Source organism: Pontibacter cellulosilyticus (genome assembly GCF_014306105.1).
GTDB classification, from domain to species: domain Bacteria; phylum Bacteroidota; class Bacteroidia; order Cytophagales; family Hymenobacteraceae; genus Pontibacter; species Pontibacter cellulosilyticus.
The window spans coordinates 230,687-288,357 of record NZ_JACRVF010000003.1; the positions used below are offsets into that span (position 1 = coordinate 230,687).

The window sequence follows — 57,671 nt, forward strand, 5'->3', positions numbered from 1 at the left end:
TAAAAGTGATGAACAACACAGAACAAATTGATATTAAGGAACAATTAAAGGACACTTACAAGAAAGCGCTGGAACATACCAGCAGTGCACTTGATTACATGGCTGAGTATGGCATTAAGCCGGACGGTAAGTTTGGTTTATTTTTCTCTCCTGATACCCGCCAGAAGGACATTCATATCATGCCTTACAAGCATACAGCAAAGCAAGTAGTAGTATATGAAACAGAAGCTGGTGAGTTTTCTGCCCTTTGCCCATTCTCTGGCCTTCCGGACTTTGGTACGCTTCGTGTAGAGTATGTTCCGGGCTCGCATATACTTGAACTTAAAAGCCTGAAATATTACCTGCTTTCGTGGAGAAATATCGGCTCGGCACAGGAAGACATTACTGCTTATGTGTTTGAGGACCTGCGCAAGATTTTAGCTGACGCTGATTACCTGAAAGTTACTACGGTATACAATGTGCGTGGAGGCATTAACACAACCTGTGAGATTGACAGCAGAATGCAATAAGTAACAGCTTTATCCCAAGTATAAAATTGCAATACGGTTAGCCGCAATGGGCTCAACCAGTATAGATTACTTAAAGTATAAAAGCCGCTTCACTAAAATGGAGCGGCTTTTATACTTTAGCAGGGTGTTGTGCAAGCGCCTTATGATGAAAACCTTCATCAGTCTTTTCTAAAGTCTTTTCTAAAGCTCATAAAAGTATCAATCAATTCTGCCGTTATATTCTACACACGGTATAGCTTAACCTGCTCCTGACGCTACAGTCGCGGCTTTACAACCAAGTTATAAATTAAACATCCTAGCACCGCGCCAAAGTATTTAACTGACATTACTTTATACTTCTGATACAAAAATTGCATCTTTATTAATTTCAAAATTGAAAAAATAGAGTATTTTGCATTAAAGGCATTTTATTACGCGCGATTGCCACAAAATATTAAGCCTGTTTCTGCACCCTACAATCACCTAAGTTAGTATGAGCATCATCCGGGATATCTCCATCAAGAACAAACTATTACTCGTCACCCTCATTCCGCTTGTTGCTTTATTTTACTTTCTTTCTGTAGATGTTGCCGATGGCATAAGAAGCAGAGAGCGGGTGCAACAAGTGTATGACGACGTATTAAAAGCGGAGGCGATCTCGGATGTGCTGCACCAGATTCAGCAGGAACGTGGTTACTCGCTCGGGTATATTTTGAGCGAAGGCACAGAGGAAAAAGACGAACTCTTCAGGCAGCGCGAGCAAACCGACAAGGCTATTTTCGAACTCAGGAAACTGCTAACGAGGCAAGATACAGGAATTACCACAGCCCAGAATAAGCTAAATAAGCTACCTGACCTGAGAGGACGAATAAACACGCGCAGTGCTAACCCAGACAGTGTACGCGATGCGTTGGGAGATATCAACACAGCCCTTATAGATGAGATAAGCAAGACAGCACTATACTCCAAAAGCCCTGAGGTGAAAAACCACCTAAATGCCCACTTATTTCTGCTATACGGCAAAGAGTATTTTGGCCAACTGCGTGCTAGCCTGAAGCAAGCACTACTTAGAGGCAGCTTCGACGAAAATGGATTTGCAGAGTTCGCCGCACTCAAAGGACGCCATGAGATAAGCCTCGAAAGTTTCAAAAAAAATGCCTCCGATGACATTGCAGAATTCTACAATAACCAGTCAGAAACACAGCCTATACTTAAAGTACAGCAAATAATGAATGCTGTCTACAATACACCTTCCCTCTCTCAGCTACAGTACACCGAGGACGAATGGTGGATAAACGGTGTTGCCTATTTAAACACGTTAAAAGAAGTAGAGGCATATTCGGCATTAGCCATTCGGCAAACAGCTGAAAACCAACTACAGGAAATATATGGCGCGCTCCTAAAAAATATTGTTGTTGCCGTTATTACACTGCTGCTCATCACGCTGCTGCTCTACTATACTATCTCCTACATCGTAAGCTCTATACTTCAGATAAAGGATGCAGCTGATAGGATTTCGCAAGGCAACCTGGACCTGCAGTTGTCTATGGACTCTAAAGATGAAATTGGCAGCCTTGCAAGCTCATTTAATAAACTGATCCAGGTATCGAGAGAGTATGCAGAGGCTGCAGATGTTATAGGGCACGGCGATTACTCTCCTGTGGTTCGGGTAAGAGGAGAATCAGATGTACTTGGCGCTTCGCTGCTAAACATGAAAAACAACCTGCAGGAGCTTTCTTTCCAGAACGAAAAACGCAACTGGCTGCTAACTGGCAACAGCGAGCTAAACGACCTGATGCACGGCGAGCAGGAAATCCAGGAACTGGCGCAGGAAGTGGTAAAAAAGATAACAACCTACCTTAATGGCCAGATCGGAGCTATTTATCTTTCTGAGAACGGGCACTTGCGCCTTGTTGGGAGCTATGCCTTTAACTACCATAAAGACATTATAAAATATGGCGAAGGACTTATTGGTCAGGCTGCACTGGAGAAAAAGCCAATTGTATTAAGACAGGTACCTAACGATTACATTAAGGTAAATTCTGCGCTTGGCAACACATCCCCAAAAAATATAATTGTCTACCCGTTTCTGTTTGATGAAGAGGTAAAAGGAGTAATTGAGGTTGGCACCACCAGCGAGTTTTCGAAGTATGACATGGAGTTCTTGGACACAGTTGCCGAAAATATTGGCATTGCATTTAATTCCATGCAGTCCAGAACTATGCTAAAAGAACTGCTTGAGGAAACACAGCGGCAGGCCGAAAAGTTGGAGGCACAGCAGGAAGAACTGCGCCAGACTAACGAGGAGCTTCAGGAAAAGACAAATCTGCTGGAGGAGTCGGAAGCTGAGTTGAAGGCGCAGCAGGAAGAGCTACAGCAAACAAACGAAGAGCTTGAAGAGCAGGCTAACCTACTGGAAGAGCAAAAGAATAGTCTCGAGGTGGCCAAGATGGAGATCGAAACAAAAGCAAAGGAACTGGAAATTACAAATAAGTATAAGTCTGAGTTCCTGGCCAACATGTCGCACGAACTGCGTACCCCGCTAAACAGCATACTTATCCTGTCGCAGCTGCTCGGCGAGAACAAGACAAAAGCGCTAGGGCCTAAAGAAGTTGAGTTTGCCAAAAATATTTACAGTTCCGGCACAGACCTGCTAAATCTGATCAACGAGATCCTGGATCTATCGAAGGTTGAGTCGGGCAAAATAGAGCTGGAGATAGACATTGTTGACCTAAATGAGATAAGCAGCAACTTGCAAGCCACTTTCAGAGAGGTGGCTATTAACCGGGGAGTTAATTTCGACCTACACCTAAGAGAAGAAAGTATAGTCCAACCCTTTGCCACAGACAAGCAGCGACTGGAGCAGATCCTGCGAAACCTGCTTTCCAATGCCTTTAAGTTTACCGATAAGCGCGGCACTGTAACATTAGATATATACTCTGTAAAACCGCCTAGTATGTTGCGGAACAACAAGCTGCACACATTACCTGAAGTTATATCTTTTGCTGTATCTGATACGGGTGTCGGTATTCCAGAGAATAAGCAGGCAGTAATTTTTGAGGCATTTCAACAAGCAGATGGATCTACTAAACGGAAGTATGGCGGTACAGGCCTTGGCTTATCCATCAGCAGGGAGTTAGCCAATGCCCTAGGTGGAGAAATACTGCTAGAGAGCGAGGCAGGAAAAGGAAGTACCTTTACCCTATACCTACCTTATACTTTTGATGCAAACTTATCTGAACATTCGGAGAAGGAGATAGCTGTAAAGCCCAAACCCGAGAGAATACTAACACCCTATGTGGAGCCTCAGGATTACATGCAGCAACAGGAAAATGTAACTGATGACAGGTATGCCATCAAAGAAAATGATAAAGTTATCCTGATTGTGGAAGACGATGATCAGTTTGCCGATATCTTGCTAAATTTTGTTAGGGAGAAGGGCTATAGAGGCATACTGGCACACCAGGGCAATATAGCCTTAAGTCTCGCCAGGCACCATAGCCCCGATGCCATTATACTTGATATGAAACTGCCTGTGATGGATGGCGCCGAGGTACTCAGGCATCTTAAAAATGATCCGGAGCTTCGCCACATACCGGTGCAGGTAATTTCCGGTTACGATCGCCGTAACGAAGGCTTTGAACTTGGCGCATTTGATTTCATCAAAAAACCAATCACACAGAACGAGTTAGATGCATCTTTTGGCCGGATTGAAGAATTCATTAACCGAAAGTTGAAAAGGTTGCTTGTTGTAGAAGATAATAAGCAACAGAACATGGCTATCAGAGAACTGGTAAGCAACAGCGATGTAAAATCGTTCTCAGCCTATACCGGAGAAGAAGCTTACAAGATGCTGCAGAAAGAAAAGTTCGACTGCGTAATTATTGACCTGGGACTTCCAGACATGGGCGGTATGGACCTACTCGAAAAAATCAAAGCAAATGAGGACTTCTATAAAGTACCCATAATAGTTTATACCGGAAAAGAGCTTACCAAAGAAGAGACCTCCAAGCTACACAAGCTTGCCAATACAGTAGTACTTAAAACCGTTGACTCTACCGAGCGCCTATTGGATGAAACAGTTTTGTTCTTGCACAGTGTAGAATCGAAGCTACCTAAAGAGAAACAGCAGATACTGCGTAAACTGCACAGAACTGATGAGGTGCTGCATAACAAAAAGATTTTGATCGTGGATGATGACATGCGCAATATCTACTCGCTCACAAATGCCCTGGAGGAAGAAGGAGTGCGCTGCATTACAGCTGAAAACGGGAAGGAAGCTATTAGAATGTTGCAGGAACAGCCTGATACAGATATAGTACTGATGGACGTGATGATGCCGGAGATGGACGGCTATGAAACCACACGGGAGATCAGGAAGATGAGCAAATTTAGTAAGTTGCCTGTTATTGCGCTTACAGCAAAAGCCATGAAAGGCGACCGCGAAAAGTGCCTGGAAGCTGGTATGTCTGATTATGTGCCTAAGCCTGTAAATATAGAACAACTGCTGTCGCTGATGCGCGTGTGGCTATACAAGTAAATGCCAAACAGTTTACCAGGATAGCTTAAAAGCAGTCATCAAAATTAGGTAAAGTGCTTTTATTTCTGCTGTCCCTATTATAGCCGTAACTGTTAATTCCTGTAAAAGGAACTGATACATATATCAAAACCGGTTAATCTGAAAGAACTGCAGGGTAGAGCTGATGAGCTCTTCCGCACTAACAAGTATCGTAGCATTGTATCATTACCAGATGCTTTTCGTTAAACTGCCTTGGCTTAGCAAAATGATTTTATCACCTAGGCGCAAAAAAGGCAAAAAGACATAATGCATGATAACTAGTGCCGAATTACAGGAACTGCTCACCTCTATCCGGAATAACTACGGGTACGATTTTACAGAGTATGCAGAAGCCTCTGCGGCGCGGCGCGTACAGCATTATATGCGCACCAACCGGGTTAACTCCATACAAGAACTAAGTAAAAGCCTTTTAACAGACGAGAATGCCTTTGCCCAGTTTGTGCTGGAATTTACTGTTAATGTAACAGAGATGTTCCGTGATCCCACATTTTATAAGAGCCTGCGCGAAAACGTACTAAAACACCTGGCTACTTATCCAGTTATCAAAATATGGATAGCTGGGTGCTCTACCGGGGAAGAAGTATACTCTACGGCAATTCTGCTGAAAGAAGAAGGCTTGCTAGACCGCTCTGTAATTTATGCCACTGATATAAACCAGCGAGCATTACAGACAGCTAAAGATGGCATTTACCGCATGGACCTGATGAAAGCTTATACTTCCAACTACCAGAAGGCAGGCGGCAAAAACTCTTTTTCAGACTATTATACTGCCAAGTATGATTCGGCTATGGTAGACAAATCGCTAAAACAGAACGTCGTGTTCTCTATTCATAACCTGGCTGTTGACTCCTCGTTCAATGAGTTTCAGCTTATACTTTGCCGCAACGTACTTATTTACTTTAACCAGAAGCTGCAGAACAGAGTAATCAACCTTTTTTATGATAGCCTTAGCCCGTTCGGCTTTCTTGCCCTTGGAAGTAAAGAATCGCTGCTTTTTTCAGACAAACAAAAGGAATTTACTGATATAGACAAAAGAGAAAAAATCTATAGAAAGAAAATTAAACCGGCAACTAAAACATGAAATACGAGGCGGTGGTAATCGGCACATCGGCAGGCGGCTTATATGTTCTTACTGCCATATTGGAGGCCTTGCCTGCTACTTTTCCGCTGCCCATCATTATTGTGCAGCACCGCTCAAAAGACGAACGTACCTTGCTGGAGGAAGTGCTTTCGCAGAAATGTAAAATACACATAAAGCAAGTCGATGAAAAGGAGATTATAAAAGGTGGCACTGTATACTTCGCTCCACCGGATTACCATCTTCTGATAGAACAGGACCGCACTTTCTCACTATCCTGTGACGAACGCGTAAACTACAGTCGCCCTTCTATCGATGTCCTTTTTGAAACAGCTGCCTATACATACAAAGATAAACTACTGGCCATCATACTTACCGGTGCAAACCAAGACGGGGCAAATGGCATTAGAACCATAAGAAAGATGCACGGTACCACCATTGCACAAGACCCAGCCAATGCCCTATATCCGGCCATGCCTAAAGCTGCTATCGCCACAGGTTGTGTGCAAAATATTCTTTCATTGGAGCACATTAAAAATTTTGTACTTGGATTATATACAGTATAAGTAATCTACTTTATATATTTTTTTAATTACACACTTTGCCAATTAATTGATTAACAGTATATTGTAAATACATTTAATGTAAGTGTAACAGATGTTACGAATCAACCCACTATAGCACACACTCAAAATTATTATATACAGAAGTTTAGGTGATGTGGCAGACAGAGGCTCCGAAGTAAATGCCAAAGAAAGACAAAGTTAATATTCTGATAGTCGATGATAAGGTAAATAACATTTTTGCGCTGGAGCAAATGTTGTTCAAACCTGGTAGATGCATACTTAGCGCAACCAATGGAAATGAGGCGCTGAGAACAGTCCTGAATAAGGATATCGACCTGATCATACTGGATGTGCAGATGCCTGAGATGGACGGCTTTGAGGTTGCCCAGATTCTGAAGTCGAACAAAAGGACAAGAGAAATCCCAATTATTTTTGCCTCCGCGGAAAAGAAGGAGCACCACTTTATGATGAAGGGCTTTGAGGAAGGCGCCATTGATTACCTATACAAGCCCCTGAACCGCGAACTAACAGAAGCAAAAGTATCGGTGCTGCTGGAACTGCACCTGCAGAAGAAAAAACTACTGGAGAATAACCTTGCACTTGAGAAGTTTGCCTTACTCATCAACAACTCTGCAGATATCATCTGCATCATCAACCCCGAAACATTAAAGTTTGAAGAAGTAAACCAGGCTATACAATCATTATTGGGTTATACGGTCGAGGAGGTGAAAGACACCTCGTTGCTGCTGTACCTAACAGAGGATTATGGGCAACGGGTGCAAAAGTTAAGCAAACAAGTATCGGATAGTTTATCTTTCGAGACTAAAGTATACGACAAAGACAGAAGAATTAAGTGGTTGCACTGGAACATTGTAAGCAAGAACGGCTTGTGGTTTGCCAATGCACGAGACATTACAGAGGCCAAAGAAGTTGAGGAAATAAAAAGTTACTTGGCCACCGTAGTAAAGCAGTCTAACGACGCTATTTACCTGCACAGCCCTGACGGGCAAATTATCTCATGGAACACAGGTGCTGAGCAAATCTACGGTTTCTCGGAGGCAGAGGCGCTAGGTATGAAGATCTGGAACCTAGTGCCTGACTTTTTGCTGAGCGAAGCCCAGGAGATAGTGGAAAGTATACTTGAAGGCAGCCAGATACAGGCTTTAGAAACGAAGCGAGTAACTAAATGTGGTGAGGTGATAGATGTTGTTTTTGCCGCTTCGGTGCTTACCGATTCGGATAGCAACCTGAAATCGGTGGCTATTACGGAACGCAACATTACAGCGCAAAAAAAATCGGAACGGGAGATAAAACAGCTTAACACAGACCTGAAGCGGAACGTGGCCCAATTGGAGATAACAAACAAAGAACTAGAGTCTTTTTCTTATTCTGTTTCGCATGACTTACGCGCTCCGCTTCGTGCCATAAACGGTTACGCCAACATTATTCGGGAAGATTATAAAGACCACTTGGATGATGAACTGAGGCGGCTGCTGGAAATCATACAGAACAATGCTAAAAAGATGGGCACGCTTATAGATGATCTGCTGGCATTCTCAAAACTTGGAAGAAAGGAGCTGGTTAAGTCAACTGTTAACACTGCCGGAATGGTTAAGCAGATTATTTCTGAAACGGAAACAAGTGCCAAACACAGGGTAAACTTTGTTATTGGAAAACTGATTTCTGCAGAGGGAGATTATACTTTACTTAACCAGGTTTTCATCAATTTAGTGTCTAACGCCGTAAAATACTCTTCAAAGAATGAAAATCCGCGGGTAGAAGTGAGCTCCTACACTACCGACGACGAAATTATCTATTATATCAAAGACAACGGCACCGGCTTTAACATGGATTACGCACATAAATTGTTTGGTGTGTTTCAGCGCCTCCATTCCGACCAGGACTTTGAGGGCACTGGCGTTGGACTGGCAATAGTACAGCGGGTTATAGTTAAGCATGGTGGCAGGGTTTGGGCCGAAGGAGAGCTTAACAAAGGCGCAACATTTTATTTTTCTTTACCTAAACCTGTAAGCTAAAACATTATGGACACAAATCAGATCGACATTTTACTGGTGGAGGATAATGTGGATGAGGCAGAACTTACTATCAGAGCCCTGAAAAAGAATAAGGCGGCCCCATCGCTGATGCACATGACTAGCGGAGAAGAAGCGCTGGACTATATTTTCTGCCAAGGCGATTTTAAATCAAGAAACATACAGAACATCCCAAAACTTATTCTGCTTGATCTAAAAATGCCACGAGTAGACGGTATTGAGATACTGAGAAGAATAAAGTGGGATGAACGCACAAAAGTAATCCCTACTGTTATACTTACCTCATCTAAAGAAGACAGAGACATTATTAAAAGTTATCAGTTAGGCGCCAACAGCTATTTTGTAAAGCCCGTTGATTTTGAAGGTTTTGTTAAAGCCATATCTGACTTAACCCGCTATTGGCTGGAGCTTAATCAACCACCTTATTAAAGGCTAAACCTTTTATCTAACCTCACCATCTACCGCACATAGTATGGAAACAAATGTTAAGATTTTAATTCTGGAACACGATCCTAATGATCTTGAGCTATTACTCTACGAACTGAAGAAAAGCAGCCTGAACCATACTACAGAAGTAGTTCAGACAAAACAAGAATTTGAAAAGGCTTTAGTTAGTTTCCAGCCGAACGTTATACTTTCCGATTACTCCCTTCCATCCTTCGATGGACTGTCTGCCTTTCATATAAAGCAAAGTATAATGCCTGCTACACCCTTTATCATTGTATCAGGTACGCTGGGAGAAGAAAGAGCCGTGGACCTGATTAAGCTTGGCGTAACTGACTTTGCGCTTAAAGATAAACTTTACCAGATAGCCACAAAAATACAGCGCGCTCTAAACGAGGCCGAAGACCGTGAGAAAAAAGAAACCGCTGAGTTACAGCTAAGATTAAGAGAAGAACAACTGCAGAAGATCATGAACCTCTCCTTGGACATGATCTGCACCTTGGACGAAAATGGCTGTTTTGTTACTGTTAATGCTGCATCTACAGATATACTAGGCTACTCACCCAGCGAGTTAATAGGCGTAAGGGCTATCTCGCTTGCTCATGAAGAAGACAGAGAAACGGCTATTGCTGATGGTATACTTTTCAGAAATGGCAAAGACCTCATAAACTATGAAAACCGGTATATACACAAAAGCGGCAGGATTGTACACCTATCCTGGTCTGCGCGTTGGAACTTGAGTGAGAATATAGGATACTGTATTGCCAGGGATATTACAAACATTAAACAAGCCGAAGAAAAGATCAGGCAAAGCGAAAAGCGCTTCAGAACACTTATCCAAAACAGCGAAGAAGGCTTGGCACTTTTGGCAGCAGATGGTAGCATTGTTGAGAGAAGCCCAGCAGCTATCAGAATTTTGGGACTACACTCCAACGAAACATCAGGTAAGTTCAGAATAGACCTAGTTCACCCGGAGGACCTTCCGACTATTAATAATGCTTGCCAGATAGTAAATAATAATCCAAATGCTGTACTCACAGTAGAGTACCGTTTCCGTATGCCTGATGGAAGATTCAAATGGATAGAAACACACTTACATAACCAGCTACATGAGCCTGCTGTTGCAGCGGTAGTCTTGAACTTCAGGGATATTACAGAGCGTAAGCTTGCAGAACTTGCCCTGGAAAGAAGTGAGCAGAAATACCGGGACCTGTTTAACCTGAGCCCTACCCCTATGTGGCTATTCGATACGGAAACCTTACGCTTTCTGGATGTGAACGAGGCGGCGATAAAGCACTATAACTACAGCAGAGAAGAATTTCTGTCCATAACGCTTAAAGATATTCGTCCCAAAGAGGAACTGCCCCAACTAGAGACTATCCAGCGCAACACAAAAGGTACTGGTGAGTTCTTTCAGACTATTACAAGACACACAAAAAAGAGTGGAGAAGTGATAGTAGTTGACATTAAAAACAGTGTGCTGGACTTGGATGGTAGAGAAGTTCGGTTGGTATTGGCAACAGATGTGAGCGAGCGTGTAAAGCATATACAGGCAATTGAAGAGCAAAACACAAAATTACGGGAGATTGCCTGGATGCAGTCTCATGTGGTAAGGGCTCCGTTAGCCCGCCTGATGGGTTTAGTTAATTTACTCGACATTGCGCCAACAGGAGAAGCAAAAAATAGCCAGATACTCCATTACCTACAGTCTTCGGCGCACGAGCTAGACGAAATAATCAGGGATATTGTAAGAAAAGCAGAACAGGTACAATGCCATACCCAATTGGCAATAACGCCTTCGGAGTAGCTAAATACAAGTATAGCACACTAAGGCACACGCCTTAAAACAAAAAGCCTGCAAATTTCTTTGCAGGCTTTTTAGCTCTTGGTATTTCTACCAGCAGAGAGTGAGGGATTCGAACCCCCGGACCTGTTACAGTCAACGGTTTTCAAGACCGCCGCGTTCGACCACTCCGCCAACTCTCTAACGATTTCGAGTACAAAAGTATAGTACCGCCTCGAATTATCAAAACTATACGCGAAAATTTTTCACCGGTTTGAGGCTCTAAAGTATAAACCACTGAGTTTTAAGCTGAAATTTTTAGCAATACCAACATGCTCTCACGCTGCCAACACAAAATTTATACTTTGGCTGTAACATGGGTTACCCTGCCGCCGGCACGCACCAGTCGTTTAGTAACGGTGTCAATACTCACGTTTATCTCGAAACCAAGTATAAGGATCATCGAAACAAAGTCTAGCCAGATCATCAAACCAATAAGCGCCCCGATAGACCCGTAAAACTTGTTATAAGTATCAAACGCACTGATGTAGCTGGAGAAAATCATTGATACCAGGAATATCAATCCTGTAGCCACCACAGCGCCAGCCGAAAAGAAAGGCCATTTATCCTCGATGGCCGGCACGAAATAGTATACTATAGAAGTTGCCAGCAGGAACAATAGTATAATGGCTACATACTTCAGGATTACAATTAAAGTATACGTATAGCTTTCTGTTACCACCTCATAAAACACCAGCACATCCAGTATCCACTGTCCAAAGAAGATGGCCGCCACCGCCGTGAAAAGTATAAGCGACAACACAACTGTTAAGGCTGTGGCAATTACCCTTTTTTTGAGATAGCTGCGCTTATAGAAAGTATGGTACTTTTTGTCAAAGGCATCCATCAGCGACATAATGCCATTCGTTGACAGCACCAGCGCAAACAGGAAACCAAAAGACAGCAAACCACCTCTTGGCTTGTTCACAATATCTTCAATGGTAGTATAAGCTGCCGCATACATCTCCTCCGGCATAAAATCGCCTAGAAAATCAAGTATACTTTGGCCTAGATCCAGAGAAAGTATATTAGGAATGTATGGGATAAGCGTGAACAGGAAGATGAGACTAGGAAATATTGCCAGCGTAAAATTAAACGCCATGTAGGAAGCACGCTTTGTAACAGAGTCGAGGCGCAACTCTCCTATCAGCACATCCACTACATCATACACCGAAGACTGCCCATTGTTAAAGCGCCATCGCTTTAAAAAAACGATGAATTTGCGGTACGCTCTACGGCGCTTCAGGTATTGCTGGTTAAGCCTCATGCACTAAAGTATGGGTCCAGTTTCTCATGAATCAGTTCCGGCACTGCAGTTGGCTTTCCTGTCTTCATATCTACAAAAACCATCGTAGTCTCTCCTATGTTCAAAAGCGTTTGCTCTTCGTTGTATACTTCGTACTCAAAAAGTATACGAGAGCCTTTAGGTTTATGCTTTAACAGTAGCTTTATCGTAAGCAGATCATCATACTTGGCGGGGCGCAGGTATTTACATTTCAGCTCCAGAACAGGCATCATGGTACCGGTGGCCTCCATCTCTTTGTAGTGAATACCCAACCTTCTGAACACCTCGGTACGCGCTACTTCGTAATAAGCTCCGTAGTTGCCATAGTAAACATAACCCATCTGGTCTGTTTCGGCATAGCGCACCCGTATCTGTACTTCTGATTCGAACATAGCTTTGTTGACAAAGGATTAATGACAAAAGACAAAGGACTTAAAAATTTAGATTTTTTTTGTCCTTTGTCTAAAAGTCTTTTGCCCAATTAATGTTACTTCATGATTTTACGCGCGTTAAGCGCGGCATGGAAACGGCGTGCATTTGCCTGGTGCTCTGATTCTGTTCGGGCAAAAGCATGGTACCCGGAGAAATCCTCCTTAGCACAGAAGTAAATGTAATCGTGTTGCTCCGGGTTTAGCACTGCATCTATACTTGAAATAGTGGGCACATTGATTGGCCCCGGAGGCAGGCCTTTGTTGATGTAGGTATTGTAAGGCGACTGGTGACGCAGGTGCGCATTAAGCACACGACGGATTGTGAAATCACGCACGGCAAACACCACAGTAGGGTCAGCCTGCAGCAGCATGTTCTTCTGTAGTCTATTCAAATAGACACCTGCCACACGTGGTTTTTCGTCATTCTTGATGGTTTCGGCCTGTACGATAGAAGCAAGTGTGCTTACTTCTTTCTGGCTTAGCCCCAGCTGTTCTGCCTTTGCCTTGCGCTCTGCCGTCCAGAAGGTATCGTACTCCTTCTTCATGCGCTCCATTAGCTTAGGAGCAGAAGTAGTCCAGTACACCTGGTAAGTATTCGGAATAAACATACTTACAATGGTGGTGGTATCAAACCCAAGCGATGCCAGGTAGGCCTCATCATTCAGCAGGCTATCAAGTTCTTCTTCGCTGGCTTCTATTTCGTTTGCCAGTTTGGTTGCCAACTGGCTTCGCAGGCGGATATTGGCAAAGGTAAGGTCTACAGGGGTTTGCTGGCCAGAACGAAGCACGCCGATCAGTTGGCGGTTACCCCAGCCATGTTCTAATTTATAACGGCCTGGCTTCACCAGTTGGTCATAATCCATCAGCTTGGCCATAAAGCGCAGCGACAGGTGATCGATGATAGCGCCGGATGCCTCCACAGAATCCATCGCCTGCTCGTAAGTTGCATTTGTTGGAATGGTTACAAAGGTATCGCGGTCTTTTGAGTCTACGTTAGGCGTGTACACAATCTGGTACGCGTAATAAGAGAAACTCACAAACAGGAAAAGGAAAAGCACAATAAGGCTGGGCACTAATTTGCTCTTCTCTTTTCTCTTTCTTTTGGTGGTAGTATTAAAATTATCAGCCATAGTTCATGTAAAAGGTCAGAAATCTGTTTTAGGTTCCGGGCCTCAGCGTGTTTGAGCGGCAAAAATAACACTTATGTCTCTAATAACGAATGCTCCAGCTGCCTATTAGCTCAATTTAAATTGGCAGCGATCGCTTTTACTGCGTAGCTTAGCTGAAACGCATACCTGCCTAATCAAGTATGCATACTTTATACTTTACCTCATAAACATAAAACTATGGCCAACGCTATATTTCTGCAAATACACCCCGATAATCCACAAGAGCGAAAAATACAGGAGGCGGTTGAGATACTGCGGAACGGCGGCGTGATTATCTATCCTACAGACACCATTTATGGCATTGGCTGCGACATTCACAACAATAGGGCAGTTGAGCGGGTGTGCCAGATTAAAGGCGTAAAACCTGAAAAAGTAAACCTATCCTTTATCTGCTCCGACCTAACTCACATTTCCGACTATGCCAAAATAGACACTCCTACTTACAAAGTGATGAAGAAGGCTCTTCCCGGCCCTTTTACATTTGTACTTAATGCCACCAGCCATGTACCTAAGTATGCCGGCGGAAAAAAGAAAACAGTAGGGATTCGTGTGCCAGACAATAGAATTGCGCTACTGCTAGTAAAAGAGCTAGGCAATCCTATTCTTTCCACCTCCATCCGCGACGAAGACGAAGTTATTGAATACAGCACCGACCCGGAGCTTATCTATGAGAAGTACAGAAACTTGGTAGATTGTGTAATAGACGGCGGCCCGGGCAACAACAAAGCCTCTACCGTAGTGGATGTAACAAACAATTTTGAGGTGTTAAGAGAAGGCGCTGGCGATATTGAGGAGTACCTATAGGAGTTCTGAGTCGCGAGTTCTGAGTTATGAATTGCTTTGCCTAATATCTTTTGTTAAGAAAGCTCATTTCCAGTTTAGTTTATCTTCAACCCGTAACTCAGATATTAGAAACAGCCGCTTCGCGGCTATGTTTCCAGCGTTTGTGCGTCCAGAGGTAATCGGCGGGACTGCGGCGAAGGGATGTTTCTAACTTTCTGGCAAATATTTCAGTGATCGAGGGCTTATCCGGCGCGGTTGCATCTACAGGATTTCCGTCAGATATCAACTCAAAGGTAAGCGTGTAATGGCCCCGGCTGGTACGCTTCACGTCCAGGAACAACACCGGGCAACCAAAACGAGTAGCAAGCTTTTCAGCCCCTTCGTAGAAAGGCGTATCCTGGTGCAAGAAAGTTGTCCAGAAGGTGATTTCGCTCTTGAGTGGCGTCTGGTCCGACAGCATGGCTACTACACGCGGCTGGTGTCGGTTTGCAGCGAAGTCACGCAGGGTATCTTTCATTTTAATGAGCTTTGCTCCTAGTTGACTTCGCGTCTGCAGCATGAAAGCTTCAAAAAACGGGTTATTCAAAGGCTTATAAATGCCATAGGCCGGAAAACCAAATTGCACCGCACCAGCTGAAAGCACCCATTCCCAGTTACAGGAGTGGGAGCCCATCGTGATAACCGTTTTGCCTTGTTGTACAAAATTATCAAGCAACTCCTGGTTTGAGAAAACGATACGGCGCTCCATTTCAGCAGCATCCATAGAGTGCAGCTTTAGGATTTCTACCACAACATCCATAAACTGCTTGTAAAAATCTTTGGCTATCTGCTGTATCTCTGCATCGGCTGTAGCCGGAAAGGCATTGCGCAGATTTTGCAGCACTACTTTCTTCCGATAACCAATTACATAGTACACAACAAAGTATAAAAAGTTGGAGAGGATGTACAGCAGAGGCAATGGCAGCAAAGACAAGGCTTTCAGTAGCAGCCAGAGCGGGTAGTATTGCGGTGGTATTTTTATACTTTGATTCATCAGCAAATAAGCAGCTGCAAATGTACAATCTATCGGTGTTAAAAATCAGGAATTAGAAATTAGTTTTACCTAACCTTAATATACAATACCCCATATTTGCAATTCCTAATTGGCCGCAGGCTGTGGCCTTTTATTTCCAGCGTTTGTGTGTCCAGAGGTAGTCGGCGGGGGCGCGGCGGATGGCCGCTTCTAATTTTTGAGCGAAGACTAGGGTAATAGGATAGTCTTCTGTTACCCCATCAGGGTTCGTTTTACCATCAGTAATCTGTTCAAAGGTGATTTCGTAATTACCACGACTTGTGCGTTTTAAATCGAGGAACAGAACAGGATAGCCAAATCTTAAAGAGAGTTTTTCAGCGCCAATGTAAAAAGGAGTGTTTTGATACATGAATTGTGTCCAAAAATTAAAGTTACTGTGCAGCGGAACCTGATCAGATAATAAAGCCACTACGCGCGGCACATTTTTCTTCGCTATAAACTCGCGCAGCGTATCTTTCATCTTTATCAGGTGTGCACCCAGCCGGCTACGTGTGTGCAAAATAAACTCCTCGAAGAAAAGATTGTTCAGAGGCTTATATACTCCCTCTACCGGGAAATTGAATGTTACGGCAGCAGCCGAAAGGCTCCACTCCCAATTAGCTACATGCGAGCCCATAATAAGTACTGGCGTACCTGCTTTAACATAATCAGACAGACACTCTGGGTTAGTAAATATTACCCTACGCAGCATCTCTGATCGGCTCATGCCACCTAAGTGCAAAATTTCTACCATTATATCTGCAAATTGACGGTAAAATTCTTTGGCAATAACCTCAAGTTCATCTTCATTTTTTTCAGCAAAAGCCATCCGCAGATTATGGATTACTACCTCTTTTTGATATCCCAACCTATAGTACATTAGCCAGAATAAGAAGTCTGCCAACTTGTAAAGTATAGGCAAAGGCAAAGCAGCGATGCCCTTAATCAACAGCCAAAGCGGATAATACAAAGCAGGTATTTTTATACTTCTTTTCATGCACTAATAAAGCTACACAGAGGTATAACCTATAGGAACTGGAGTGAAAGTTTATTAACCCAAAATTAGTTTTATGTCAACCCGCTGATAACTAGTTTTAAATCAAGCGAAAGCAGCAACTACAGCAACATTGATTCAAAAAAGGCTTTTTCCTTCAAACAATTTAAATTATTTAGCATATATAAATGACTGCCACCAATAGAATCAGGTTTAAATTCCAAAATTTTTAAATCATACTTTAAAACTCTTAATTCCTATAGTGCTCCTACTTACCGAAACCTTATATAATCCGCCTGTCGCATTCTTCTACCATGCTCTTAGTTCGGAGGGTGTACTGCTAGAGGCCCATGAAAATTATGTAAAACAAAGCTACCGCAACCGATGCCACGTACTTACGGCGCAGGGTGTGCAGCCGCTGAGTGTGCCAGTGCTTAAAGGGAGCAGTAAAGACAAAACGAAAATTACCGAGATAGAGATTGACTATAGTCAGAAATGGTACAACGTGCATTGGCGAACCATACAGGCAGCTTATGGCCGTGCCCCGTATTTTGAATTTTATAGTGACTATATAAAGGAGGTATATGAAAGGCAGCCAAAATTTTTATTCCAATTAAACATTGATTTATTACAGCTTTATTTTAAATTACTGAAGCTGAACAAGCCACTCCGGTACACTACATTTTACAGTGAGCAGGCTCCGGAAAACGTGTTGGACTTAAGAAATAAGATTCATCCCAAAATCTATCCTGACAATTTGCACGTAAAACCCTATACACAAGTATTTGGCAAACAATTTGTACCAGAGCTAAGTATAATTGACTTGTTGTTTACCCAAGGGCCAGCATCGCTTTCATATCTGCAGTAGGGGTTCGTGATTACTGAACATTAATACTGCACAGCTTGTTTAAAGGTAGCGTTCGAAGTAAGCTTCAGCCAATTAACATTTTTTGACTTTTTTAAGATTATATAAAGTATACATGGAAGCTAAATTCTCAAACCGAGTGAAAGAGGTTATCTCGCTCAGCCGTGAGGAAGCTATCCGTCTTGGTCATGACTATATTGGCACTGAACACCTGGTGCTGGGCATGATACGGGAAGGAGAAGGTACAGCCATTGCTCTGCTTAAGAAGCTTGGCGTTTCGATAGATGAGTTAAAGTACGCTTTAGAACAAGCTACCCGAAATACAGCGACGCAAAGCAGCAACATTACCGGCAGTATCCCGCTTACCAAGCAGACTGAGAAGGTGCTGAAGATAACATACCTGGAGGCGAAGATCTTCAAGAGTGATATCATTGGTACAGAACACCTCTTATTATCCATCCTGCGGGATGAAGACAACATTTCTTCACAAATCTTAGCGAAATTCAACGTGAACTACGAAGCAATAAGAGACTCCCTGGATTATCATAGTAATAATCCACTGGCATCGTCTGATACAGACGACACAGATGATTCGGACAAGTTTTTGGGCAGTTCTTCATCTCGCTCAAGCAGCAGTAAAAAGCCAGGCGAAAAATCGCGCACCCCGGTGCTCGATAACTTTGGCCGCGACCTAACAAAGCTGGCAGAAGATGATAAACTGGATCCAATTGTTGGCCGTGAAAAAGAAATTGAGCGTGTGGCACAGGTACTTAGCCGCCGCAAAAAGAACAACCCTATACTTATAGGTGAGCCAGGTGTTGGTAAAACAGCCATCGCCGAAGGTTTGGCCTTGCGTATTATCCAGAAAAAGGTAAGCCGTGTGTTGTTTAACAAACGTGTGGTTACTTTGGATCTTGCTTCGCTGGTTGCCGGTACTAAGTATAGAGGTCAGTTTGAAGAGCGTATGAAAGCCGTGATGAACGAATTGGAGAAGTCTCCGGACGTGATCCTGTTCATCGACGAGTTGCATACGATTGTGGGTGCCGGTGGTGCCTCTGGCTCCTTGGATGCCTCTAACATGTTTAAGCCTGCGCTTGCCCGTGGCGAGATTCAGTGCATCGGTGCCACTACTTTGGATGAGTACCGCCAGTACATCGAGAAAGATGGTGCCCTTGCCCGTCGTTTCCAGATTGTAATGGTAGACCCTACTACGCCGGAAGAGACGATCGAGATATTGAACAATATCAAGGACAAGTACCAGGATCACCACCATGTAAACTATACTGATAAGGCTATTGAGGCCTGCGTTAAGCTTTCAGATCGTTACATGAGTGACCGCTTCCTTCCAGACAAAGCCATCGATATTTTGGATGAGGCTGGTGCGCGTGTGCACATCAACAACATCATTGTTCCGGATGACATTCTGAAGCTTGAAGAGCAGATCGAGAACATTAAAGTGGAGAAAAACCGTGTAGTAAAGAGCCAGAAGTATGAAGAGGCTGCTCAACTGCGCGATAAAGAGAAAAAACTCATCGATCAGCTTGAAACGGCTAAGCGTGACTGGGAAGAAGAGACGAAGAAGAAGCGTTATACCGTAAAAGAGGAAAATGTGGCAGAGGTTATTGCCATGATGACAGGTATTCCGGTAAAACGTATCGCTCAGAATGAGGGCGTGAAGCTCCTGAACATGGGCGAAGAGCTGAAAGGCAAAGTGATTGGTCAGGACAAGGCGATTACGCAGCTGGTGAAAGCCATCCAGCGTACACGTGTAGGTTTGAAAGATCCGAAGAAGCCGATTGGTTCATTTGTGTTCCTTGGCCCGACTGGTGTAGGTAAAACAGAACTTGCCAAAGTATTGGCTACGTACCTGTTCGATAAGGAAGATGCGCTGGTGCGTATAGACATGAGTGAGTACATGGAGAAATTCAGTGTATCTCGCTTGGTCGGAGCGCCTCCGGGATATGTGGGTTACGAAGAAGGTGGCCAGCTGACTGAAAAGATCCGTCGTAAGCCATACTCTGTAGTATTGCTGGATGAGATTGAGAAAGCGCACCCGGATGTATACAACCTGTTACTGCAGGTGCTAGATGATGGTATACTTACTGACGGATTAGGCCGTAAGGTTGACTTCCGTAACACGATCATCATCATGACATCCAACATCGGTGCCCGTGACTTGCAGGACTTCGGTGCCGGTATCGGCTTCATGTCGAAGAGCAAGCAGGAGAACGTAGACGATATCATGAAGAGCACTATTGCAAGTGCGCTGAAGAAAACGTTCTCGCCTGAGTTCCTGAACCGTCTGGACGACGTGATCGTGTTTAACTCGCTTAACCGTGAGGATATGCACAAGATTATCGAGCTTTCTCTTGGCAAGCTGTTCAAGCGTGTGGAAGGACTTGGTTACAAGATCGAGCTTACTGCTAAAGCCAAAGACTTTGTTGCCGAGAAAGGCTATGATCCGAAGTATGGTGCTCGTCCGCTGAACCGTGCTATCCAGAAGTACATCGAAGATCCAATTGCTGAGGAGATCCTGAAAGCAGAGGTGAATCAGGGTGATTTGATAAAAGTAGACTACGAAGAAGGCAAAGAGCAACTTAGCTTCACATCAGCCAAGTCGAATGGCAAGAAAGGCAAAGCCTCTTCAGCCTCCGATGAGGAAGAAACAGAGCCTACTAAATCATCAGGAACAGATAAGACCAAAGACAAAGAGTAACTCAAATAAAGCATAGTATAAAGGCTGCCTGTCTCAGGCAGCCTTTATTTTTTAAAAGCCTCAGCACTAACTATTCTACATTTGCCGTGTTATTTTCTTATCTGCTCTAAACTATATATTCAAAAATTGCTGTAATAGTACCGGATTTAGGAGCAGAGTTTTTAAATTTGAGAATTAATCTATTTGAATCCTTAACATAGTTATACTACATATACATGGCCGGAGAAATCAGAGAAGCCCAAATAGCAACACTTGAGCGTAAAAACGCAGAAGCCCTTTTGGGTGGCGGAGAAGACCGAATAGCAGCACAGCATAAAAAAGGAAAATTAACAGCCCGTGAGAGAATTCACCTGTTAATGGATGAAGGCTCTTTTGAAGAGATTGGCAAGTTTGTGATGCACCGCTCCAAAGACTTCGGCCTGGACAAGCAGTACTTCCTGGGCGATGGTGTGGTAACCGGTTATGGCACAATTAACGGCCGATTGGTTTATGTTTTCTCACAGGACTTTACTGTACTGGGAGGCTCACTTTCTGAGACACACGCCGAGAAGATCGTAAAGATAATGGAGCTTGCCATGAAGAATGGTGCCCCGGTTATTGGCCTGAATGACTCAGGTGGTGCCCGTATCCAGGAAGGTGTGGTATCGTTGGGTGGCTATGCCGATATTTTCTACCGCAACACGCTGGCTTCTGGCGTAATTCCACAGATCTCAGCTATTATGGGACCATGCGCAGGTGGCGCTGTATATTCACCTGCCATCACCGACTTTATCATGATGGTGGAGAACACATCTTACATGTTCGTAACCGGCCCTAACGTAGTAAAGACAGTAACGCACGAGGAAGTTACTTCTGAAGAGCTTGGCGGTGCCAGCACCCACAGCACAAAAAGCGGTGTTACCCACTTCTCCTGCGCCAATGAAGTAGAATGTATCAACTACATCAAAAAACTGTTAAGCTATATTCCTCAAAACTGCGAAGAGCTTCCGCCATCATTGCCTTATGAGCCAAAAGCCGACGAAACACGCAATGTGCTGGACACGATCATTCCTGAAAACCCGAACCAGCCTTACGATATCCGTGAAGTAATTGAGGGCATTATAGATGAGGACACTTTCTTTGAAGTACACAAGAACTTCGGCGATAACATAGTAGTTGGTTTTGCCCGTTTGGGTGGCAGAAGTATAGGCATTGTGGGCAACCAGCCTGCTGTACTTGCCGGTGTACTCGACATCAATGCAAGCACTAAAGCTGCCCGTTTCGTACGTTTCTGCGATAGCTTTAACGTGCCTTTGCTTGTATTAGAGGATGTACCGGGCTTCCTGCCGGGTACAGACCAAGAGTGGCGTGGCATTATCACCAACGGTGCCAAGCTGCTTTATGCTTTCTGCGAGGCTACTGTACCGCGCATCACCGTAATTACACGTAAAGCCTATGGCGGTGCTTACGACGTAATGAACTCCAAGCACATTGGTGCCGACATGAACTTTGCCTGGCCAACCGCTGAAATTGCAGTAATGGGTGCACAGGGCGCTGCTGAAATTATCTTCAAGCGTGAAATCGCTGAATCAGAAAATCCTGCGGAGAAGCTGGCTGAAAAAGTACAGGAGTATAAAGATAAATTTGCCACTCCTTACCGTGCCGCGCACCGTGGATTCATTGATGAAGTTATACTTCCGTCTGAGACACGTTCCAAGCTGATTAAGGCATTTAAGATGCTGGAAAATAAGGCTGTGTCTTTACCTCGCAAAAAACACGGAAACATTCCGCTATAAACACACATATACTATACCTATGGCCTGTGCTCCGGTTAATTTGCCAGAGCACAGGCTCATTTGATTAAACACTAACCAAACAACCTCACCTTGAACATGAGACAAGAATCTTTCGATTTCTTACAGAAGTACCTAAACAACTCCTCTCCTACCGGATTTGAATCGGAAGGCCAGAAGCTGTGGCTGGAGTATATAAAACCATACATCGACGAGCATTTTGTTGACACTTATGGCACTGTAGTGGGCGTTATCAACCCGCAGGCAGAGTATAAAGTAGTAATAGAGGCACATGCTGATGAGATCAGCTGGTTTGTGAACTACATTACACCAGAAGGTTATATTTATCTGAAGCGAAACGGCGGCTCTGATGCTTTGATCGCACCGTCAAAACGTGTAAATATTTATACTGCCAAAGGTATTGTAAAAGCAGTTTTCGGCTGGCCAGCCATTCACGTACGTAAGGTAGAAAACGACAAAGCCCCTACCATTGAAACTGTGTTCCTTGACTGTGGTGCCAGCAACCGCGAAGAAGTGGAGGCCATGGGTATACATATTGGCTGCGTAGCTACTTTTGAGGACGAGTTTACTGTGATGAACGACCGCTACTACGTTGGTCGTGCTCTTGATAACCGTGTGGGCGGCTTTATGATAGCTGAGGTAGCGCGTATGATCAGAGAAAACAAAAATGAGCTGCCTTTTGGCCTGTACATCGTGAATGCGGTGCAGGAGGAGATCGGTTTACGTGGTGCAGAGATGATCGCGCATCGTATTAACCCTGATGTGGCCATCATCACCGATGTAACCCACGATACGCAATCCCCGATGTACGACAAGAAAACCAGCGGAGACATTCATTGCGGCAAAGGTCCGGTAATAGCCTATGGCCCTGCTGTGCAGAACAATGTGCGCGACCTGGTTATCCGTACAGCCCAAGAAAAAGAGATACCGTTCCAGCGTTCTGCTGTGTCGCGTGCCACAGGTACCGATACTGATGCGTTTGCTTACTCCAATGCTGGTGTGGCCTCTGCACTTATCTCGTTGCCATTAAAGTACATGCACACTACCGTAGAAACCGTGCACAAAGACGACGTTGACAATGTGATCAAGTTAATTTACGAAACTGTACTTAAGATTCAGGATAAGCAGGACTTCCGCTACCTGAGCTAAGATTTATACTTATACTTTAAAAGCCTCACAGCCTATTTGGCTTGTGAGGCTTTTGCTTTTAATACAGAGAATCTAGTCTCTATATACTACCCCGTCTTTTATAACAGTTTTAGCCTTCAGCAGATTTTCAGATTTATCTAAAGGATTTGCCGAAAACAAAACTAAGTTAGCTCTTTTACCGACTTCTACTGTACCAATTGTATCTGCCCTACCTATAGCTTTAGCTCCATTTAGTGTAGCAATTTTAAACACATCTACCATAGGAATACCTATATCGTTTAACTCAAGCATTTCAGACAAGGCAGCCTTACCAGGGTCGTCCCAGTCGGTGCCAAGGTTTAGCTGTACACCTGCCTCGTGCATAAGCTTGATGTATTGTCCCATGATTGCATAGCCTTGCCTGCAGCGATTTCTCTCCTCCGCTGTCAGATACTCTGTGTAGTCATAGGCTGGGAGTTTGGCCGGTGTGGTAAAGTATGTCAGGCCGAAACGCTGAGCAAATAAATGGATAGTAGGCGTTACAGAAACCTGGTTTTCTTTTAGCAACTGTATCAGCTCCATCATTCGTGGTTGATCGGGCCCTAGCTGATTAAACAGCTCCATCCTGGAAATAAAGAAACTTCCATCTACAACATTATTTTTAATAGCCTTTGGGTAATGATCTACAAAAGCCCATGAGTTTATATATTCATACTTTGATGAATCGATGGCAGCTACTCCTATAGTATAAGCGTGCTCAATATTCTTCAGTCCCAGTGCTATCGCTTTATCGAGTGGCAGCACCTTATAATCTACATGACCGAAAGGCTGTATTCCCAACTCTTTTGCTCTGCTTATAGCAGCTGCAAATTCAGGCTCGCGCAGGCGCCAGTATAATTTTGTATTTGTAAAGCCAAGTTTGTGGTATTGGTCGATCTTAGCGTTTGCCTCCTCCGGGTTGTTTACAACTACATGGCCAGCATAAACAGGTCTGGGGTCTTGTGGAGTTGAAACAAGCGCTGCACCAACTGCCAGAAAATCGGGATGAGCAGGCGATTGCTCCTGCCATTTCTGTAGCATTGGAATGTATTGCTCACTGTCGCCACCTGAGCGAACAGTTGTTACGCCATATGGCAAGTATGATTCTGAGAACTTATGCCTGTATAGAGCTATAGAATCCGCATCGGCGCTAAGTTTTTTGCCCAGTATTTCTGAAGTATGAAAGTGCACATCCACCAATCCGGGTGTAAGAAGTTGCCCATCTGCCTTTATAATTTTTGTGGCATCTTTAGTTGTAACCCTTTTGCTGGCAGGTGAAAAAGCTGCAATTTTTCCGTCTTTCACAAACACGTGTTGCAGCCTTGTCTCGCCTGAGCGCACATCCAACACATTGGCATCTGTTATTACTAAGTCGTATACATTATTTGTGCACGACATTAATCCACTAAGAGCCAAAGTAATAAAGAGTATCCTCCTGATCATTTTAGAATTTGTTTGTTTTACATTTAAAGCAAACGTAAACATTATTTCCAAATTATGCGGCCATCATCCGCCCAAACTGATTTCCTGCCATACTCTAAAAGCTTTACCTTTGAAGTATGAACCTTCCTATCATCTCCAAAGATCAAATGGGCCACAGCTTAGTGCTGGAGCAACTGCCACAGCGCATCTTATCGTTGGTTCCTTCTCAAACCGAGCTACTCTTTGATCTTGGCTTGGGAGATAGAATAGTAGGCGTAACTAAATTCTGCATTCACCCTAAAGAGCAGGTAAAGCAGAAACCAAAGATTGGAGGCACTAAGAATTTTAAGTTTGATGTAATTGACCAACTGCAACCTGACCTGATAATTGGCAACAAAGAAGAAAACTACCAGGAGGGAATAGAGCAGCTACAGCAAAAGTATAACGTATGGATGAGTGATATTTATACTTTGGATGATGCGCTGGAGATGCTGAGGCAGGTAGGGCAGCTAACAGGTACCGAAGCAAAAGCCGCTGAGCTAGAACAAAGTATAAAAGCCGGTTTTGAGCAGCTAAAGCCACTGCAGCCAAGTATAAAAACAGCTTACTTTATCTGGCGGAAGCCTTATATGGCCGTAGGAACCAACAACATTATAGACCATATGCTGCAGCGCTGCGGACTAGACAATGTGTTTGGACATCTCTCACGCTACCCCGAAATAACAGCCGAGCAACTGCAACAGGCAAACCCACAGCTTATACTTTTATCATCAGAGCCCTATCCTTTTAAAGAAAAGCACATACAGGAGTTTCAGGAAATTTGCCCGCAGGCAAGTATAAAAGTAGTGGACGGCGAGATGTTTAGTTGGTACGGCAGCAGGCTGTTGCAGGCTCCGGCTTATCTGCAGCAGGTTATTGATGAGGTTCGGCAGGAAGCTTAAATTACAACCTGTCCAACAGCTTCAGCGCCTTCTTCGATACATCCTCATAGTAGGCAGCATCGCGTTGTAGTTGCTCAATTGTTTTGCCTTTAACTTCTCGTTTGTTTGTTGGATCTGCTAAAGAGGTGAGTGTTATAATTTGCCTTATGCGCTTTTTCTGAGAAGAGTCTATACTTTCTATTGTCATCTCCTGCAGCCGCTCCACAACTAAGTGCCGGAAGTCTTTTTTCTCCAGCGCCTCTTCGTCCAGCAAACGCATAATGGCAGCCACGGCCTCATCTTCATGAGGCGATATTATAGCAACCGTGATCAACTCATCCGTGGTAGGAAGCGGTAGCCTGATCAGCAGTTCGTAGCCTCCTGTACTTTGCTCACCCGCAGTAGTATAGTATTTCATCCAGAACCTGCCGGAACCGGAATCTCTGTAAACAGCTGCCAACCCACCAGCGGCTTCTTCCATCAGCTGCATGTTGCTCAGGAGCTCATTTATAAGACTGGCGTCACCGTACAGCTTCCGTTCTTCCATGGGCTTTAATCGTTATACTTTATCTCAAATGCTGCCTTTTGCAGGTCCTCCCAAAACCCTGGATACGACTTACGCACAACTGTGGGTTCCTGTATTTGAGTCGGAGCCAGTAGTGCCAGCGGAGCAAAAGCCATAGCCATACGGTGGTCCTGGTAGGTACGGAAATTAAACTTCTCTTTAGAGATAATGCCAGGCTCCATTCTGAACACGCCCGGCGTTATTTCTTCCAGCTTACTGCCCATACTTAACAGCTCTATCTGCAGTGCCTGTATGCGATCAGTTTCTTTTATCCGCAGGCTTTCCAGACCGGTTATCTCCAGCTTAACACCTAGTGCTGCCCCTAAGGCTACTACAGTCTGGGCCAGGTCCGGGCAATCGGAAAAGTCATACGACAGAAACTTCTCGCAATGCTTCTTGGTAAGCTGAATGCCTTTATCCGTAAAAGAAGTATAGACACCGAGATGCGCCATAATATCGGCTACAGCGCTATCTCCCTGAAAAGAATCTTTTCTTAACCCAAGCAAGGTAACATCAGCCTCTTTTGCCAGCGCCACTATACTATACCAATAGCTTGCCGCCGACCAGTCTGACTCTACCTCAAAGCTGGCTGATTTGTACTTTTGGTGCGGAACAGTGATGATATTTCCTTCGAAAGCAGCCTCTACGCCAAAGTGCTTCATCAGCGAGAGGGTCATGTTGATATAGGGCCTGGAGCCGATCTTACCATCTAACTCCAGCACTAAGCCTTCCGGCAGAAGCGGCGCTACCATCAGCAAAGCCGAAATATACTGGCTGCTGATATCGCTGCGTACTTTTAAATGCTTTTTCCCGCTGCCTTTAAATGCTTCTATTTTCAAAGGAGGATAGCCCTCCTCGCCAAGATAAGTTATACTTGCCCCTAACTCACGCAGGGCATCTACCAGCACTTTTATAGGCCGCTGGCACATGCGTTCTGTTCCTACTAACGTTTTCGACTGACCTGTGATAGCATAGTAAGCAGTTAAAAATCTCATAACCGTACCAGCATCCTCAGCATCTATAGTTTCAGAATCGCTGTTCAGCAAACGCTGCAGCAGTTGCGTATCGTTGGCTTCGGATAAATTGTGTAGCTCAGCGGCCGAACCAGAAAGCACTGATATAATCAGAGCTCTGTTCGCCTCACTTTTAGAGGCAGGTAATTTTATACTTGTATGGATAACACCTGTAGGGTGACTCAGGGTAAGACTTTTACTCATAATAAGCTATAGTAACGCAACGACTCAACTATTTGCTGCACCGTTACAGGCTGATCGTACACTGCCTTGCCAATGCCGCTCAGCAATGTGCAGTTGATGGTGGTACGCGTATTTTTTTTATCTTGAAGGGCCAGTTGAGCTATACTTTGGATATCAGCCTCCGTTAACGATACCTTCTTATAAATTGATATCAGAAACGTTTCTATCTTATCCAGCTCCTCCTGCGACAGCAGCTTATGGTATACAGATAGCCATGCCTCGCACAACATACCCACTGCTACAGCCTCACCGTGTAGCAATGCCCTTTCCGGCTTCTCCAGCAGATAGCTTTCTACGGCATGGCCAACCGTGTGGCCAAAGTTGAGCACTTTACGGTAGCCGCCTTCCAATGGATCAGCTTCAACCACTTTCGATTTTATACTTACCGAATGGCGAATCAGCTCTTCCCAGTCTTCTGTAAACAGCCCCACATGCCGCTGCGTCTGAAAAGCCTCTTTGTCGGCAATGAGCCAGTGCTTGATAATTTCGGCATAACCTGACTTTAGCTGGCGAGGCGGCAGCGTTTGCAGAAAAGCAGGGTTGATAAACACCGCCTGTGGCTCCTGATAAACGCCAATATGGTTTTTGAGCCCATGAAAGTCTATTCCGGTTTTACCACCTACACTGGCATCTACCTGCGCCAGCAGTGTTGTAGGAACCTGCACAAAGTATAAACCACGCTTAAAAACAGCCGCACAAAAGCCACCCATATCCCCTATCACACCGCCACCCAGGTTTACCAGCACCGACCAGCGGTCCAGGCTCAGCTCCGTCATGCGCTGCCAGATGTACTCGCAGGTTTGCAGCGTTTTATGCTCCTCGCCGCTTTGCACCTGAATCAGGTCGTGCTCCGGCAAGTATGGTTTTACTGGTGGATAACAATGGTGTAGGGTGTTTTCATCTACCATCACGGCTACCTTGGTAAAGGCACGGTTCTGTAAAAAATCCTTCAGCTCCTGTAGCGCGCTTTGCCCTATGTGTATGGTTTCTGTCATTCTGGGTTAGTGAGTTAGAGAGTATGGGAGTTAAAAAGCCGTTCTTGCTGCAAAACAACAATCAACAATTTAACCATCAGCAATTAATTACTCCTCGTTTAGTATCTGAGTTTGCTTACGAATAGATTCAACGTGGATCAGCTTGTACAGTTCAGCCACAAAATCAGGGTTGATTCCTGCTTCTTCGGCCCAATCGGCACGGCTCCTGAAAATCTCTTTCCAGCGCTCCAGTTGCAGTACTTGCACGTTGTTCTGCTTTTTATACTCACCGATCTGCTCTACCAGCGCCATGCGTTTGGCTAATGCGGCAATAATATCATGGTCAGCGGCATCTATCTGTAAACGCAATTCCTCGGCACGGTTTACCAGTTCTGCATCATCGTAATTTGTTTTGCGCACCTGCAGCTTTTCAAAGATCTCTGCAAGCCTGGCTGGTGTTACTTGCTGCTCAGAGTCACTTAGGGCATTGTCCGGGTCTGGGTGCGTCTCAATCATCACGCCATCATAACCTAAATCCAAGGCCTTCTGAGACACCTGGGAAATAAGGTCGCGGTTGCCGGCAATATGGCTCGGATCTACAATAATTGGCAAGCTCTGGAACTGCGCTTTCAACTCTATTGGAATCTGCCACACCGGCGCATTTCTATACTTCGACTTTTGGTAAGACGAAAATCCGCGATGTATGGCCGCCAGATCTGTAACTCCTGAACTATAGATTCGTTCAATAGCCCCGATCCAAAGCGCCAGATCCGGGTTTACAGGGTTCTTGATCATCACCGGCACCTGCACTCCTTTTAAGGCATCGGCAATCTCTTGCACTGCAAAAGGATTTACGGTGGTGCGTGCCCCAATCCACAGTACGTCTATGCCATATTTTAATGCCTCCTCTACGTGCCTGGCATTGGCAACTTCTGTGGTTACACTTAAACCAAACTCCTGCTTTACACGGCTCAACCATTCCAAACCTTTGTAGCCAATGCCTTCAAAAGTATTGGGTCTTGAGCGTGGTTTCCAGATGCCTGCCCTGAATAAATGCACCTTTCCTGCAAGTGCCTGGGCTGTTTGCATTACCTGCGCTTCACTTTCTGCACTGCAAGGCCCGGCTATTTTAAGCGGCCCCTGTTCTGCTGCACGCAGCCTGGTAAAAAAAGACTCTTTATTATTAAACTTCATCTAATGTTGCTAATTGCCGTAAAGTTAACCTTTGTTGAGACAAATGACCACTATTTATACTTTGCAGCAGCAATAACAGCTCCTGTAAAATTTATAGTTAGGTGGCCTTGTTCAGAACATTAAATGAGGCACTTCTGTTTCTAGTTTGGTTTTTCGCTGAAATAAAGCCTAATTGAATCCTTAAATGGTTGTGAACTATACCCGAAGCAGTATCTTTGCAGCGCAAAATATTATTACATGAACCCGATTACCAACGTATCTTTCGATGATACGGCCGTAGCCTTTTCATCGAAATCCGACGCTGAATTATACAAAATGTACCTGCTGTTTAAGTCTATGAACAGTAACTCCTTTGTAAAACTTGGCGGCACCCTTTTAAACACAGCCATCAACCTGCACCTGCCGGTAAACTTTATCATCAAGCCTACTATTTTTAATCACTTCTGCGGTGGCGAGACCATCGAAGAATCAGAGCGTGCCATTAAAGAGCTGAGCAAGTATAATATAGGCACCATTCTGGATTACTCTGTAGAGGGCGAGGGAAACGACAAAAGCTTTGATGCCACTCGTGATGAACTGCTTCGCGCTATCGAGAAAGCACATGGCAACAAGAACATTCCGTTTGCGGTGTTCAAGATCACAGGTTTGATCGATATCAAGCTGCTGGAAAAGGTACAGAAAAGACAGGAGCTTTCTGTTAATGAGCGTGCTGCCTACGAACGTGGCCGCGACAGGGTGAATGAGATCTGCAAGCGTTGCTACCAGCGAGATGTGCGCGTTTTTATTGATGCAGAAGAAAGCTGGATACAGGATACGATCGATAACCTGACCTACGAGATGATGGAGCTCTACAATAAAGAGAAGGCCAACATCTACAATACCTACCAACTTTACCGCCACGACAGACTTGATGTGCTTCAGCGCGATCACGAGAACGCTTTAAAGAACGGTTATTACCTTGGTGCTAAACTTGTACGCGGCGCCTACATGGAAAAAGAACGTAAGCGTGCACAACAAGAAGGTTACCCTAGCCCTATAAACCCAACTAAAGAAGCATCAGACAAACTATTTGATGACGCCCTCCGCTTTTGCGTGGAGAATATTGACAGGATATCTTTCTGCAATGGTACCCACAACGAGGCCAGCTGTTATTTACTTATAGAGCTGATGGACAAATATGATATTGCTCCTAACGACCCGCGCGTGTACTTTGCGCAACTTTACGGCATGAGCGATAACCTTTCTTACAACCTGGCACATGCCGGCTATAACGTGGCCAAGTATGTACCCTACGGACCGGTAAAAGAAGTAATGCCTTACTTATTGCGCAGGGCAAACGAGAATACAGCCATTGCCGGGCAGAGCAGCCGCGAGTTTCAGCTGATAAGGAGCGAAATGGAGCGCCGCAAAAAGAAACGATAGACAGAGAGGCCAGCGTTGCTGGCCTTTTTTATGAGGAACTGCTGTTTGTAGATAAGGGCAACAAAAAAGCGGGACCTCGCACTTTTGTACGAGGTCCCGCTTTGTGTTTCGAACTATAAGCTTTTCGCTGTAGTTCTTGCTTTAATTACTGTACTGGAGCAACAGTAGTGTCAGCCTCAACAGCAGTAGTGTCTTCTACTACAGTCTCTTCAACAACTGGAGTCTCTTCAACAACTTCAGTCTCAACTGCTTCAGTTTCAGTAGTTGCTTCTTCGTTGTTGCAAGCTGTGAAAGAAAGAGCAAGAGCTACGATAGCGAAAGTGAATAAATTTTTCATTTTGTGTTTGTGATTAAGTGTTTTGGTTTCGATTTTGGAACTTCATACCGAAACCGCAGATAGGTAACCCAACTTTTTAAAAAAATTAAAAAAAAATTTTTCGTGGGTTACAATCCTGCCTTTAATGTATTAAAAATTGACTGGAATGAAGAAGAGTTTGTATGAGACGGATGAGGCGGTGATAGATGGCATCCGGCGCGATGACGAACGAGCGCTGGCTTATCTGTACAAACTTTATTTTCCGATGATATCTCATTTTATTTTGAGTAACAGCGGAACCGATGACGAGGCCAAGGACATTTACCAGGAGGGCGTTATTGTGTTCTATGAGAAGATCAGGGATAACAGTCTGGAACTAAGCTGCCAGATCAAAACCTACCTGTACTCTGTTTGCAGAAGGCTTTGGCTGAAGCGGCTGGCCGAAAAAGGGCGATATGCCACCAAACTGGAAGACACTGACAACTTTGTGCCCGTTGAGGAGGATACGCAGCAGCATGAAGAGCAGGAAAAGCAGTTCGGCATAATGGGAGAAGCCCTTGGGCAGCTCGGAGAACCCTGCCGCTCGTTGTTAGAAGATTATTACATAAATACTCAGCCAATGCAGGTGATTACGGAGAAGTTTGGCTATACCAACACCGATACCGCTAAGAACCAAAAGTATAAATGCCTGCAACGCCTGAAGAAAATATTTTTTGCCGCCTATAAGCCGGGTGTTGAGTAATTGGCTTAGATATTAATCGGCAGTAGCCAAATTTAGAAGAAGATGTTAGAGTACCGCGCTTACGAACAGATTGAACGCTACCTGAACGGAGAGATGGCGATTGAAGAACAGCAGGCTTTCGAAGCGCTGTTGCACACCGATGTGCGCCTGTCCGAGCAAGTGCGTGAGCATAAGCAGCTACTAAACTCTCTGCAAAAGTATGGCAAACGCCAGTCGCTAAAGCAACAGCTGCAAAACATCCACACCGAAATGGAAGCCGAAACCATTGAAGCTACACCAAGTGGCTGGAAAGTATTCTGGAATCGCCACAAGCAAACTGTTGCGGTGGCCGCCAGTGTATCTATGCTATCAGTTTTCGGAACTCTTTGGAGCGTACAGCAGCTAAAAACACCAGTGCAGCAGCAAACAGCCCGTTACGTAGAGCTACGCCGCGAGGTAGAGCGACTCAAAAAAACACAGACAGCCATTATCAATGGCATCAACGACGCCAGCAAGCCTATTCCACGTGCAGCTGCTTTTAGCGGCACTGGCTTCGCTATCTCTGCTGACGGATATTTAGTTACCAGCTCCCACGTAGTAGAAGGTGCCGACTCTATCATGATCGAGAACAAGAGCGGGTTAAAGTATAAAGTAAGCGAAGTATACCGCGACGAGATCCACGATTTGTCTATACTTAAAATTTCTGATCCTGCCTTCTCGGGTTTTGGCAAGCTACCTTATACTTTTAAAACGAATGAGTCTGACCTGGGAGAGAAAGTATTTACTTTGGGCTATCCACGCGAGGACATTGTTTTTGGCGAGGGCTCTCTGAGTTCCGGATCGGGTTTTGAAGGAGACACAACCGCCTACCAGATATCTATTCCGCTAAACCCTGGCAACAGCGGTGGCCCGTTGTTAGATGACAAAGGCAATCTTATTGGAGTAATCAGCGGCAAGCAAGCCGGACAGGAAGGCGCAGCCTTTGCTGTTAAGTCGGCCTATTTGCTTCAGATGATACACGAATTGCCGGCTTCCACTACCATGGCCCCAATGTCTTTACCTAAGCATAATTCACTTTTAGGTAACACAAGACCACAGCAGCTTAAAAAACTAAAAGACTACGTTTTTGTAGTGAAGGTCTATAATTAAGCAGTTAACACAGTTTCTTTTTTAGCGAAAGCTTTTTCTTGGCACCTGTGCACTTCAGCCCTGAATGTATATAGGTTAACATTTTTCGTACTGTTCCAGTTTAAATAGAGTGGGTGTGGGTTTATAAACACCTGCATATTAAACTAGAACGAAAGCTATGAAAAAGAAATTTATAACTCCGGTTGTTGCGGCAGCTGTTTTATCACTTTCGCTGTTTGGCTGTGCCAGTTCCAGCGAAACAACAGCTATGGATGAGACTACCACCATGAGTGAGACTCAGACTATGGCTGGAGAAACAGAGATGGAAACAACAGAGGCAGCCAGTAATATTTCTCTTACTAACACCGAGGAGTATGACGAAATGTTTAAGAACGTTTCTGACACAAAGCAATATGACTTGATTGCTTTAGCTAAGACCAGCCCTAACCTTTCAACTTTTGCCGCCATGGTAGAGGCCGCAGGTATAGCCAGCGCTATCACTCCTGACAAGAAATTCACCATTTTCGCACCTACTAACGAGGCATTCAGCGCTATGCCAAGAGCTGAGTTGGATAGGCTAATGAAGCCAGAGAACAAAGCCGAACTTATTAAAGTGCTGCAGCTTCACATCTTGCCAAACGAAGTTGCCTCAACCCGCTTTACGGATAATCAACGTATTAAAGCCGGTGAAGATATGTATATAAACATTGAGGTAGATAATGCGCGCGGAGTAACTGTTGGTGGGGCTAACGTAATAAAGCCAGATGTCATGGCGTCTAACGGAGTACTCCATGTAGTAGATGGAGTAATAACAACCACCTCCGGCACTACAAAATAATCACCCTTCAAAACTTATAGCTTGCTGTATTTCCAAAAGGAGAATACAGCAAGCGCTTATGTCCGGATATAAATAATATTCGGTGAATTATTTTTTAAACTTAAAACTTGAATTTATGAAAAAGATAGAATTTTTAGCAATAGCATTCGCATCTACAACACTGTTCAGTTGTGCCAGCTCTGATGAGATGAACGATACAACCGCTATGGACGATGCAACGACAATGAGCGAAACACAAGTTATGGGTGGCGAAACCGATGATATGGACAATGCCGAAGGCGTTGTAGTAGAAACAGAAGTTGTTGTACCAGTAGCTACCATTCCTCTTGCTACGCTTTCTCTTACAAACTCCGAGGAGTTGAACGACATGTTTGAGAGTATAGATGAAACCGAGCAGTACAACTTGATGGACCTGGCTAAGAAAAGCCCTAACCTGAGTACTTTTGCTTACCTGGCAGAGGCAGCAGGTATAAACGACGACCTGATGCGCGATGGAGACTTTACACTGTTCGCACCTACCAACGAGGCCTTTTCCAAACTATCGAAGCAAGATTTAGAAATGCTTTTGTTACCTGAAAACAGAGCTAAGTTAACAGCCATACTTCAGGCGCATGTGCTGCCTTCAGAGGTAGCTTCTACTCAATTTAACTCAACTCAGCGAATTACATTATCCGATAACCGCTACTTACCAATAACTACAACTGGTAACAATGTATCAATCGCAGGCGCAACGATAGTTGTACCAAACGTAGAGGCATCTAACGGTATGTTACATGTAGTAGACCGCGTAATTATCCCAAGTCAGGATGCCCGAGAAGGTGACTTGCGTTAATAAGTTATATAGCATTTAACAAAAAAGCTCTCCCTTATGCCGGAGAGCTTTTTTTATTCTATATGCTTCGTATTCCATCATTTTACCGTAGAAACAGAAACAGGTTATGTATCACACAAAAACTATACTATGAAAAAGAGAACGTACATCCTCCTTATACTTGGCTTCGGAGCTTTTAACATAGTTGGCTGTGCCAGTTCCGACAGCACCACAGACACAGCCATGGGCACTGAAACAGAAACAGCTATCCGGACTGAAGATGCTCCGCCAAAGGAGGCTATGGAAGCAGACACTGAAATGGAAGCCGAAGAAAAGGCAGACGTTAATGTTTCTGCTAACAACCCTATTGGCAGCGAGTCAAGCATTGTGGCGCTCATACAGCAAAACCCAAATCTGTCTACATTCCTGGAATTGATCAGAGCAGCAAATATGGTGGTAGTACTGGAAAGCCCCGCGCCCTATACTGTTTTTGCTCCTACCAACCAGGCATTCGCAGCTTTGCCAGCGGGAACCGTAGAAGCTCTGAAAAAGACAGACGACAAGATAGAACTTAGGCGCCTTCTGCAGTCTCACATCCTCCCCAATAAGATAACAACAGCAGAAATGCGCGACAACATGCCTATGAAGACGGCCCAGGGAGAGGAGGTGATTGCCCGCAGAAAAGGTCAGATTTTAACTGTGGGCGATGCCACTGTAGTTACAGCTGATGTAAACGCATCTAACGGTGTGGTACATGTGATAGACAGAGTACTTGCACCACCTCAGAAATAATTGCCTAGCTTACCAGAATCAACCCTTTAAACTAACTGTCTTATTGCAGCACCGGTAAAGCGAGCGTAACTAAAAGGTGATGACACCGTTATTATAAACCAACAGCTAAAAAGTGTTTTTGGCTGCTATGATACACAAATTGATAAAACTAAATAAAAGCTATGATGGACAAAAGAGATAATTCAGGCATGATGACTGCCATGTTCCGTGACAGAGAGAGCGCAGAACGCGCTTACAACGAACTACGCGCACGTGGATATGATAAAGACGATATAAACGTTGTAATGACAGATAAAGCCCGCGAACGTCATTTCGGCGATGATGACGATGAACGCGGTGATACTGAGCTTGGTAACAAATCACTGGAAGGTACAGGAGCTGGTTCAGCGATCGGTGGTACGTTAGGCGCCATTGTTGGTGCCGTTGCTGCTATCGGTACATCAGTAGCCATACCTGGACTTGGATTAGTAATAGCTGGCCCGTTGGCGGCTGGTTTGGCCGGCGCTGGTGCTGGTGGTTTAACAGGTGGCCTGATTGGAGCCTTGGTGGGTGCAGGTATACCTGAAGAGCGCGCTAAAGTATATGAGACCGGCATTAAAGAAGGTAACATTGTACTTGGATTCAAACCTCATTCTTCTGAGGATGCGCGTTATTTTGAAACGCACTTCCAGAAGCACAGAGGTGAGCATATTTACTACTAAGCTTTAATTGCTTAAACATACAGAAAGGACCTGTCTTATACTTTAAGGCAGGTCCTTTTTATTTTAGAACACTTCTCCAACGCACCGCTTGTAACGCTAAGGCAAACAATTTTCTGTTGTTTCGTATGCAACAGGTATAAACCTTATCTTAAATACCGAACTATGAAAAAATATTTGATAGCTGCTGTTTGTCTCTTCCTAAGCCTTAGTTTTAGTGCATGTGATTCCGGAAACAAGGAAGAAGTTGGCGGAAACACAGCTGAAGTCGCATCGGACTCTATGCTAACAGAAGAGCACCAGGAGCATATGATGACAGTGGCGCGCTACATTATGCTGCAAAAAGAACTTGCCAGGCTGGCACTTGAGAAAAGTGAAACGCAAAACGCCAAAGCATATGGCCAGGACCTGATGAATTGGGCAAATACAAAGCAAAGCGAGCTTCAGGAAATGGCACAGACATATGGTGTAACGCTACCACAGCAGATGGAGGATAGTCAAACAAAGCATATAGATGATATTGCGGAAGTGGAAGCTAAAAACTATAAGTATGATGAGGAGCTTTGGGATACAATAAAAGATGCGCAGCGAGACGCAGTGGAGGACTTTGATAAAGCCCTGAACGATGTAGACGAAGCATCCGGAACAGCATATACATTGTGGTTACGCAACACAACCAAAGAACTCAGAGCACATTTAGAACAAGCTGCGGCCTATGACCTGGAGCTTAAGAATCGGGAAGGCGGCATCTCTGAACAAATCGTTGAAGATATAAATAACTAAAAGTATAAAAGCGGGACAGTTCAACTTGTCTCGCTTTTATATTTCCAGCATTTCCTTAAGCACATCCCATGTGTGCTTAGCTAACAATTTATGTCCCTCTGCATTGGGATGTACCCCATCGGGTAAGTTCAGGTGCCGCATACCCACTACTCCTTCCAGCAGAAAAGGAATAAAAGCAATGTTGTTCTTAAGGGCTAATTCTCTAAACAGTTTTCTGAACTCAGCAGCGTATCGCCCCGGCACAATATCAGGTATCTCCATCCCGGAAAGTATGATTTTAGCTTCCGGGTGATGCAATTTTACTTTATCAATTATCTGTTGCAGGTTCTGAGATGTTTCGCGGGTAGGTATACCTCTCAGTCCATCGTTGGCTCCTAAAGCCAACACAAAAATATCTATTGGCTGCGAGAGCCATCTATCTACCCTATAAAGGCCTCCTGAAGAGGTATCGCCACTTAGCCCGGCATTAAGTACCTTGTAACGGGTATATCCTTCTTCGCTGAGCTTACTCTGTATAAGGCTTGGGTAAGCTTGTGCCGCAGGCAACCCATATCCAGCTGTTAAACTGTCTCCTAGAAAAAGTATGTTTTTCATATTGCTATAGTTTTAGAGAGCGCTGCAAAGTATACTTCAATTTTAAAAAAAAAGGGTTGCCCTGGCCGGGCAACCCTTTCTAGCATATATCATCTACTTAATCAGCAGCATGCTTCATCTGGCGCAGACGCTCACAAGTAGCCATAGAGGCATTTTTCTGCTTCTCTACCATCTGTACTACGTTTGGTGGTAACTCGCCTTTATGATCCAAGGCATCATTATAAGCTTTCTGGGCCCATTCCTCGCCATATATGTTAGATTCTATTACCGCTTCTTCATCACTGCCTGTAACTGTATTTTTTACATCCATCCAGCCACGGTAAATTTTACCTTTAGCTGTAGTGCCAGTTTCTGTAGAACCACCCAGGCTGCTGATTGTGCTGTTTATCTCGTTAGAGAACTTTGTACTCTGGTTAACCAGATCGTTATAATAAGACTGATGTGCAGGATCCTTTGTGAGTTTAGCGGCATGCTTATAGCCTTCAATTCTGTCGTTAACAAATTGATTAAGTTCCTGCAAAACATCTACTGCTTTTTGATTGTTATTCATAGCTTTCAATTTTTGTTTCTATAATCGGAAACGAAAAAAACCAGCGGATAGTTATAATAACTGTATATAACAATCGTATCGTATAGATAAATAAGGCCTTAATCTGGATAATACCTAAGACTGTATAAAGCAGTGGCCAGTTTTATGATTTAAGTTGTATAAATACTACATTACGTTCTAATATCTGCAAAATTTATAAAGCCAAACATGAGTGCGGCATTACTTTTGCACAAACTAAACCGGGTTCAACTAACTTAATTAGATGCTATCATTGACAACCAGAATAAAAATTATTGTTTCGGTACTTGCAGTTGTGTTACTGACAGGTTCGTTTATTCTTTATAGAACTTCAGATGTTCCTGAGGGCAAAAACGAAATCCTGATTAAGGCACTGTTGCAGGGCCTGAACCAGGGCCACTACCGCCCAGAGAAAATAGATGATTCTTTTTCTAAAAAGGCGTTTGGCTTATACTTAGACAGGTTAGACTACAATAAGAAGTTTTTACTAGCTTCTGATGTAGCCCAGCTGCGCAAGTATGAAACCGCCATCGACGATCAGTTGCGCGAAGGCTCTTATGAGTTCTTTGATATGTCTGCCGCACTTATAGAGCAGCGTGTTAAAGAAACGGAAGGATATTACAAAGAGATTCTTGCAAAGCCATTCGACTTCGGCACAGACGAAGCCATTGAGTTGGAGAGCAAGAAGCTTTCTTACGCCAAAGATAGAGCAGCTCTGAAAGAAGAGTGGCGCAAGCAGCTGAAGTATCAGACTTTGGTACGCTTGGCTGATATGCAGAAAGACCAGGAGCAGGCACTTGCCAAAGGCGAAAAAGTTGAGAAAAAGACTTTTGAGCAGATGGAGAAAGAGGCTCGTGAAAAGCTTACCAAGAACTACAAAGATCTGTACGACCGCCTGAATAAGATTAATAAAGAAGACCGTCGTGCCACTTTTATTAATGCAGTTGCCAATGTGTACGATCCACACACTGGGTACTTCCCTCCGAAGGCCAAGTCTGATTTCGACATTAACTTTACAGGAAGACTGGAAGGTATAGGTGCATCGCTGCTTGAGGTAGATGGCAATATCAAAGTAAACGAGATTGTGCCAGGCAGCCCATCATACCTGCAAGGAGACCTGAAGCCAGGCGATGTAATCCAGAAAGTAGCACAGGGCAAAGATGAACCTGTTATTGTAATGGGTATGCGCATCGATGATGCTATCCAGCTAATTCGTGGTAAAAAAGGCACAGAAGTACGCTTAACAGTTAAAAAGCCTGATGGAACGATCAAAGTTGTTCCTATCATCCGCGATGTGATTGTATTTGAAGAAACTTATGCACAGTCTGCGTTGATAGATGGCAAAGAGAAAATCGGTTATATTAAACTACCTGGTTTTTATGCTGACTTTGAGCGCAACGGTGGCCGCAACAGCGGCGCTGATGTGAAGGCAGAGGTTGAAAAACTGAAAGCTGCCGGCATGAAAGGCTTAATACTTGACCTGCGAAACAATGGTGGTGGCTCATTGGGCGACGCTGTAGAAATGGCCGGTTTATTTATTGATAAAGGCCCGGTTGTTCAGGTGAAGACAGCATCAGGCAAAGCGATTGTTTTAGACGACCGCGACCCTAAAGTACAGTACGATGGCCCGCTCACCATACTTGTAAATGCAAACAGTGCATCTGCCTCAGAGATTCTGGCAGCGGCCATGCAGGATTATAAGCGTGCAGTAATTGTGGGTAGCCCTACTTACGGTAAAGGTACAGTACAGCAGTTTTTTGAGCTAGACGAAGCGCTGCCGGCACAGTTTAATGCCTACAAGCCATTCGGTGCATTAAAACTGACTACTCAGAAGTTCTATAGAATTAACGGCGGTACAACGCAGTTGCGTGGCGTAACCCCTGATGTTATACTTCCGGATGCTTACAGTTACATGGAGTTTGGTGAGAAAGAGCAGGATTACCCGCTTCCTTTTGATGAGATCACTCCTGCTAGCTATAAAACCTGGATGAACAACAAATTGAATATCTCGAAAGTACAGGCGAGCAGCAAGAACAGAATTGCTCAAAACAAATCATTCGCTCTGATAAAAGAGAGTGGTGAGCGCCTTAAAAAGCAGTCAGAGAACACAGTGCGTTCATTGCAGTTCGAGAAATATCTAGCAGAAGAGAAAAAGGCTGAAGCAGAAGCAAAACGTTACGAAGAAGCGCAGAAAGAGGTACCGGTGTTAAATGTAAGCCGTTTGCCACAGGATCTGAAGCTTATCGCAAACGACACAGCGCAGGTAGCCCGTAACAAGGAATTCCTGAAGAGCCTTCGTAAAGATATTTACATCGAAGAAGCTGTAGCCATTATCCAGAACGATCTTAAATAATATAAGACACTCCTACTTAAAGCGCCCGCTATATTGAACATAGCGGGCGCTTTTTTTATATTACCTCTCTAAACCTCATCTTATACTATGTCAAAAAGAATTACCCACTGTGCAAAGTATACTGCAGCTGCCTCTGTACTAAAAGCATGGCTGCTTTTGATAGCTGTACTGCCTGCGCTTTTCAGTAGCTGCACCAGAACGACACAACTTAAAGAGACTAGCCAGCGTGGCTACACCGCTGATAAAGCCATGGTAGTGTCGGCCCACCCGGATGCCACACGCATTGGGGTAGAAATACTAAGAAAGGGAGGCAACGCCTTTGATGCAGCCATCGCAACGCAATTTGCACTGGCAGTAGCCTTTCCGGCAGCTGGCAATATTGGCGGAGGCGGCTTTCTGGTTTACCGGCAGGCAGACGGAAGTATAGGCACCCTGGATTACCGCGAAATGGCTCCTGCCGCTGCTACTGAAAAAATGTACCAGGATGCACAGGGTAATGTGATCGAAGACCTGAGCCTATCAGGGCACCTTGCCTCTGGAGTGCCTGGCAGCGTGGCCGGCATGTTTGAGACGCACCAGAAGTTTGGCTCGCTGCCATGGGCTGAACTGGTACAACCATCCATAGAGCTTGCCCGCAACGGTGTGGTACTGACTGAAAAAGAAGCCGCAGGCCTTAACAGCAACAGGGAGCGCTTTATCAAGTATAACAAACACCTCCCTTACCTAACAAATGAAAATAACTGGAAAGCTGGTGACAAGTTAAAGCATAAAGACCTTGCCCGCACGCTGGAGCGTATCCGTGACAATGGCCGCGACGGGTTTTACAAAGGCGAAACCGCAGACCTTATCGTAAAGGAAATGCAGCGCGGCAACGGCATTATCAGCCATCAGGACCTGGAGAACTATACTGCAGCATGGCGTCAACCCATCACAGGCAAGTATAAAGACTATAAAGTTATCTCGATGGGGCCGCCCTCCAGCGGAGGTGTAGCTTTGCTACAACTGCTAACTATGGTAGAGCCTTATAACCTTAGCAAGTATGGCTGGCAGAGCCCTGAAACGATACAGCTAATGGTAGAAGCAGAACGCCGCGCCTATGCAGATCGTGCCGCTTACCTCGGCGACCCAGATTTTGTGAAGGTGCCTGTTGAACAACTGCTGGATGAAGACTATTTGAAAGACAGAATGAAATCTGTTGACCTTGCCCGTGCAACTGCCTCTAACGAAATAAAAGAGGGTTCACTGCCAGTTTATGAATCGGAGCAAACAACCCATTTAAGTATAGTAGATGCTGCGGGTAATGCAGTCTCTGTAACCACCACACTAAACGGCAGCTACGGCTCTAAAGTGGTGGTAGAGGGTGCCGGCTTTTTGCTTAATAACGAGATGGATGATTTTAGTGTAAAGCCTGGCTCTCCGAATATGTATGGCCTGGTGGGTGGCAAAGCAAACGCGATTGCACCGGGCAAGCGCATGCTCAGCTCCATGACTCCCACCATAGTTGAAAAAGACGGCAAGCTCTTTATGGTTGTGGGTACACCAGGCGGTTCTACCATTATTACATCAGTTTACCAAGCAATACTAAACGTGATAGAGCACAACATGACAATGCAGCAGGCCGTGGCCGCGCCGCGCTTCCATCACCAGTGGTTACCTGATGAAATACAGCACGAGCCAAAAGCGATAACACCTGAGGTAAGGGCTATACTACAGAACAGAGGCTATAAACTACAGGAACGTGGCACCTATGGCCGCGTAGACGCCATACTTGTGCTGCCAAACGGTAAACTCGAAGGCGGTGCGGATCCACGCGGTGATGATAAGGCAGCCGGATACTAACAAAGTATAATTTGGCTGCTCCGAAGTATAAGCTCAGAATAAAACGCCTTGCCTATACTTTGAGATTTATACTTATAAAAAACAGAAGAGCCTGCCGGGTATAATCCTGCAGGCTCTTCTGTTTATACAGTAAATAAATTTTACTGTTTCATTAGTCTTGTCTGGTATACTTCGTTTCCAGCATTGATCTTAATCACATAAACTCCTTTAGCCAGGTTACTTATTTTTCTGTTCAGGTCCTGGTTTGCTGAGTGCAAGTTAGCAGTTGTCTCGAACACTCTTCTGCCGTCTACAGACCAAACACTCAGGTTAATATTGCCCTTTGTCGCTTTCTCTGGCAACACCAGGTTCACATAGCTGCTGGTTGGGTTAGGGTATACTTTGAACTGTCCTTTGGTGGCATCGGCAATGCCGGTAGTGTTGTCGGTGCTTATGTAGAAACGTGCTGAAACCGGCAAATGATCCGAAGTGGTAGATCTGAAATCTGCTATACTTTCCAGCAACTGCGATTCAATCATAATGGAATTTGCGATATACTCATCCTCCAAAGTATTAGAGACGATCATATGGTCCAAGAAGCTTTTCAGCGATCCCGACTCGTACGTAAATGCACCGGCTACACTTAAATCGTATGTAAGGGTTTTGTAATTGTTGTCTGAAACAAACATATTGAACGATGACGGCTGATTTGTACCTACCACTGACACATCCACATCATCATTATAATCGCCAAGTATAATCAAGTTAGCGTTTGCATATTGTGCATTCAAAGAGTCTTTAAGTACCTGTGCATCGTATACGCGCCTGTTGTAATCTTCAGTTGGGTTAGTAGTGTTTGCTTTCGCATGGAAATTCACAATGTTATACAGCTGTTTTACGCCATCAATGTTTGCCTCAAACTGTACCATATAAGGTAGGCGACCGCTCGCCCAGAACAGGGAGCTACTAACAGGATAACCAGTTAGCGTTGTTCTACCAGCTCTGATATCCTCATACAGTTTAGAGAGCAGCACCTTCTCCTTCTTAACTGTAACAACTTCTGGTTTGTACAAAAATGCAACTTTCTGCTCCGAACTTCCCTGCCATGACATGGTCATACTTTCGTAGCCATACCCAATTTCTGTTGCAAGTGCGCGTAATTTGTTTTCGTCCACTATCTCTTGCACACCGATAACATCAGCGTTTAAGTTTAAAATTACTTGCTTAGCGTTTTCGTACTGAAGCACCTCATTCGATGGCCCGTTACTCGTTGATCCAAACCACTCAATGTTCCAGGTAACTACATCAAGCGTTTTTGATTTAAGAATAGAAGAACCTTTAAGTATGCCACGTGTAATAGACGGACTGGTGCCACTGGTAAAGCTTACTGCACCTTCGTTCATCGCAACAGCAGTAAGTGGCTTAAATCGTACATAGACTGTGTTATTAGCAGCAGCCTCTGCAGGCGTGTACGTTAAGGCTGTTGTGAATGCTGTACCATCCTTTGAAAGTTCAAAATTTGTTGGGGCAGCAACGATTAGATTTTCAGTGAAGCCGCCACCCTGGAACGTAAACTGCTGTGCAGCAGACACACTTCCTACTGCTGTTTCGGCAAATCTCAAGGTCGCAAGATTGGTACTAATAAAGCTCTCCACGTTCTGTACAGCAAAGTTATCGAGTGTCCAACGGGCCGAGGCAGAAGTTGTGGAAGTATAAACTAAAGCAACGTAGGTGTTCGCTGATTTGTAGGCAGCAAGACTTAAATTTTCAAGCAATTTCCATTCATCAGAATTGTCTGCAGTTAAGGTTGCAAGGTTTGCCCAAGTTGCCGCAGCAGGATTACCTGTACCACTGTAGTTTGTCGACACTTTTACAACAAGGTCGTTACCGGAATATTTTGTCCTGTGGTTTACAGACAGCAACGGAATGTTAAACGCACTGAAGTCCATGTTAGGAGAGATCAGCCAATCTTCGTTTGCATTGCTGGAGCTTGTATAGCCGCTTATTTGTACACCGTTGCCATCTTTACCGAATGTTGTGCAGGCCCAGGTTTGGTCTCCGGTTACGCTATAATGTGACCAGCCGCCAACCAGGTTTGCTCCATCCGTGCAATTATTAAAGCTCTGCACATACGCACTATAAATATCTGCCGATACCGTAACATTTACATTGGCAATGTTAGGCGCTGCGTGTACAATGGAACCTGCGTAGAATCCTGCCGCGCCTGTGTTTACTTTAACATACAGCACTTTGCCGCTTGCCAGCTCAGCCCCAGAAAATGTCTTGCTTTGTATAAAACCACTGGTTTCAATATCTGAGATCATGAACGGACTTGCCGCTGTAACGGTAACGTTTCCTGATAGATTGTTAGACGTAAGCGTGTAAGACAACACATTGCTTTGTTCACCAGCTGCTATCGAGCCAAAGTTTAAGGAGGCGACACTTGTTGTAAGTGGGTTTGGAGTAGCTACAGCATCTGTAACTACCAGGTTATCCAGCGCAATACCGTCTCTGGATCCTGTTACTCCGGTAACCAGAATTTCATACGTGATCCAGCGCAGTTGCACAAGGGATTTATTTTCAGCCTCAGCAGGAAGCGTCACTTCAAAAGAACGGATTGCTTCCTCTGTTGCAACACCTTCGCTACTGTAGTCGGAACCGGCAACGGTAGTCCAGCTATCTGATTGGCCAACTCTGTATTGCAGCGTTACCCCTACTGAGCGAGACTGATTACTGATCAACTCAATGTCGTAGGACACCCTGATACCGGTTTTGCCTGTGGTATTAACAGCCGTTGCAATTTGATTGGACCCGTTTGTTGTATTACTTGTGAGCTGCACGTAAAGCCGATTATTACTGCCTAATGTATAATTGTAGGCACTTGATCCGCTTAATTGTTTCTCGGCTGTTGCCACAATTGGCGCATTTGCAGATGGCACAGAGGTTTCAGCTGCTCCTTTTGAATTGCTGTATGCTGTTAGCCACACGGCTATTCCTGCTGGTAAAATAGTAGTGTTTTGCATACTGCTGAAATCAGTAGTATAAGGCAGCGTTTGTGCAGCGGGGTTGCTTTGCCCGTGCCCAAAATGGCTTATACTTAAAAAAACAGCAATGAATAAAAAGTAGGTAAGTTTCTGTAAAGGTTTTATCATGATACCTATAAAAAAGGATTGACTTTCTGTTACTAAAGCGGTGGGGTTAATAATAAGTACAAAGCATTACTAAGAAAACCGCACTGTAATTGATACAATATTAATGATATAATCTTAAAAAGAGATTACTAAAACATTATGTATTCGGTATTTACAATAAAACCGAGATAAATTGAGAAAGTATCTTTTAATATCACAACTACTTATATATCTATTGTTACCAAACCTGCTATAGATTTTGATTATATGTAAGTGAGCGCTACTGCGACTAAAATACCTCAAAATAAAAAAGCCTGCCACTTAGAAGTGACAGGCTTCCCGGATTTATACTAAGTATAGTTAGTTCTTCAGAAGTTTAGTCTGATATACTTCTTTACCAGCAGTTACATTCACAAAGAACATACCTTTAGATAATGAAGCCATTTTGCTGTTAAGCGACTCCTGCACCTGTGCCTGAGAACCAGTTGCCTTGAAAAGCTCTTTGCCTTCTACAGACCAAACAGTAAGGCTAACTTTCTGAGAGCCGATGTGGCCAGGAAGAGAAAGTCTTACATTCTGGCTCTGCATTGGGTTAGGATAAATGCTGAACATACCTTTAGTAGCGTCAGCGATGCCTGTGGTAGTTGCAGCAGTTAAAGTCAACGTGAAATCATCAATAGCATATAGTCCATCACTACCTCCATCATTTGGGTCACTCCATCTGATCCATAAATTTGAACCAGGAGCTAAGGTAATTCCTGAAATGGTACCAGATATACTTGTCTTGTTAGCAGCATCATTTCCATTAACTGCAGTGTTGTCAGTTACGGTCTTAAGTTTCTCAACTAAGTCCATTGACGTCAATGCAGTCCAGGTTGCATTAGCATCGTTTATTCCTGTAGCATTAAAACTATATTCGAAGGCCGAAATTTCATCTGCTGTTGCACTAGAACCCGATCTCCACTGCTCCATAGTAGCGGCAAACTGCACCGTTCCAATTGTACTTGTTGTTCCATTAGTGAAACCCGCTCCAAACCTAACACTTGTAGAATTTGAGCTTATACTTCCAAATGCTCTGTCTGTAGCATCAGTTGTTCCTACATTATATATTGCACCTGAGTTTGCTGAACCATCAGTTATAACAGGCGTAAGAACAGCTCCTAGTTCACCGGTACCAGCATATCGAACTGCTGTCCAGCCATTTGGAAAGGTGGTTGGTGTAGTAGTCCCCATTCCATCAAAGTTCTGAGTATATGTTAGGCTGGTTAAATTAATCTGCGCACTTGCTTCGTTTCCTGCCAATAAAGCAAAACCTAACAGCGCAAGAGCAGCAGTTTTTTGTAAATGTTTAATCATAAAAGTTTAGATTAGATTTGGTTGATTTTTATACTCTGACAGATGATATGCTAAAGCTAACAGCTTAGATAATCAGCACTTAACATCGTGTTACAAATCTAATCCGATTTTTAATATTTAATGTAATCTATATATTAATTTTTTGCTGCTTTTGTCTATCTTAATTAAATGGCACCTTTAGCTATACAAAAGTCATTAAATTTCTTCCAGCGCTTGCTCTATATCCCTAATCAAATACTCCGGATCTTCCAGCCCAATATAAAAACGCACCAGGTTAAAAGGCAGCGTAGGTTTCAAACCATGATCAGTATAAGAAGCAGCGATGGGGTAAATCAAAGATTCATGCCCACCCCAGGAGGCTGCCATCAGGAAATGCTGTAGCCGATCGCAGAAGGCTTCTACTTTTTTAATGTTTTCCGTTTTCAGTAAAACAGAGAACTGTCCTGTGTTATTGCGCAATTGTTTTTGCGCTAAATTGTACTGTGGATGCGACGACAGTAATGGGAAATGTACTTTCTCTACCTTCGGATGTTTCACAAGAAAATCAACAACTTTGCTGGTAGAGGCTGCAATACGCTCCATTCTCACTGGTAAGGTTCGCAAACCTCTAATTAACAACCAGGCATCGTGGGGCGAAAGTATGGCTCCAAGCGTCATGTACTCCCGTTCAAATATCCTGTTTATAGTTTCACGTGAGCCACAGACAATGCCGCCCATTGTATCGGAGTGGCCACCGATATACTTAGTACAGGAATGCACCACTAAATCTACCCCAAAGGCTATGGGGTTTTGGTTTACAGGGCTAGCGAAGCTGTTGTCGATGATAGTTTTGCAGTTGTGCTCTTTGGCAATGGCCACTACTGCCGCTATGTCTTGTAACTCAAATGTGTAAGAGTTAGGGCTTTCCAGGTATAGCAGGCGTGTATTTAGCTTGATAGCGTTTCGGTAGTTTTCCGGGTCGGTGCCATCCACCATGGTTACCTCTACGCCAAACCTGGGCAGAAACCGCTTCATTAGGGTATTAGTCCAGGTGTAAGGCTTTTTTACACAAACAACATGGTCGCCTGTGTTTACCTGAGACAACACTGCCGCCGATACTGCTGCAATGCCACTACCAAAAGCAATGGCATGCTCGGCCCCCTCAAGGGCTGCTATCTTTTTCTCCAGTATGGTTACAGTGGGATTATTGCCCCGGGTATACAGGTGCGCCTCAGGCTCGTGCTGTAGCATGTGCCTAAGATCTGCCACAGAGCGGGCAGCAAAATTACTGGTTTGTAAAATAGGCGGGGCAACTGCATTAAAGTATAGCTCCCGATCTTCTCCTAACTCGTTTAGTATGTATGATAGCTCCATCGTTTCTACTTCAGTTCCTGCTTTCATACTCTTATTTCACACCTGTTGTTTTGCCAGGTAAAGCAACAGATTTATACTTATCTACTTTATCTGTTAAAGTTACTTTTATACGCATTTAACATATAAGAAAAACGCACCTCAACAAGCTCACTTTCAAAGCTTTACAAACACTAAAGTATTAAATATAAATAATTTTTAAATCACATCACAAAGCACTGTAAATCAATTATTTACAAATTATAAATACGTGCATTTTTCTATTGATTCTGCAACTACAAAAGCCTGATTTTTGTTATTTAGACATGAAAGAGAAAGAAGAAAACAACGTATTTCAGCTTACCCAATCCGAACCGGCAGAGCAGGACAAGGAATGGCAAAAGTCTATTCCTGCACAGGTGTTTCTGAACTACATTTTTGCGATAAGTTACCATATTCAGCACGGCGAAACGAGTGGTATAGAGCAGCTGGCTTTTCTGAGAGAGTCGCAGGAGGCGCTAACTGAGCAAGACCTTGAAACAGTAAAGCGTTATCTGCTTAACTCCTGGAGCACTGAATATGCTATGCGCACTACTGCCGCTCTTGGCGACGAAGCTTATATGCGCAATGCCCTCCACTGGACATTCCCGCAGGCTTATTACACTGTATTCTCAGGTTTGCAGGCATTCTTGCACACGCGTGGCGTTAAATCCAGTAATGAGGCGCTTATACTTCGAGAGGCTGGCAGATTGGTGGTAAAAAATGCTTATCCAAAAGCGATTGGCTTCTATGCCTCTGGTCACTACGATGACTTTAACATACATCGCTTGCCGTTGTCGCACTATAAGCCTGGCTTACAGATAGCAGGCAAAGAGCTGGAAGCTCAGGCACAGATCGGTCAGTTTCTGCGTACCACGCGCCGCCAGAAGGCAAAGAGTGTAAGACAACAGGTACAGGCAAATGCTGCCACTGCCATCCGCAGCAAAAGCGGGGAGGTATTGCAGAAGTTTGGGCCGCAGCATTGGCAGCAACTTACCTGGCGCGTAGGCTATACTACACTTTTCGATTTGCTGTCACGGCTGCGCATATCCTCCTCTCACCGTGAGATTGAGCGTTTTGTGCTGGCCGATATTGACTTTAAGTTGTTCCATGAGTCGCTGCTAGAGATTGTTAGCTACCTAAATGGCATACACGAAAGCTATGTGGCGCAGGCTATGGGCGTACAACAGTATGAGGCATTTATAAAAGAACTGCCTACATACTTGCAGCATTCTTTTGTTGCTGCAAGGCTGCAAAAGCATATCAAGCCACTTTTCGGCGACGAAGAGTATCAACTTGGTCAGGCAGCATAACAGAGTTTTCCTTATTTATACTTTAAGCTCCTGTAGGTTTATACTTGCAGGAGCTTTTTTATGCTAAAGAATAACCAGTACAAGCTTCATAGCCGCCGCCGCCGTAAGGATAGTTCTCAATCTACTCTAACAGCTCTTTAATTCCTGTGTTATACTTACTACACCATCCAACGAATAGCAATCAACAATAACAATTAAGTCTTTAAAAGCTGCCAAATATTTAGCAATTTTGCAGCTTGATTTTTAGACGTCAATTATAGTATAAGATCGCATGCAACTGAGCGAACAGGAATTACGCAGACGCCATGAGCGTGAAGAGCTGGAGAAAATGGGTATTAACCCATATCCCTCTGAAACATTTGAAGTTACGGCTACTGCCAAAGAGATAAAGGAAAATTTCGATAAGGAAGGAAATAACTACCAGAACGTAACATTGGCGGGCCGCCTGATGAGCCGTCGTATTATGGGCAAAGCCTCTTTTGCGGAGCTGATGGATAGCACTGGCCGTATCCAGATCTATGTTTCGCGAGATGATATTGCTCCTGGAGAGAACAAGGACATGTACAACACCGTGTTCAAGAAAATGCTCGACATCGGTGACTTTATCGGTATCAAAGGCTATGCTTTCGTAACGCAGGTGGGTGAGATTTCGGTGCATGTTACTGAGCTTGTTGTACTTGCCAAGTCGCTAAAGCCGCTTCCAATTGTGAAGCGTGAGGTAGACGAGAACGGCGTGGAGCACGTGTATGATGCCTTCAATGATCCTGAACTCCGTTATCGCCAGCGTTACGTAGACCTGATCGTGAACCCGAACGTGCGTGAGACTTTCAAAAAGCGTACGCAGCTTGTAAACTCAATGCGCCAGTATTTGGGCAATAAAGGATACCTGGAGGTAGAAACGCCAATTTTGCAGCCTTTGTACGGTGGTGCGGCGGCGCGTCCGTTTAAAACGCACCACAATACCCTGGACATGACGCTGTACCTGCGTATTGCCAACGAACTATACTTAAAGCGCCTGATCGTGGGTGGTTTTGACGGTGTATTCGAGTTTGCAAAAGACTTCCGCAATGAAGGTATGAGCCGTTTCCATAACCCAGAATTTACGCAAGTAGAGCTATACGTAGCTTACAAAGATTATAACTGGATGATGGACCTGGTAGAGGAAATGGTAGAGAAAGTAGCTCTTGACCTGCACGGTAAAACAGAAGTACAGGTTGGTGAGAACGTAATCAACTTTGCCCGTCCATGGAAACGCTATACCATGTTCGAAGCAATTGAGCATTTCACTAAGATCGACATTTCAGAAATGGACGAGGCTGAACTGCGCCAGACCGCTCAGAAACTTGGTATCCATGTAGAGGCATCGATGGGCAAAGGTAAACTGATCGACGAGATCTTCGGTGAGACCTGCGAACCATACCTGATTCAGCCAACTTTCATCACAGACTATCCTGTAGAGATGAGCCCACTGGCGAAGAAGCACCGCAGTAAGCCAGGATTGGTTGAGCGTTTTGAGGCTATCTGTAACGGCAAGGAGATTTGTAACGCCTTCTCTGAACTGAATGACCCTATTGATCAGCGTGCCCGCTTTGAAGAGCAGTTAGAGCTTGGCAAGCGCGGCGACGTAGAGGCCATGGTACTTGACGAAGACTTCCTGAGAGCCCTAGAGTACGGTATGCCACCAACAGCTGGTCTGGGTATCGGCATAGATCGTTTAAGTATGATCATGACCAACTCCCATTCTATTCAGGATGTGTTGTTCTTCCCGCAGATGAAGCCGGAGAAGCAAGACAAGAAAGAAGAAGAAAAAGTAGGTTAATCTCCTGCACTAAGTATAAAAAGAAAGCGCCTGCTACAATGTAGCAGGCGCTTTCTTTTTATACTTCAGAGCTTACAAACCCGGTGTTTTACGGGCATCGTTAATCATTCTGTTCACTTCCTGGTCATCCCAATTACTGTTGTTACCAGTAGAGGTGCCAGTGGTTGTGCTACCCATTGTGCCTGGCTGGTTCTTACTCAGGTTAGGGTTTTTGTATGGTTCTTTTTTGCCTGTCCAAGAGTTAACCTTGTCTTTGGTAGCCGAATAGCTTTTGCTTACCTGATCACCAAACTTAGTGGCAGAGTCAGCTACCTTTTTGCGGGTAATAGTACCTTTGTCTGGAGCAAGTAGTACTCCTGCAATTGCACCGGCTGCCGCGCCGGCTAGCAAACCAAGTGCCACAGCACCTGATGTTTTGCTCTTCTCTTTTTTATTTGCTGCGTTTTGTTGTCTTATCTGTCGCACCGAAGCGTTAGTTGAATATGTTGATCTTTCCTCTCCAAGTGATCTGCTTTCCATTTTCGTTCTCATAGTTGTATTTCTATTTTGTTTATATGTTAACTTAAAAATGTATGCTATTAGTATACATCTATTTAATATTTAATAACGCGATACCTTCTCACAGGTTTGAAAATAGGATCCCCAAAAAACAAAAACGCCTGCTGAAATAAAACAGCAGGCGCATTCGCAGGCGTATCGTATAGCTGCCTCAGCAGACTATCACAGTATATGCAACAGTCTCAGCTATAGTGCCAATAAGCACAGAACACACCCTCTATAAACGTAATCTATACTTTATTAAGCGTTGCCGCCAGTAGAACCTGTGCCGCCTGTGTTGCCAGCACCTGATGTGCCTGAGCCACTGCTGGTTGTGCTACCGCCAGTAGAACCTGTATTGTCACCGGTTTTACCTGAGGTGCTTCCACCTGTGTTGCCAGCGCCTGTCTTACCAAATGCGCCACCGCTCATGTTCTTAATTTCATCCATGCCAGCCTGCAGGTTTTTCTCCAGGTCTTTGCTAAGTTTACCAGCCCATTTCTTTACGCTGCCGCGAGTAACCTCGCCAGTATCCGGAGCCATAAGCAAGCCTGCAATTACACCTGCACTAGCACCTGCTAAAAGGGCCAAAAGCACTTTTCCGCTATTGTCTTTCATAGTTGTTATAATTTATTAATTTGTATTTACATTTTATTGTGTACTAATAACGACAGTAAACAGCATTAAGTTATATCTATACAACAGAATACTATTATACTTTAATTAAAAGTACGAAAAATGTTCGAAGAGCCGGTTTTAAGTGTCGTTAGTTACGCACTGCCTAGCTTCTAAAGTCAGCCAGTAGCCTTAGCACTTCGTCTTTGGTCTTATTTAGTCGGGTTTGCAGACGGCTCAGCAATTCATTCTCTCTGCCTTCACTGTAATGTAGGTCTTCTTCTGTGAGCTCTTCATAGTTCTGGCTTAGCTGGCGTTTAATATCTTCCCAAGAGCCATACATTACAAGCTGCTCGTCTTGTGGGCTATTGGTTTTTGCCATTTTGTTTTTCAGGTTGTCTGTCCAGCTTTTAACAGTGGTGTTCAGATCGTCCCCGGCTTTGGTTAGCGTACGCATTAAATCTTCGCGGTTTCCTTGTCCGTTTTTGGGCGCAAGCAAAATACCGGCTGCAACACCGGCTCCGATGCCTGCAAGTGTTGCCATCAAAATTTTGCTGTTGTTATTCTTCATGTTATCCATGCGCTGTTTTATATAGTGTTATAGTTTTATCGGCGCAGCTTATCATCAGTAACTTATCAGGGAAAACGCCTAATTCAGATAATTTAGATACTTTTGCGCTTCAAGTATCATACGGTTGCAGCCCTACTTGGTTAGTTGGCGGCACAAAACGGTACGTTACCGTATAATATCCTGTTATAGAAATCACATAACACTATGAAGAAAATCTTTGCCTTACTACCGCTTGCAGCATTGCTTATGAGCAACGCCTGCACAAAGACAGGCCAGAACGGAGCAGCCTGTATTGACGAGAGCAAAATAAACCCAGAGCAGATTTGCACGATGCAGTACGACCCCGTGTGCGGTTGCGACGGAAAAACCTACGGCAACAGCTGCGAAGCAGACCGTGCTGGCGTTACCTCTTATACCAAAGGCGAATGCCCAGAGAAAAAATAACCAATACAATAAACGAAATGAGCAATAAGAAATATATTAAGCAAACGAATCCGTTTAAGGTGCCTACCACCGACGGTAAGTTGATAGAGGAACATTTTGGCCACGCCTCCACCCGCACAGGCGGCTTTAGCGTAGCGCACATGGTTGCTCCGCCTCACTGGGGTGAACCACACCAGAGTCCAGAGTTTGATGAGGTAACCATAGTAATAAAAGGAAGGAAGCTAATTGAAATTGACGGCGAGGAAGTAGAGGTAAAAGCTGGTGAAACAATTCTGATAAAAGCCGGTAGCCGTGTGCGTTACTCCAATCCTTACGACGAAGAAACAGAGTATTGGTCGGTATGTGTGCCAGCCTTTGATATTAACACAGTGCACCGCGAGGAGGAGTAGCTAAGCAATTTAATTATAAACAAAAAGCCCCAGCTAAAGTATAGCCGGGGCTTTTTGTTGTACTTCAATATCTGAAGCTAAAATTTTATTTAGAGATCATATCTACAATATCCTCAGAGATACCCATGCTGCTGAAGCCGCCATCGTGCATCAGGTTCTGCATAGTTACGTAACGCGTCAGGTCTGAGAAAAGGGTAATAGTATAATCAGCACATGCCTCTGCAGATGCGTTGCCAAGCGGCGACATCTTATCGGCATAGTCGTAGAACGCGTCGAAACCACCTACACCAGTACCAGCTGTTGTTTTAGTTGGTGACTGAGAGATAGTGTTTACTCTGATCTTTTTGCTACGGCCCAAACGGTAGCCATAGTTACGTGCAATAGACTCCAGCACCGCCTTTGCCTGCGACATATCAGTATAATCAGGGAATACACGCTGAGCTGCAATGTAAGAAAGGGCAACAATAGAGCCCCACTCATTCATAGCATCCTGCTTCTCGGCCACGTGCATTACCTTGTGGAAAGACAGCGCAGAGATGTCCAGCGTCTTCAGGAACCAATCATAGTTCAGGTCGCCATACGTTTTGCCTTTACGGATGTTAGGACTCATGCCGATAGAGTGCAGCACGAAGTCAATTTTACCGCCTAAGATTTCTTGTGCCTTTGAGAACAGGTTTTCCAGATCTTCAACAGAAGTAGCATCGGCAGGTATAATCTGCGCCTCGCACTCTTCTGCCAGTTTATTGATCTCGCCCATACGCATAGCTAGCGGGGCATTAGTCAGTACAAACTCAGCACCTTCTTCCTTGGCACGCTTCGCAACTTTCCAGGCAATAGATTTTTCGTCCAGTGCTCCGAAAATAATTCCTTTCTTTCCTTTAAGCAGATTATAAGACATATCTGTATCGTTATTTTATACTTTCAAAGATTTGAGCCGGCAATATAGCAATAACTCAGTATAACTCAAGATGCGAGGCAAGTACATTCTGGTGAACGTGTTGCAGCACATGGTCCAACCACCCCTGCCCCTCCTTATCTAAGGAGGGGAACTCTGCTACCACTGTCTCAACTCTTATCACAATAGCTGCGGCTCTTCTTCTTGTCGTTATAAGAAAATTTTATTTAGAGTGAGGTTAAGCAATAGCTATGAGCCGATACTTTAGCAGAAGTAATAGGGGGCTCCCCTCCTTAGGTAAGGAGGGGCAGGGGTGGTTGGACCAGATATCTTAAAAAATAAACAGCCCTCTCCTACCAAATAGAAGAGGGCTGTTTATTTTATACTTTCTACAAGTTACATCGACAGTAATTCCTTTGCACTCTTAAAAGCACTAGCGCTTGGGTTAGCGCCAGCAATCATGTGTGCAATTTCGTTTACACGTTCTTCTTTGTTCAGCTTTTTGATGCGGCTGATGGTGCGGTCTTCGGTATCGTGCTTGTAGACAAAGTAATGCGCGTTGCCCTGTGCAGCAATTTGTGGCAAGTGCGAGATAGCAATGATCTGGTGCTTCTGCGCCATCTGCTGCATCATCTTACCCACTTTAACTGCCACTTCTCCGGATATACCCGTGTCAATCTCATCAAAAATGATGGTTGGCAAGGCGGTTTTATCAGCTAGCATGTACTTCACACTAAGCATCAACCTGGAGAACTCACCACCAGAAGCAGCTTTTACCAGCGACTGCGGTTGTGCGCCTTTGTTAGCGCTGAAAAGTATACTTATCTCGTCAGTACCTGTAGCAGACGGTGTTGTATTAGCGTGCTGGATAACGATACGTGCATTTGGCATACCAAGCTCAGCAAGCAAAGTATAAAGTTCCTGCTCAAACTGGCCGAATGATGACTTACGACGCTCAGAAAGTATAGCTGCTTTGCCAAGAACCTCCTTCTCTGCCTCTTCCATGGCTTTTTTAGTGCTGGCAATGGCAGCATCTAAGTTAAGTACGCTTCCAACTTTCCCTTCCAGATCACGCTGTATCTCCAGTAACTCTGCATTAGACTGCACCTGGTGCTTACGCTGTAAAGTATAAATCATATTCAGGCGTTCCTGCACTTCTACGGTACGCTCAGGGTCTGCTTCTGTCTTACGTTCTGCATCTTCCAACTCACCGGCAATATCGTTCAGCTCAATCATGCAGCTCTCGGTACGAGTGCGTAACTCGTCATACTTCGGAGAGAATTGCGCCAGCTGCCCGATCAGATGTGCTGTGTCTTTTAAAGCTGATGTGATGTTGAATTCCGACTCTGTGAGGTACTGCACGGCCTGCGTTAGCTTTACCTTAATATCTTCAGCGTTTTCCAGCTGCTTCAGTTCATTCTCCAGTTCTTCCTGCTCGTTCTCCTGCAGGTTTGCCTCCTCCAGTTCGTTCAGCAGGAATGTGTGGTAGTCGAGTTCTTTCTGTGCCTGCGCCAGCTGGTCTTCCAGCTTACGGTACTCTGATTCCAGTTTCTTATACTTGCGATAGGTGTCGTTATAGTCTTTTAAGTAAGACAGGTTTCCAGCATAAATATCCAGCGAGGTATTGCCGGCATACACGTCAAGTATATTTAGCTGATAGCTGGTATCACCTAGCTGCAGCGTGTCGTGCTGCGAGTGGATGTCCATCAGGTTCTCCCCTATTTTACGGATCACATCCAAAGTTACAGGCGTGTCATTTACAAACGCGCGCGACTTGCCGCTTGGGCTGATCTCACGGCGCAGAATGCACTGGTCATCATAATCCAGGTCCTCAGCAGTAAACACCTCTTTCAGGTTGTACGACGAAATATCAAACACCCCTTCTATCACACACTTCTGCTCCTGGTCAAACAGCAGCTTGGAGTCGGCGCGGTTGCCCAGCAGTAAGCCAATAGCCCCCAGCATGATGGATTTACCGGCACCGGTTTCGCCTGTAATAATGTTCAGCACCGGAGACGGGTTCATCTCCAGCTTCTCGATCAGGGCGTAATTCTTTATTTTAAGATCTATCAGCATATAAGTAGTCTCGAGACTATAGACATAAGATGTAAGACTTTTTGCCTATGCTAAAGTTCGGTATTTCTGTAAAATTTTTGATGTGGTGGAAGTATAAATTATACTTTGCTTCTGCACTCAAGGTAATGATAAAATTCTCTGTTGGTTAGAAGGCGTCTGTTTTACTAATATCACTAGCTTAACCTCCCTCCTTTAAAGAACCCTTCCGGATTATAAAGCAGAGAAAACATAGGCTGAAGTATACTTTAATAAGGAGCCTCTATATCGTAGATGATTTCCTCTACCTCCTCTGGCAGGAACTCATGCTTATTAAATCTGAAATCCTTTAGCTGCAGTTTACCTGAATTTATACTTGATAATGAGCCCGCTAACACTACTTTGCTGCGTAGCACCACTTGTACAGCAGGTTGCTGCACCAGCTCTGGCAGGTGTTTCTCTAAGTCTTTCCGGAAGATGCGGACCTGGCGTTTGCCCATTGTGTAAAGTATAAAATCAAGCAGGTTGTTCTGCTGCCGTGAAGTTACACCCTTTTACTGGAATTCTAAAAATTTTAGCGTTTTAGCAAAACTTCGTACTTGCTGTTGTTGGTAGGATCGGTTTGGGAGAGTAAGGCGTATGCCTGCTGCTTTTGTGCCGGCGCTGCATTCTTAAACATGTTCACCAGTTCGTCGGCCTTAG

General features: G+C 44.4%; 50 protein-coding genes and 1 tRNA gene (1 of these 51 cut by a window edge). 27 read left to right on the forward strand and 24 right to left on the reverse strand.

From position 1 onward, the window contains the following. The first annotated feature begins 8 nt into the window (after positions 1-8). The 7 genes from queF to H8S84_RS11890 all read left to right on the forward strand — a co-directional run bounded on the left by queF (position 9) and on the right by H8S84_RS11890 (position 11,016). Positions 9-509: a preQ(1) synthase gene (queF, locus tag H8S84_RS11860; RefSeq protein ID WP_187067559.1), complete on the forward strand. Its 501-nt coding sequence runs from the start codon at positions 9-11 to the stop codon at positions 507-509. A 472-nt stretch (positions 510-981) separates the two neighbouring features. After that, positions 982-5,028 (forward strand): response regulator, encoded by a 4,047-nt coding sequence (locus H8S84_RS11865; protein ID WP_187067560.1) that lies wholly within the window; start codon positions 982-984, stop codon positions 5,026-5,028. Positions 5,029-5,317: 289 nt separating this feature from the next. After that, positions 5,318-6,148 (forward strand): CheR family methyltransferase, encoded by an 831-nt coding sequence (locus H8S84_RS11870; protein ID WP_187067561.1) that lies wholly within the window; start codon positions 5,318-5,320, stop codon positions 6,146-6,148. Continuing rightward, entirely contained in the window at positions 6,145-6,711 is a 567-nt protein-coding gene (locus H8S84_RS11875; protein ID WP_187067562.1) for a chemotaxis protein CheB, read from the forward strand. Before H8S84_RS11870 ends, H8S84_RS11875 begins: the two co-directional genes overlap by 4 nt. A gap of 179 nt (positions 6,712-6,890) precedes the next feature. Continuing rightward, entirely contained in the window at positions 6,891-8,747 is a 1,857-nt protein-coding gene (locus H8S84_RS11880; protein ID WP_187067563.1) for a PAS domain S-box protein, read from the forward strand. 6 nt (positions 8,748-8,753) lie between these two features. Continuing rightward, on the forward strand, positions 8,754-9,194 hold the full coding sequence (locus H8S84_RS11885) for a response regulator (protein ID WP_187067564.1): 441 nt from the start codon (positions 8,754-8,756) through the stop codon (positions 9,192-9,194). Between the two features lie 43 nt (positions 9,195-9,237). Next, the gene (locus H8S84_RS11890; protein WP_187067565.1) at positions 9,238-11,016 is read left to right on the forward strand and encodes a PAS domain S-box protein; all 1,779 of its coding nucleotides are present in this window, start codon (positions 9,238-9,240) and stop codon (positions 11,014-11,016) included. Between the two features lie 94 nt (positions 11,017-11,110). On the opposite strand, the gene H8S84_RS11895 is transcribed toward H8S84_RS11890, so the two are convergent. The 4 genes from H8S84_RS11895 to mltG all read right to left on the reverse strand — a co-directional run bounded on the left by H8S84_RS11895 (position 11,111) and on the right by mltG (position 13,898). Continuing rightward, positions 11,111-11,195, reverse strand: a tRNA-Ser gene (locus tag H8S84_RS11895). 155 nt (positions 11,196-11,350) lie between these two features. After that, on the reverse strand, positions 11,351-12,319 hold the full coding sequence (locus H8S84_RS11900; protein WP_187067566.1) for a YihY/virulence factor BrkB family protein: 969 nt from the start codon (positions 12,317-12,319) through the stop codon (positions 11,351-11,353). After that, a complete protein-coding gene (locus tag H8S84_RS11905; protein WP_187067567.1) occupies positions 12,316-12,729 on the reverse strand; it encodes an acyl-CoA thioesterase in 414 nt (137 codons plus the stop codon). Before H8S84_RS11905 ends, H8S84_RS11900 begins: the two co-directional genes overlap by 4 nt. A 95-nt stretch (positions 12,730-12,824) precedes the next feature. Next, positions 12,825-13,898 (reverse strand): endolytic transglycosylase MltG, encoded by a 1,074-nt coding sequence (mltG, locus tag H8S84_RS11910; protein ID WP_187067568.1) that lies wholly within the window; start codon positions 13,896-13,898, stop codon positions 12,825-12,827. Between the two features lie 216 nt (positions 13,899-14,114). Here mltG and H8S84_RS11915 point away from each other — a divergent pair, with 216 nt between their 5' ends. After that, complete coding sequence (locus H8S84_RS11915; RefSeq protein ID WP_187067569.1) at positions 14,115-14,741, forward strand: L-threonylcarbamoyladenylate synthase; 627 nt, start codon at positions 14,115-14,117, stop codon at positions 14,739-14,741. 97 nt (positions 14,742-14,838) lie between these two features. Here H8S84_RS11915 and H8S84_RS11920 read toward each other — a convergent pair whose 3' ends face one another. Together H8S84_RS11920 and H8S84_RS11925 are read right to left on the reverse strand one after the other, a co-directional pair. Next, positions 14,839-15,753: a lysophospholipid acyltransferase family protein gene (locus H8S84_RS11920; RefSeq protein ID WP_187067570.1), complete on the reverse strand. Its 915-nt coding sequence runs from the start codon at positions 15,751-15,753 to the stop codon at positions 14,839-14,841. Between the two features lie 130 nt (positions 15,754-15,883). Further along, on the reverse strand, positions 15,884-16,768 hold the full coding sequence (locus tag H8S84_RS11925; RefSeq protein ID WP_187067571.1) for a lysophospholipid acyltransferase family protein: 885 nt from the start codon (positions 16,766-16,768) through the stop codon (positions 15,884-15,886). Between the two features lie 259 nt (positions 16,769-17,027). On the opposite strand from H8S84_RS11925, the gene H8S84_RS11930 reads away from it, so the two are divergent. The 4 genes from H8S84_RS11930 to H8S84_RS11945 all read left to right on the forward strand — a co-directional run bounded on the left by H8S84_RS11930 (position 17,028) and on the right by H8S84_RS11945 (position 23,288). After that, entirely contained in the window at positions 17,028-17,633 is a 606-nt protein-coding gene (locus tag H8S84_RS11930) for a WbqC family protein (RefSeq protein ID WP_187067572.1), read from the forward strand. A gap of 112 nt (positions 17,634-17,745) precedes the next feature. Further along, positions 17,746-20,346 (forward strand): ATP-dependent Clp protease ATP-binding subunit, encoded by a 2,601-nt coding sequence (locus tag H8S84_RS11935; protein WP_187067573.1) that lies wholly within the window; start codon positions 17,746-17,748, stop codon positions 20,344-20,346. A 215-nt stretch (positions 20,347-20,561) separates the two neighbouring features. Further along, entirely contained in the window at positions 20,562-22,121 is a 1,560-nt protein-coding gene (locus tag H8S84_RS11940; protein ID WP_187067574.1) for an acyl-CoA carboxylase subunit beta, read from the forward strand. Between the two features lie 96 nt (positions 22,122-22,217). Then, positions 22,218-23,288 (forward strand): M42 family metallopeptidase, encoded by a 1,071-nt coding sequence (locus H8S84_RS11945; protein ID WP_187067575.1) that lies wholly within the window; start codon positions 22,218-22,220, stop codon positions 23,286-23,288. A 72-nt stretch (positions 23,289-23,360) separates the two neighbouring features. On the opposite strand, the gene H8S84_RS11950 is transcribed toward H8S84_RS11945, so the two are convergent. Further along, complete coding sequence (locus tag H8S84_RS11950; RefSeq protein WP_187067576.1) at positions 23,361-24,749, reverse strand: amidohydrolase family protein; 1,389 nt, start codon at positions 24,747-24,749, stop codon at positions 23,361-23,363. A 116-nt stretch (positions 24,750-24,865) separates the two neighbouring features. Between H8S84_RS11950 and H8S84_RS11955 the strand changes: the two genes are divergently transcribed. Further along, positions 24,866-25,669, forward strand: a complete 804-nt coding sequence (locus tag H8S84_RS11955; RefSeq protein ID WP_230407157.1) for a helical backbone metal receptor — start codon at positions 24,866-24,868, stop codon at positions 25,667-25,669. A 1-nt stretch (position 25,670) separates the two neighbouring features. On the opposite strand, the gene H8S84_RS11960 is transcribed toward H8S84_RS11955, so the two are convergent. The 4 genes from H8S84_RS11960 to H8S84_RS11975 all read right to left on the reverse strand — a co-directional run bounded on the left by H8S84_RS11960 (position 25,671) and on the right by H8S84_RS11975 (position 29,637). After that, positions 25,671-26,195, reverse strand: coding sequence for a hypothetical protein (locus H8S84_RS11960; protein WP_187067577.1), 525 nt, complete (start codon positions 26,193-26,195; stop codon positions 25,671-25,673). Between the two features lie 5 nt (positions 26,196-26,200). Beyond that, complete coding sequence (locus H8S84_RS11965; protein ID WP_187067578.1) at positions 26,201-27,430, reverse strand: 3-phosphoshikimate 1-carboxyvinyltransferase; 1,230 nt, start codon at positions 27,428-27,430, stop codon at positions 26,201-26,203. Continuing rightward, positions 27,427-28,464 (reverse strand): 3-dehydroquinate synthase, encoded by a 1,038-nt coding sequence (gene aroB, locus H8S84_RS11970; RefSeq protein ID WP_187067579.1) that lies wholly within the window; start codon positions 28,462-28,464, stop codon positions 27,427-27,429. Before aroB ends, H8S84_RS11965 begins: the two co-directional genes overlap by 4 nt. 87 nt (positions 28,465-28,551) lie before the next feature. Continuing rightward, complete coding sequence (locus H8S84_RS11975) at positions 28,552-29,637, reverse strand: chorismate mutase (protein ID WP_187067580.1); 1,086 nt, start codon at positions 29,635-29,637, stop codon at positions 28,552-28,554. A 237-nt stretch (positions 29,638-29,874) separates the two neighbouring features. Here H8S84_RS11975 and H8S84_RS11980 point away from each other — a divergent pair, with 237 nt between their 5' ends. After that, positions 29,875-31,059 carry a proline dehydrogenase family protein gene (locus H8S84_RS11980; protein WP_187067581.1) on the forward strand — a complete coding sequence of 395 codons (1,185 nt, stop codon included), beginning with the start codon at positions 29,875-29,877 and terminating at the stop codon, positions 31,057-31,059. A 145-nt stretch (positions 31,060-31,204) separates the two neighbouring features. Here H8S84_RS11980 and H8S84_RS11985 read toward each other — a convergent pair whose 3' ends face one another. Beyond that, complete coding sequence (locus H8S84_RS11985) at positions 31,205-31,396, reverse strand: hypothetical protein (RefSeq protein WP_187067582.1); 192 nt, start codon at positions 31,394-31,396, stop codon at positions 31,205-31,207. A gap of 145 nt (positions 31,397-31,541) precedes the next feature. On the opposite strand from H8S84_RS11985, the gene H8S84_RS11990 reads away from it, so the two are divergent. From H8S84_RS11990 to H8S84_RS12020, 7 genes are all read left to right on the forward strand, one after another. After that, a complete protein-coding gene (locus H8S84_RS11990; protein WP_187067583.1) occupies positions 31,542-32,117 on the forward strand; it encodes an RNA polymerase sigma factor in 576 nt (191 codons plus the stop codon). Positions 32,118-32,159: 42 nt separating this feature from the next. Beyond that, positions 32,160-33,245, forward strand: coding sequence for a S1C family serine protease (locus tag H8S84_RS11995; protein ID WP_187067584.1), 1,086 nt, complete (start codon positions 32,160-32,162; stop codon positions 33,243-33,245). 157 nt (positions 33,246-33,402) lie between these two features. Continuing rightward, entirely contained in the window at positions 33,403-34,062 is a 660-nt protein-coding gene (locus H8S84_RS12000; RefSeq protein WP_187067585.1) for a fasciclin domain-containing protein, read from the forward strand. Positions 34,063-34,177: 115 nt separating this feature from the next. Further along, complete coding sequence (locus H8S84_RS12005) at positions 34,178-34,894, forward strand: fasciclin domain-containing protein (RefSeq protein WP_187067586.1); 717 nt, start codon at positions 34,178-34,180, stop codon at positions 34,892-34,894. 129 nt (positions 34,895-35,023) lie between these two features. Beyond that, the gene (locus H8S84_RS12010) at positions 35,024-35,665 is read left to right on the forward strand and encodes a fasciclin domain-containing protein (RefSeq protein ID WP_187067587.1); all 642 of its coding nucleotides are present in this window, start codon (positions 35,024-35,026) and stop codon (positions 35,663-35,665) included. Between the two features lie 161 nt (positions 35,666-35,826). Next, a complete protein-coding gene (locus H8S84_RS12015) occupies positions 35,827-36,366 on the forward strand; it encodes a hypothetical protein (RefSeq protein ID WP_394367996.1) in 540 nt (179 codons plus the stop codon). A gap of 162 nt (positions 36,367-36,528) precedes the next feature. Next, positions 36,529-37,146, forward strand: coding sequence for a DUF4142 domain-containing protein (locus H8S84_RS12020; RefSeq protein WP_187067588.1), 618 nt, complete (start codon positions 36,529-36,531; stop codon positions 37,144-37,146). Between the two features lie 36 nt (positions 37,147-37,182). On the opposite strand, the gene H8S84_RS12025 is transcribed toward H8S84_RS12020, so the two are convergent. After that, positions 37,183-37,740 carry an arylesterase gene (locus H8S84_RS12025; protein ID WP_187067589.1) on the reverse strand — a complete coding sequence of 186 codons (558 nt, stop codon included), beginning with the start codon at positions 37,738-37,740 and terminating at the stop codon, positions 37,183-37,185. 97 nt (positions 37,741-37,837) lie between these two features. Continuing rightward, complete coding sequence (locus tag H8S84_RS12030; protein WP_187067590.1) at positions 37,838-38,290, reverse strand: ferritin-like domain-containing protein; 453 nt, start codon at positions 38,288-38,290, stop codon at positions 37,838-37,840. Positions 38,291-38,552: 262 nt separating this feature from the next. Between H8S84_RS12030 and H8S84_RS12035 the strand changes: the two genes are divergently transcribed. Then, the gene (locus H8S84_RS12035) at positions 38,553-40,661 is read left to right on the forward strand and encodes a carboxy terminal-processing peptidase (protein WP_187067591.1); all 2,109 of its coding nucleotides are present in this window, start codon (positions 38,553-38,555) and stop codon (positions 40,659-40,661) included. An 87-nt stretch (positions 40,662-40,748) separates the two neighbouring features. Continuing rightward, on the forward strand, positions 40,749-42,500 hold the full coding sequence (gene ggt / locus H8S84_RS12040; RefSeq protein ID WP_187067592.1) for a gamma-glutamyltransferase: 1,752 nt from the start codon (positions 40,749-40,751) through the stop codon (positions 42,498-42,500). Positions 42,501-42,640: 140 nt separating this feature from the next. Here ggt and H8S84_RS12045 read toward each other — a convergent pair whose 3' ends face one another. The 3 genes from H8S84_RS12045 to H8S84_RS12055 form a co-directional block, all read right to left on the reverse strand. After that, positions 42,641-45,631 (reverse strand): endonuclease/exonuclease/phosphatase family protein, encoded by a 2,991-nt coding sequence (locus tag H8S84_RS12045; RefSeq protein ID WP_187067593.1) that lies wholly within the window; start codon positions 45,629-45,631, stop codon positions 42,641-42,643. Between the two features lie 339 nt (positions 45,632-45,970). Next, a complete protein-coding gene (locus H8S84_RS12050; protein WP_187067594.1) occupies positions 45,971-46,966 on the reverse strand; it encodes a T9SS type A sorting domain-containing protein in 996 nt (331 codons plus the stop codon). Positions 46,967-47,161: 195 nt separating this feature from the next. Then, positions 47,162-48,346, reverse strand: coding sequence for a trans-sulfuration enzyme family protein (locus tag H8S84_RS12055; protein WP_317175440.1), 1,185 nt, complete (start codon positions 48,344-48,346; stop codon positions 47,162-47,164). 275 nt (positions 48,347-48,621) lie between these two features. On the opposite strand from H8S84_RS12055, the gene H8S84_RS12060 reads away from it, so the two are divergent. Beyond that, positions 48,622-49,647 (forward strand): hypothetical protein, encoded by a 1,026-nt coding sequence (locus H8S84_RS12060; protein ID WP_187067595.1) that lies wholly within the window; start codon positions 48,622-48,624, stop codon positions 49,645-49,647. A gap of 271 nt (positions 49,648-49,918) precedes the next feature. Next, entirely contained in the window at positions 49,919-51,466 is a 1,548-nt protein-coding gene (gene lysS / locus H8S84_RS12065; RefSeq protein WP_187067596.1) for a lysine--tRNA ligase, read from the forward strand. 72 nt (positions 51,467-51,538) lie between these two features. Here the strand turns inward: lysS and H8S84_RS12070 are convergent, their stop codons facing one another. The 3 genes from H8S84_RS12070 to H8S84_RS12080 form a co-directional block, all read right to left on the reverse strand. Then, a complete protein-coding gene (locus tag H8S84_RS12070) occupies positions 51,539-51,997 on the reverse strand; it encodes a YtxH domain-containing protein (RefSeq protein ID WP_230407158.1) in 459 nt (152 codons plus the stop codon). Between the two features lie 267 nt (positions 51,998-52,264). Continuing rightward, positions 52,265-52,621 carry a YtxH domain-containing protein gene (locus H8S84_RS12075; RefSeq protein ID WP_187067597.1) on the reverse strand — a complete coding sequence of 119 codons (357 nt, stop codon included), beginning with the start codon at positions 52,619-52,621 and terminating at the stop codon, positions 52,265-52,267. A 163-nt stretch (positions 52,622-52,784) separates the two neighbouring features. After that, positions 52,785-53,189: a YtxH domain-containing protein gene (locus H8S84_RS12080; RefSeq protein WP_230407159.1), complete on the reverse strand. Its 405-nt coding sequence runs from the start codon at positions 53,187-53,189 to the stop codon at positions 52,785-52,787. Positions 53,190-53,435: 246 nt separating this feature from the next. On the opposite strand from H8S84_RS12080, the gene H8S84_RS12085 reads away from it, so the two are divergent. Together H8S84_RS12085 and H8S84_RS12090 are read left to right on the forward strand one after the other, a co-directional pair. Further along, on the forward strand, positions 53,436-53,633 hold the full coding sequence (locus tag H8S84_RS12085; protein WP_394367998.1) for a Kazal-type serine protease inhibitor domain-containing protein: 198 nt from the start codon (positions 53,436-53,438) through the stop codon (positions 53,631-53,633). Continuing rightward, positions 53,615-54,022: a cupin domain-containing protein gene (locus tag H8S84_RS12090; protein WP_230407160.1), complete on the forward strand. Its 408-nt coding sequence runs from the start codon at positions 53,615-53,617 to the stop codon at positions 54,020-54,022. The genes H8S84_RS12085 and H8S84_RS12090 overlap by 19 nt, the downstream gene beginning before the upstream one ends. A gap of 85 nt (positions 54,023-54,107) precedes the next feature. On the opposite strand, the gene H8S84_RS12095 is transcribed toward H8S84_RS12090, so the two are convergent. The 4 genes from H8S84_RS12095 to porD all read right to left on the reverse strand — a co-directional run. After that, positions 54,108-54,920: an enoyl-ACP reductase FabI gene (locus H8S84_RS12095; protein WP_187067600.1), complete on the reverse strand. Its 813-nt coding sequence runs from the start codon at positions 54,918-54,920 to the stop codon at positions 54,108-54,110. Positions 54,921-55,313: 393 nt separating this feature from the next. Continuing rightward, positions 55,314-56,993: a DNA repair protein RecN gene (gene recN, locus H8S84_RS12100; RefSeq protein WP_187067601.1), complete on the reverse strand. Its 1,680-nt coding sequence runs from the start codon at positions 56,991-56,993 to the stop codon at positions 55,314-55,316. A 245-nt stretch (positions 56,994-57,238) separates the two neighbouring features. Next, positions 57,239-57,469 (reverse strand): hypothetical protein, encoded by a 231-nt coding sequence (locus tag H8S84_RS12105; RefSeq protein WP_187067602.1) that lies wholly within the window; start codon positions 57,467-57,469, stop codon positions 57,239-57,241. Between the two features lie 74 nt (positions 57,470-57,543). Next, positions 57,544-57,671, reverse strand: the 3' portion of a protein-coding gene (porD, locus tag H8S84_RS12110; RefSeq protein ID WP_187067603.1) for a type IX secretion system protein PorD. It continues 778 nt past the right edge of the window; the window shows 128 of its 906 coding nt (coding positions 779-906); its start codon lies off the right edge, out of view; it ends in the stop codon at positions 57,544-57,546.

Excerpts from the sequence above, each read along its gene's own strand:
- H8S84_RS12055 (WP_317175440.1), bottom strand. The coding sequence starts at position 48,346 with ATGAAAGCAGGAACTGAAGTAGAAACGATGGAGCTATCATACATACTA.
- H8S84_RS11940 (WP_187067574.1), top strand. The coding sequence starts at position 20,562 with ATGGCCGGAGAAATCAGAGAAGCCCAAATAGCAACACTTGAGCGTAAA.
- queF (WP_187067559.1), top strand. The coding sequence starts at position 9 with ATGAACAACACAGAACAAATTGATATTAAGGAACAATTAAAGGACACT.
- H8S84_RS12015 (WP_394367996.1), top strand. The coding sequence starts at position 35,827 with ATGATGGACAAAAGAGATAATTCAGGCATGATGACTGCCATGTTCCGT.
- H8S84_RS12045 (WP_187067593.1), bottom strand. The coding sequence starts at position 45,631 with ATGATAAAACCTTTACAGAAACTTACCTACTTTTTATTCATTGCTGTT.
- H8S84_RS12020 (WP_187067588.1), top strand. The coding sequence starts at position 36,529 with ATGAAAAAATATTTGATAGCTGCTGTTTGTCTCTTCCTAAGCCTTAGT.
- ggt (WP_187067592.1), top strand. The coding sequence starts at position 40,749 with ATGTCAAAAAGAATTACCCACTGTGCAAAGTATACTGCAGCTGCCTCT.
- mltG (WP_187067568.1), bottom strand. The coding sequence starts at position 13,898 with ATGGCTGATAATTTTAATACTACCACCAAAAGAAAGAGAAAAGAGAAG.
- H8S84_RS11925 (WP_187067571.1), bottom strand. The coding sequence starts at position 16,768 with ATGAAAAGAAGTATAAAAATACCTGCTTTGTATTATCCGCTTTGGCTG.
- H8S84_RS12050 (WP_187067594.1), bottom strand. The coding sequence starts at position 46,966 with ATGATTAAACATTTACAAAAAACTGCTGCTCTTGCGCTGTTAGGTTTT.
- H8S84_RS11865 (WP_187067560.1), top strand. The coding sequence starts at position 982 with ATGAGCATCATCCGGGATATCTCCATCAAGAACAAACTATTACTCGTC.
- aroB (WP_187067579.1), bottom strand. The coding sequence starts at position 28,464 with ATGACAGAAACCATACACATAGGGCAAAGCGCGCTACAGGAGCTGAAG.
- H8S84_RS12075 (WP_187067597.1), bottom strand. The coding sequence starts at position 52,621 with ATGAAAGACAATAGCGGAAAAGTGCTTTTGGCCCTTTTAGCAGGTGCT.
- H8S84_RS11985 (WP_187067582.1), bottom strand. The coding sequence starts at position 31,396 with ATGAAAAATTTATTCACTTTCGCTATCGTAGCTCTTGCTCTTTCTTTC.
- H8S84_RS12105 (WP_187067602.1), bottom strand. The coding sequence starts at position 57,469 with ATGGGCAAACGCCAGGTCCGCATCTTCCGGAAAGACTTAGAGAAACAC.
- H8S84_RS12000 (WP_187067585.1), top strand. The coding sequence starts at position 33,403 with ATGAAAAAGAAATTTATAACTCCGGTTGTTGCGGCAGCTGTTTTATCA.
- H8S84_RS12090 (WP_230407160.1), top strand. The coding sequence starts at position 53,615 with ATGCCCAGAGAAAAAATAACCAATACAATAAACGAAATGAGCAATAAG.
- H8S84_RS12005 (WP_187067586.1), top strand. The coding sequence starts at position 34,178 with ATGAAAAAGATAGAATTTTTAGCAATAGCATTCGCATCTACAACACTG.
- H8S84_RS11900 (WP_187067566.1), bottom strand. The coding sequence starts at position 12,319 with ATGAGGCTTAACCAGCAATACCTGAAGCGCCGTAGAGCGTACCGCAAA.
- H8S84_RS11915 (WP_187067569.1), top strand. The coding sequence starts at position 14,115 with ATGGCCAACGCTATATTTCTGCAAATACACCCCGATAATCCACAAGAG.
- H8S84_RS11875 (WP_187067562.1), top strand. The coding sequence starts at position 6,145 with ATGAAATACGAGGCGGTGGTAATCGGCACATCGGCAGGCGGCTTATAT.
- H8S84_RS12070 (WP_230407158.1), bottom strand. The coding sequence starts at position 51,997 with ATGAGAACGAAAATGGAAAGCAGATCACTTGGAGAGGAAAGATCAACA.
- H8S84_RS12010 (WP_187067587.1), top strand. The coding sequence starts at position 35,024 with ATGAAAAAGAGAACGTACATCCTCCTTATACTTGGCTTCGGAGCTTTT.
- H8S84_RS11965 (WP_187067578.1), bottom strand. The coding sequence starts at position 27,430 with ATGAGTAAAAGTCTTACCCTGAGTCACCCTACAGGTGTTATCCATACA.
- H8S84_RS11905 (WP_187067567.1), bottom strand. The coding sequence starts at position 12,729 with ATGTTCGAATCAGAAGTACAGATACGGGTGCGCTATGCCGAAACAGAC.
- H8S84_RS12030 (WP_187067590.1), bottom strand. The coding sequence starts at position 38,290 with ATGAATAACAATCAAAAAGCAGTAGATGTTTTGCAGGAACTTAATCAA.
- H8S84_RS11880 (WP_187067563.1), top strand. The coding sequence starts at position 6,891 with ATGCCAAAGAAAGACAAAGTTAATATTCTGATAGTCGATGATAAGGTA.
- H8S84_RS11980 (WP_187067581.1), top strand. The coding sequence starts at position 29,875 with ATGAACCCGATTACCAACGTATCTTTCGATGATACGGCCGTAGCCTTT.
- recN (WP_187067601.1), bottom strand. The coding sequence starts at position 56,993 with ATGCTGATAGATCTTAAAATAAAGAATTACGCCCTGATCGAGAAGCTG.
- H8S84_RS11920 (WP_187067570.1), bottom strand. The coding sequence starts at position 15,753 with ATGAATCAAAGTATAAAAATACCACCGCAATACTACCCGCTCTGGCTG.
- lysS (WP_187067596.1), top strand. The coding sequence starts at position 49,919 with ATGCAACTGAGCGAACAGGAATTACGCAGACGCCATGAGCGTGAAGAG.
- H8S84_RS12095 (WP_187067600.1), bottom strand. The coding sequence starts at position 54,920 with ATGTCTTATAATCTGCTTAAAGGAAAGAAAGGAATTATTTTCGGAGCA.
- H8S84_RS11975 (WP_187067580.1), bottom strand. The coding sequence starts at position 29,637 with ATGAAGTTTAATAATAAAGAGTCTTTTTTTACCAGGCTGCGTGCAGCA.
- H8S84_RS12060 (WP_187067595.1), top strand. The coding sequence starts at position 48,622 with ATGAAAGAGAAAGAAGAAAACAACGTATTTCAGCTTACCCAATCCGAA.
- H8S84_RS11960 (WP_187067577.1), bottom strand. The coding sequence starts at position 26,195 with ATGGAAGAACGGAAGCTGTACGGTGACGCCAGTCTTATAAATGAGCTC.
- H8S84_RS12035 (WP_187067591.1), top strand. The coding sequence starts at position 38,553 with ATGCTATCATTGACAACCAGAATAAAAATTATTGTTTCGGTACTTGCA.
- H8S84_RS11955 (WP_230407157.1), top strand. The coding sequence starts at position 24,866 with ATGAACCTTCCTATCATCTCCAAAGATCAAATGGGCCACAGCTTAGTG.
- H8S84_RS11950 (WP_187067576.1), bottom strand. The coding sequence starts at position 24,749 with ATGATCAGGAGGATACTCTTTATTACTTTGGCTCTTAGTGGATTAATG.
- H8S84_RS12085 (WP_394367998.1), top strand. The coding sequence starts at position 53,436 with ATGAGCAACGCCTGCACAAAGACAGGCCAGAACGGAGCAGCCTGTATT.
- H8S84_RS11995 (WP_187067584.1), top strand. The coding sequence starts at position 32,160 with ATGTTAGAGTACCGCGCTTACGAACAGATTGAACGCTACCTGAACGGA.
- H8S84_RS11945 (WP_187067575.1), top strand. The coding sequence starts at position 22,218 with ATGAGACAAGAATCTTTCGATTTCTTACAGAAGTACCTAAACAACTCC.
- H8S84_RS11870 (WP_187067561.1), top strand. The coding sequence starts at position 5,318 with ATGATAACTAGTGCCGAATTACAGGAACTGCTCACCTCTATCCGGAAT.
- H8S84_RS12080 (WP_230407159.1), bottom strand. The coding sequence starts at position 53,189 with ATGAAGAATAACAACAGCAAAATTTTGATGGCAACACTTGCAGGCATC.
- H8S84_RS11885 (WP_187067564.1), top strand. The coding sequence starts at position 8,754 with ATGGACACAAATCAGATCGACATTTTACTGGTGGAGGATAATGTGGAT.
- H8S84_RS12025 (WP_187067589.1), bottom strand. The coding sequence starts at position 37,740 with ATGAAAAACATACTTTTTCTAGGAGACAGTTTAACAGCTGGATATGGG.
- H8S84_RS11890 (WP_187067565.1), top strand. The coding sequence starts at position 9,238 with ATGGAAACAAATGTTAAGATTTTAATTCTGGAACACGATCCTAATGAT.
- H8S84_RS11935 (WP_187067573.1), top strand. The coding sequence starts at position 17,746 with ATGGAAGCTAAATTCTCAAACCGAGTGAAAGAGGTTATCTCGCTCAGC.
- H8S84_RS11990 (WP_187067583.1), top strand. The coding sequence starts at position 31,542 with ATGAAGAAGAGTTTGTATGAGACGGATGAGGCGGTGATAGATGGCATC.